Genomic DNA, 56,555 nt, shown 5'->3' with positions numbered 1-56,555 from the left:
CGCGGACCTGATCACCGGACTGAGTACGGCCACCGGCGTCCTCGCGGCGCTCGTCGGACGGCTGCGCACCGGCTCGCCGCAACACGTGGAGACGTCGATCATGGAGGCCGTCAGCGTTCTGGCGACGGACGGGATCACGCAGTCCTTCGAATTGGGATACGACCCGAGCAGGCAGAGTAGGCATCCGCAGGCGCAGAACTTCTGCGTCAAGACCGCCACCGGCGAGTATCTGGCGGTCCACCTGTCGTCCTCGCAGAAATTCTGGCGCTCGCTGTGCACGGCGATGAACCGGATGGATCTCACCGAGGATCCCCGCTTCGCCGAGTACCGCCCCCGGGAGTCCAACTACCACGAGCTGGCCAAGATCGTCGAAGCCGAGTTCGAGCAGCAGTCGCTGCAGCACTGGGAGGATGCCCTCTCCGCTGCGGACGTGCCGTTCGCCCCGGTGCTGTCGATGACCGGATTCGTCGAGCACGAGCAGGTGGAATGGCTCGAACTGGTCGAACGGCAGCAGGACGGGCTGGCGCTCATCCGCCCGCCGTGGCGGTTCGCCGGCGAGCGCCCCGATCGGGCGGGCACCGCGCCGCGGGTCGGCGCCGACAGCCGCGACGTCGCCTCGGAGGTGTACTCCGCCGAGCAGATCGACGACCTGGTGCAGGCGGACGTTCTGTTCGTCGAACCCTGAGCCTGATCGGTGCCCCGACCCCGGACGCACATATTCCGTATTCGAACAACGATGGGTGAGTAATCGATGACTGCCGATGTATCGACCGAAGGGATCGCGGTGGGTCCCGTCGACGATGAGTCCGCCGTGCTGGAGAACCTGCTGGCGACACGGTGGAGTTGCCGCGCGTTCGAGCCGCGCGAGGTTCCGCGCCCGCTCATCGAGCGAATGTTCACGCTGGCGCAGCGGTCCGCGTCGTGGTGCAACACACAGCCCTGGCAGGTCATCGTGACCAGCGGTGCGGGAACCGAGCGATTCCGCGACGGTCTCGCGGAGTACGCGAGTGGGCACGGTGCCGCCTTCGAATTCGATCCGCCTGCGGAGTACCGCGGGGTCTACCGCGACCGGCGCCGGGCGAGCGGGTGGCAGCTGTATCAGGCCGTGGGAGTCGAACGCGGTGACCGCGCCGCGTCCGCACGCCAGTCGTTCGAGAACTTCCGACTGTTCGGCGCCCCGCACGTCGCGATCATCACGACCGACGCCGAGCAGGGCGTGTACGGCGCGGTGGATTCCGGGCTCTACCTCGGCACCCTCCTGCTCGCGGCGCGGAGCCTGGGGATCGCCACGATCCCGCAGGCCGCTCTGGCGAGCCAGTCTCCCTTCATCCGTGAGCATTTCGGTATCTCGGACGACCGCAAGATTCTGGTGGGGATTTCCTTCGGCTACGCCGACCTCGACCACCCGGCGAACAGCTACCGGACCGCACGCGCGACGCTCGACGAGGTCGTGAACTGGCAGGACCGGTAGCGCCCTATTCGGTTGCCGTGGAAGGTGTATCGGTCGCAGTCATGATCGCGAGCAGTCGCAGAGCCTGCTCGGACGGTGACTGCGGTTCCGCGGTGTACCCGACGAGAGACAGTCCGTCCGCGCCGGTGATGTCGAAGACGTTGTAGGTCAGCGACAGGTCGCCGACGTCCGGATGCCGGAACTGTTTGACGCCGTGCCGATGCGCCTTCACGTTGTGGGCGGCCCACCGGGTGCGGAATTCTTCGCTCCCAGTGGCGAGTTCGCCGACGAGTCCGGTGACGACAGTCGAGCGGGGTGAGTGTGCGGCCTCCACCCGCAGCAGGGCCACGGCGTCGTCGGCCGCGGTGTTCCACTCCGGGAACACGTCGTCGGCGTGCGGGTCGAAGAAGATGAACCGGACGAGGTTGGGCACTCCCGTCGCCCGCGCGAAGACCGGCGCGTACAGCGTGTGGCCGAGCGGATTGGCGGCGACGATGTCGAGGTGCCCGTTCAGCACGACCGCCGGCGAGTCGACCATGCCGTCGATCAGTGCCTGCACGCCGTCGGGGATCTTCCGGTCGGCCCGCCGCGGGGCCCGCGCGGCGCCCGTCGTGGTGCCGGCGGCCCGCACGAGGTCGAACAGGTGCGCCGCTTCTTCCTCGGTGAGCCGCAGTGCCCGGGCGACGGCGTGCAGCACGTCGTCGGAGACTCCGGCGACGTTCCCGCGTTCGATCTGGGTGTAGTACTCGATGCTGACACCGGCCAACTGGGCGACCTCTTCACGCCGCAGGCCCGGCACCCGACGTCGCCGGCCGGGCGGCAGGCCTACCTGCTCGGGAGTGATCTTCGCCCGCCGGGTCATCAAGAACTCTTTGAGGTCCTTGCCGATGTCCATGGATCCACAGTAGGAACATGGCCCGGGCGCCGGGAAGGGTCAGTTGCCCGGCGTCAGCGGCAGGAGCAGGGAGGCGACGACGTCGTCCACCTTGTCCAGGTACAGCACGTCGTGAATCATCGTGTCGACCACCTGCTCGTCCAGCGGATGCACCGAGTACGGCACGCACTTGCGGAACTTGTCGACGAAGTCCTGCTCGGCGAACGGGTTGTTCGGGTGCCCCTTGACGTAGACGTGTTCGGTGGTGATCGTGCGGCCGTCACGCAGCGTGGTGGTCAGGCGTGCGCCCCAGTCCGACACGGACGGGTCCTCGGCGGCGGAAATCCTCGACATCAGGTCCCGGACGTCCCGACGTTGCCGTGCCTCGTCCGTGTAGGACTGCACGAAGACACTCTTGTCGATCGCGGCGGTCGCGACGGCGTACGGGAGGCTGAACTGACATTCGGGGACCGTCCGCGGGTGCCACTTCACGTCGGTCGGCTCGCACACGGCGCGCCAGCCGGAGGTGGAGACGTCGATGTGGACGGTGGCGATGTCGTCGGGGCCGAAGCCGTGCGTGCGCATCTGATCCAGGATGCCGTCGATGGAGGAGTGCGAGAAGTAGCAGGCGCTGTACCCCTTGGTGGTGATGTTCGTCGTCTCCCAGCGCTCGCCCAGATCCCGGGTGAGTGGCTCGGGGTCCGTTTCCCAGCGCGCCGTGCGCAGGTATCCGTTGGGTCCCGTCAGCACCTCCCGGCGGGGGCCGGTGATGCCCTTTTCCGCGAGGAGGCAGGCGGTGATCGCCGATTGGCAGACGAGGCCGTGGTGCACCCGGACCATCAGGGTGGCCGGTGCGTAGATCGCCATCGTGTGAGGCTGGGTCATCGTGCGGGCGATGCCCTGGGCATTCTCGAGTAGTTCCTGGGAGAAGCCGAGGAGTGTGCCGACGGCGGCGACGGCGCCGAAGATGTAGTGGCCGCCGCAATCGTGGGACTTCACGGCGGTACTGATGACCTTGTAGGCCGAGCCCACCCGGATGAGGGTCTCCTGGCCGACGACCAGCGCCGTCAGAAATTCCTTCCCGGTGACGTCCGGCCGCAGCCCGGTGGCCGCGAGCAGGCTGGCCACGATGTATTCGCTGATGTGCCCTGCTTCTTCGTGAAGATCGCCGCAGTCCATCGCCCGGGGCATCGGGCCGATCGCCAGCGCCGCCTCGGCCGCGGGAACGCGGCCACCGTAGAACGGCAGGACCGACTGCGGTGCGCCGCCCTTGTCCTTGACCAGATCCACGATCGCCGGAATCCCGTCCATCCCGGAGCCGCCGATCATCACGGCCATGCAGTCCAGCAGGGTGTGCTTGGCATGCCGGACGACCTCGGCGGGGAGATCGTCGTAGTCGGTCTGCACCGCCATCCGGCACAGGGTGCTCATCGGATCTTCCGAGTCCTGGATCGCGAACTTCGTCATGTCGTCCCTCTTCCGCGTCGAGATGTCGCTGCCGGCAACGCAAGTCGGCGTCCCGGTTCATGTCAGAAGGTCGCGCATGTCTCGGCTCGGGGATAGGGGGATTCTCGCCTACCGAGAAGGCGAGTCCGGTCAGGGCACCTCGGTCGCGTGCCGGATCTGCTGCTTCAGCAACGTCAACCGCGGACCGTCGGCGGTGCGCGTCGCGCGGGAGATGCCGAGAGCGGTGGCGTGCAGCGCCGGCAGCAGGGTAGACGGCGCGTCGGCGCCGAACGCGGTCGTGACCGACAGCGCGCCGATCGCGGTGCCGTCGTCGGCGAGAATCGGCACGGCGACCGCCGTCGAGTCGGGAGAGATCCAGCGGCGGGCGACGACGTATCCGGTGCGGCGGGTCTCGTTCACGATCCGCACCAGTTCGGCCCGGTCGACGACGGTGTGCTCGGTGAAGCGGGTGATCTTGCCGGTAGCGAGGATGTGCTCCCGCACCTCCGGCGGAGAGAACGCCACCAGCACGATCCCCGGGGACGACGCCAGCGCGGGAAGCCGCACACCCGGCTGAGTCACGTTGGTGACACCCGGTTGCCGCGTCGACAGCGTTTCCAGGTTGAGGACGTCGTTGCGGTCGAGTACCGACAGCAGGGTGGGGGCCTGCACCGCCGACCGCAGGTCCTCCATGTACGGCAGGGCGACCTCCCGGAGCGTGAGCGCACTCGACGACCGCGCCACCACCTCCCACAGGCGTGTGCCGATGCGCAGCCTGCGGTCGGGGTCGCGTTCGAGGAAACCCACGTCGACGAGTTCGGCCACGATCCGATGCGCCGACGGCATCGGGATCGCGGTCCTCCGCGCGATCTCCGACGCCGTCAGTGAACCGCCTGCCCCCTTGAACGACTCGAGCACCTGCACGACCCGCTCGATCATCGATTCATTCCGCGGGGGCATCGGTCCTCCTCCATGGCACCTGCCTCAGGCGCTAGTCGAGGTTGATGTAGACGGCCTTCGGGTACAGATAGCCTTCCACGTGTTCTTTCGCTCCCTTCCAGCCGTACCCGCTCATCTTGGTGCCGCCGAATCCGATGGCCGGGTCGAGGACGCCGTAGCAGTTGACCCAGATCGTTCCGGCCTTGATGTTCTGCGAGACCTTGTGTGCTGTGGACAGGCTGCGGGTCCACACCCCGCCCGCCAGGCCGAACGGGGTGTCGTTCGCGAGCTGCAGTGCGTCGTCCATGTCGTCGAACGGGATGACCGAGGCGACGGGCCCGAAGATCTCTTCCCGGGCGATCGTCATGTCGTTCGACGCGCCGGAGAACACGGTCGGTTCGACGAAGAAGCCCGATGCCAGTTCGCCGCCGAGGCGCTTGCCGCCGCTCGCCAGGTGCGCGCCTTCGCCGCCACCGACGTCGATGTAGTGCATGACCCGCTCGAGCTGCCGCTCCGAAATCAGCGGACCCAACTGGGTATTCGGGTCGAGACCGTCTCCCACCCGGATGGTCTTGGTGAACTCCCGCATCCGTTCGACGAACTCGTCGTGGATCGAACGCTGCACGAAGATCCGTGTGCCGGCGACGCAGACCTGGCCGCTGTTGGTGAACACGCCCATCGCGGCGCCGGGCACCGCCTTGTCGAGATCGGCGTCGGCGAAGACGATGTCGGGCGACTTGCCACCCAACTCCAGTTGCAGACGTTTGAGGTTGCCGGCGGATGCGCGGACGATGGTCTGGGCGGTGCCGATCGATCCGGTGAATGCGATCCGGTCGACGTCCCGGTGTTCGGCCAGGGCCTGGCCCGCGTCGGCGCCGTACCCGGTCACGACGTTGATGACGCCGTCGGGCACGCCGGCTTCCATCATCAGTTCCGCCACCCGCAGCACCGAGAGGGAGGCGTCCTCGGCGGGTTTGAGGACGGCAGTGCACCCGGTGGCGAGTGCCGGGCCGAAGATCCACCACAGGCCGATCAGGGGCCCGTTCCACGGGATGATGCCGCCGACCACTCCGACGGGGGCGAGGGACTTGAGGGTGAGGAAATCCCCGGGCAGCGAATTCGGGGGTGTCGCCACGGTCGCGGCGTCGCATTGGGACGCGAAGAACTGCAGCACCTGCGAGGTCCACTCGGCGAGTCCGGTGGTCCGCTTCAGCGGCGCCCCCATGTCCAGCGTTTCGATCATCGCCAACTCGTCGAAGTTGTCGAGGATGATGTCGTGGATCTTCAAGATCAGCTTGCGGCGCTGATGCGGAGTCCAGCGACTCCATTCGCCCTCGAAGGCGCGGCGGGCGGCCGAGACGGCGAGGTCGACGTCCGTGGCGTCGCCGCCGGCGATGCGGCAGAGTACCTGTCCCGTCGCCGGATTGACGGTGTCGATCTGCCGGCCGGATGTGGCGTCGACCCACTTGCCGCCGATCAGATTCTTCTTCGATCCCTGTATGAAAGCGGGGACGGTGAGCGATGTTTCGTCTTGGGTGAGCAACTCGTTCTCCTCCTCCCGTCTCGGCGCCGGGCCGAGACAGTCGTGGTCGGCCGATGCGGCCGCGGGCTTCGTCGATGCGGTGACCTGTGCGGGTGTCAGAATTCGAAGACTCCCTTGCCGTCCGATTGCTTGTCGAACCACTGGTACGCCTCGACGGCCTGATCCAGCGACCAGCTGTGGGTGTAGAGGTCGTCGATGGGCAGCCCGTGCTCGACGATGAATTCGGCGCAGCGCCGCTGCTGGATCGTGGACATCGTCCAGGACGTCATGATCGTCCACTGCTTCTTGTACTGCTCCTCCGTCCGGAAGTGCACCTCGCCGGGGAGTCCGATGAAGCACGCCCGTCCCCACTTGCCGAGAATGCTCAGCGCGTCGGCGCCCGCCACTCCCGACGTCTCCAGGATCATCTCCACGCCCTTGCGGCCCGCGAGTTCGGAGATCGTCGCGGACAGGTCGACGTCGGCAGAGTTCACGATCTCGCTCGCGCCGAACTTCCGCGCGCGTTCGAGTCGCGAATCGTTGACATCCACCGCGATGACCCGGGCGCCGAGCGCCGAGGCGAGCAAGGTCCCGGACAGCCCGACCGGGCCCTGCCCGAACACGACCAGCGTTTTCCCGCCGACGTCGCCGAGCCGCATGAGACCGCCCCACGCCGTCCCGGTGCCGCAGCCGATCGCGGCGCCCGCCTTGTAGCTGAGGCCGTCGGGGAGCGGCAGCAGAGTCCGGGCCGGCACGACCGCGTACGGTGCGTGACCGCCGTGGGTGGTGATGCTCATCGTCTGGGCGTTCCCGCGGTCGCACATCTGCGGCCATCCGGAGCGGCACTGCTCGCACACGTCGCAACCCCAGTAGTGGTGGATCATGACGCGGTCGCCGACGGACGCCGTGTCGGGCGACACCCCCTCTCCGACCGCGTGTACGTCACCGCAGGGTTCGTGCCCCTGGATGGTGTCGGCGCTCCCGCCGAAGGACACCGCGCCCCGGTAGAAATGGAGGTCGCTGCCGCACATTCCGGACGCCCGCATCCGCACCACGACCTCGCCCGGCCCCGGTTGCGGTGCCGGGAAGTCCTTGAGAACGACGCTGCCATCCCCCGGAAAAGTGATTCCCTGCATTATCGACCTTCTTCCTCGTTGCGGAGCGCCGCGGTGGCCTGCACGTCGATGCGCAGGCCTTCGGGATCGGACTGCGGATCGCCGATCACGACGACGCCGTAGTCGCGGGCGGCACCGGCGATGCTGACGTATTCGTTGCGCACGTCGGCGAGCACGCGTTCGGGGTCGCGGGCGAACGGGTCGCCCCAGCCGCCGCCGCCGTTGGTCAGGCACCGCAGGATCGACCCGGTCTTGGTCTGCCACACTTGCTGACTGGCGAAATAGTGGTACTCGCCGTCGACCGGGTCCAGTGCCTTCGTCTCGGGGTCGAGCACCCCGGCGACGGGGACGCTGTCCGCGTAGACGTCTTGTGTGGTGCCCAGCATGCCCGGACCGTCCGCGCCGTCACGCGGCGGGAAGATCCAGATGGCGCCGTTCGGACCGGGTTCGCCGCCGTTCGCGCCGACTCCACTCGGGACCTTGGTGCGGAACGGCGACAGGTAGTGGCTGCCCTCGCTCAGCCAGAGCGTGTCCTTGAGGTTCGCGGCACCACCGCGGAACGTGCCGGGACCGCCGGTGTCGATCGCGTGTTCCTTGCGCAGCATGACAACCGGGGAGTCGTGCTCGATCGTCTCGGTGGCGGGGTCGAGGTTGTTGAGGAAGAACAGGACGGTGTAGCTGTCGCCGTCGCCTTCCTTCGTGGCCCCCCACGGCCCGTGCTCGCCGCCGCACTGGGTGGCGCTCGTCCACGGGGTTCCGTCGGCGGTCACGCCGGACGCGTTGTGGGTGTTGGTGGAACCGTAGTCGCCCGCGACACCCTTCTCGCCGAGGGCCGGGTTGAGTGCGTCGAAGACGGCGGAGACGACGGCGCCCGACGCTTCCCAGAACATCATGATCCCGCCGTCGGGCGGCAGGGACGACACCAGCGTGCCCGGCGGGGTGGCGAGGTCGATGTTGCGCCAGGTGCCCGAGGTGAACGGCACCTCGGGGTCCAACAGCATCGTCAACGCCACGCCGACAGCGGTTTTGGCGTCGAGCACCCCGCAGTTGATGCACGTACGGGCCTGCGGCGAGGTGCCGGACAGGTCGACCTCGATGTCCTGGCCGTGCTTGCGCAGCGTCACCTGCACCGTGTAGTCGACGCTGTCGTCGAGGCCATCCGCGTCGATCAGCGAAGAACCGGTGTATTCGCCGTCCGGCACGAGTGCGATGGCGTCGCGCATGCGCTCGGCCGACGTGTCGCAGGCGTACGTCAACGTTCCCAGATAGGCGTCCAGACCGTAGCGTTCGATGTTCTCGAGCACGAGTCGCTCGCCGAGTGCGAGTTGCTGGTAGATGCTCTTGAAGTCGGGCAGCAGCATGCCGCCCCACCGGGTGTTGTCGAAGATCAGGCTGAACGTCGACCGCACCGGTTCGTCCTTGGACCACAACAGCATCGGCGGAATGACGAGACCGTTCTCGTACACGTTCGCCTTCGTGGCCGAGAATCCTCCGGGCACGGTGCCGCCCATGTCGAGTTGGTGGGCGCGCATGTTCACGAACGAGACGATTTTGTCGTCGACGAACACCGGGCGGATGAAGCACACGTCGTTGACATGGGTTCCGCCGCGATACGGGTCGTTGCAGATGAGCACGTCACCGGGGGACAGGTTCTCGGGCCCGTACTCTTCGACGACGTTCCGCACGGCGTCGCCGAGTGTGCCGAGGAAGACCACGAGGCTGTTGCTGACCACGGCCATCGGATAGTTGTGATCGGGCGGACCGCTGATGGTGCACGCGAAGTCGTACCAGTCGCGGATGATCGGCGAGAACGCCTCGCGCATGAAACCGGTGGACATGTGCTCCACGGTGTACCGCAGCCGGTTGAGGATCACGGCCGCGGTGAAGCGGTCGCAGCCGTAGGCGTCGGTGAACGAGGAGTCGGAGATGTCGCGCAGGCGAGTCGTTTCTGCGCCCGCAGAGGCGGGTGTCGCTTCGAGAGTGGTCATGGGATTCACTTCCTCCGGATGATCAGTTCGCCGTAGCGGCCGACGGTGGCGCGCTGCCCGGCTCCGATGTGCGTCGTCGAGAGTCCTTCGTCGACGATGGCCGGCCCTTCCAGAACATCGCCGGCGCACAGGGTGTCGCGATCGTAGACGTCGGCCCGCTGTGTGCCCTCGCCGTCGGCGTCGATGTCGCCGAGGTAGCGCAGTACCGTCGTCCGGACCGGCTGAAGGGGTTCGTCGCCGCGCTGCGGAGCTTCGGGGTAGTCGACCTTCGGGGTGTCGAGGACCGCCCGCACCCGGAATGTCACGCCCTCGACGGGCATCGCCTCGAACCGGTTGCCCGACCGGTTCTCGTACGTGTCGTGGAACGACTGGACGATGGTGGTGATCGCGTCGGCGTCGATGGTGCCGTCGGGAACCGGCACGAACGGTGTCTCCCAGCTCTGCCCGGCGAGGTGGGCGTCCATGCTGCGGTGGAACGTCACGCCGGTGCCCTCGTCGAGCCCCTCGCGCAGTTGCGATTCCATCTCGCCGAACAGCGCGTCGATGGTCGGCGCCGCGTCGGGGGTGAGGATCATGTACGCGCTGCGGTTGGCGGTGAACACCTGGTCGGCGGACAGCAGACCCAGTGCGGAGAACAGGCCGGGATACGGTGGCACGATCACCTGCTTGCAGTGCACCGTGTCGAGCACCGCGGGCAACAGCATCGGGCCGGCCGCGCCGAACGCGACGAGGCTGTAGTCGCGAGGGTCCACACCGTTCTTGATCGCGACGTTGAACACGCCCTCCGCCATGTTGTTGACGGCCATTTCGTAGGCGTAGCGGACCTTCTGCGCCAGCGTGAACTCCGAATCGAGGTCCTCGAAGGCCTGCCGGGACAGCGCCGGATCGAGGTCCACCGCGCCACCGGCGAACCGGGTGGGATCGATGATGCCGATCATCAGGCACGTGTCGGTGGTGGTCGGCTGGGTGCCGCCGCGCCCGTAACAGGCCGGCCCGGGGGAGGATCCGGCGCTGTCCGGGCCCACCTGGATCTCGCCCGCGGGGCCGATCGCGACGATGCTGCCGCCGCCGGCGCCGATGCTGGAGATGTCGTTCGCCAGGGCGTTCACGACGAGGTCGTGCTCGAGTTCGAAGCTGGTGTTGACGAACGGTTCACCCGCCGTGACGACACTGATGTCGATGGACGTGCCGCCGACGTCCGCGCAGAGCAGGTTGTTCTCGCCGATCAGCCCGCCGAAGTGAGCACATCCGACGGTGCCGGCAGCCGGCCCGGAGAAGACGATGCGGAACGGCAGTTCCATCGCGCGTCCGGACGGGACGAGGGTGGCGGCGCAGTCGGCGAAGTTGAGTTCCCCGCTGAAGCCGAGGTCCGCGAGGCCCTTCTCCAATTTGGCGGTGTAGTCGGTGTAGATGATCTTCATCAGCGTGTCGATCACGGTGGTCGAGGCCCGTGCGTACTCCTTGGCAAGCGGGGAGACGTCGCTGGAGATCGAGCAGGGCACGTCGCCGAGGACCTCGCGGACCAGTTCGCGCAGCCGGACCTCGTGCGCCGGGTTCACATACGCGTTGATCAGACAGATCGCGACACCGGTGACGCCGCAGCGCCGGAGCACGTCCAGTTCGGCGCGGGCCTGCGTTTCGTCCAGTTCGAAGAGCACGCCGCCGTCGGCCGTGATCCGCTCGTGGATGCCGCGCCGCAGGTAGCGTTGGACCAGCGGCCGGGAGGCGTCACCGAAGCTGCGACGCCAGCGCGAGTCCAGGATGGCGTGCGCCGGGCGCCACACCCGTCCCATGTCGAGGATGTCGCGATGACCCTCGGTGGTGAGGAAACCGATCTTGGGCAACCGCCGGGTGATCACCGCGTTCAGGCCGTGCGTGCTCGCGTGGTTGAACACGCTCGCGTCCTCGACGCCGAGTGCCGCGGCGCCCTCGAGGACCGGCCCGAACACCTCGGCGTAGTCGGTGGTGACCTTCGCGGTCTGGATCTTGCCGTCGCGCAGGGCGACTACGTCGGTGAATGTTCCGCCGACATCGACTGCAATCATCGTGGAATCCTTCGTCAGAGCAGGTCGGTGAGAAGTTGGATGGGCCCGAGCCGGGACCACGGGGAGCGGTCCAGGGACAGCAGGCACTGCTGGCATTTGACGACCTGGAACCAGCCGCCTTCGGATACCACGGGGTAGCGGCGGAGTTCCTCGGCACCGCATCGCGGGCAGTGGCCGTCGACAGGGGTTCGTTCGAGAACCGGGGTGGGTGGGCTGTCGTGTTCTTCGATCATGGTGGGCACAACTCCAGGTGCTCTCGGAGACGGGAGCGCAGGTGCGCTGGTCGTCACGACGCTATGGGGATGGGATCTGCGTCACAATCCTTCTGGCGAAGGCCGACATCCAGTTTCCGAACGCCGTGCGCGGTGCGCATCCGCGGCCACCTGCAGGTTCGTCCCGATATGATGTATTATTCTGACCGGCACTACGGCGGCGTGGGTGAAATCCGGCCACGCCGGGTCTCAGGAGGTGGGGCGCGTGAGCGACCGACAGCTGAACTTCCGCACGGCGGATCTCGAAGCCGCGCACGCCCAGGTCACGAAGACGTTCGCGGGTCACGACGTGCACGTGCCGGACGATCGGGAAGTGGACTTCCGACTGGATCTCGCGCCGGCTCCGCGCTTGACGATCGGCCGGATGTCGTACGGGGCGGCGGTGACCCTGCACGGGCCGCCGATGCGTCTCTGCTACCACGTGAATCTGCCCGTCACCGGTGCGAGCACGGTCGAGCAGGGCGGTGTGCGCCGAAGCTTCGTCGCGGGGGAGGCGGGTGTGGCGTTCGGGCCGCAGGCTCCCGTGCTGGTGCAGTGGAGTGCGGATTCGTGGCAGTACCACATCAAGTTGCCGAAAGACCCGCTCGAGGCGCACGCGGCGAAGCTGACGGGCCGCCCGATCGGGGAGGAGATCTGCTTCGATCTGACGTTCGATCTGAGGTCCAGCGCCGCGCAGGCGCTCGTCGCGACCGCCGGGTTCCTGTACGCGGAGCTCTCCCGGCCGGACGGCATCTCCACGATGCCCGCTGCCTGCCACGAACTCGAATCGGCCCTCATGACACAACTGCTCATGACGGTGCCGAGTCAGTTCACCCCGGAGTTGCGCGGACAACCCCCTCACACCCGGCGGTCCAAGATCCGCGAGATCGTGGACTACGTCGACCGGCATCCGGAGGACGACATCACCACGGCCGATCTCGCGTCGATGGCCGGAGTGAGCGAACGCGCCCTGCAGGCGGGCTTCCGTGAGGTGGTCGGGATGTCGCCGACCGCCTATCTCCGCGGCGTCCGACTCGATCGGGTGCACCTCGATCTCGCTTGTGGCTCTTCGGGTTCCGTCACGGACATCGCCGCGCGCTGGGGTTTCTACCATCCCGGCCGGTTCGCTCAGCAGTACCGGGCCCGGTTCGGGTTCCTTCCCTCGGAGACCGTGCTGCGCTCACGACGCTGAGCCGGATCCGCCACGTCGATTCGGGCGGCGGGTGTGCGGTGAGATCGATATATATAATGTTTCACACTGCGGCGAGAGGCGGCATGACCGTGGCGGAATCCGTCCGGCGGGAGGCCCTGGAACTCCGGGGCGCCCACGGCGACACACTGATCGGCGACCGATGGACGTCCCCGCGCCAGGATCGGGGGACCGTGCTGCTGTTGCACGGCGGCGGTCAGACGCGGCACTCCTGGGAGCGCACCGCGCGACGCCTCGCCGGTGCGGGATGGCAGGCGATCACGGTGGATGCCCGCGGGCACGGCGACAGTGAATGGTCACAGGCCGGCTACACGCTGGACTTCTTCGTCGCCGACCTCCATGCGACGATCGCGCAGATCGGCTCCGCTCCGGTCGTCGTCGGGGCATCCCTGGGTGGACGGACGGCGCTCGCGGCCGTGGGTGAGCGGCCCGGATCGGTGTCGGGTCTGGTGCTGGTGGACATCGCGCACCGGGTGGACCCGGACGGGCGGGAGCGAGTGAAGGACTTCATGGCCGGCGCGCCGAACGGGTTCGCCACTCTCGAGGACGTCGCCGCCGCGGTCGACGCCTACCGGCCCGCGCCGCGACGACGCCGGAACCTGGACGGGTTGAAGAAGAATCTCCGGCAGCGGGCCGACGGCCGCTGGTACTGGCACTGGGATCCGCGGTTTCTCGAGTTCACGACGGACGGTGCGAACGTCGACGCCGACCGGCTGTCACGGGCGGCCCGCAACGTCACCGTGCCCACCCTGCTCGTCCGCGGGAAGAAGTCGGACATGGTCACCGCCGAGGCGGCCGCCGAGATCCGCGACCTGGTGCCGACGGCGGAGGTGGTCGAGGTGGGTGCCGGTCACATGGTCGCCGGCGACGACAACGACGTCTTCACCGCTCACCTGCAGGACTTTCTCGTCGGCCGGGTGCGTCAGCAGGCCGTGGACAGTTGACCGAAGCGAGGCCGCGGGCGATCAGCCCGCGTTGGCCTCGGCGTCGGTATCCCACAGTCCGCGCTGCTCGAGTTCGTCGATCAGGTGATCCGCGCCGTCCAGGATGTGCGACTCCATGATCGTCTTCGCCCTCTTGCCCGCGTGCTTCTTCAGTGCATCGAGCAGGAGGGGATGTTCCTCCTGGGTCGTGGTGACATGACCCTCGATGGTGGCGTAGAAGCGGTTCGGAAGATTCGTGACGACGGACCCGAGGAGGCGGGCGAGACGCGGTGAGTCCGCGATCAGGTTGATCTTTCGGTGGAACGCGTGCCCGAGGGACGAAATGCGCTCGGTGTCGCCCTGTGCGATGGCGTCCTCGTGCTGCTTCAGGATTCCCTCGAGTTCGGCGATCTGCTGGGGCGTGATGTTCTTCGCGGCCCGTGCGGCCAGTTCGGCGGCCAGCTGAGCCTGGGCCCAGAACAGATCACGCACGTCCTGCTTCGTGAACGGGGCCACGACGAAGCCGCGCCGGGGGACCATCTCCACGAAGCCTTCGCTCCGAAGGGCGAGGAGCCCCTCGCGGACGGGTGTGGTGCTGACTCCGACAGCTTCGGCGATCCGCTCGATACGGAGGAAGTCGCCGGCACGCACCTCGCCGGAGATGATCATCTCGCGGACGTACGTGGCAACTTCCTCGGGCAGTTGCTGTCGTCTTGACCTGTCATTCAGGGGCATCGTCGGTCGCACCTTCCCGGATTCGAAAGACTCGACATAATGTACCATCCGCGCCCGCGTGGCCGACCGTGGCCTGAGCCGTGCCCGAAATACCCGATTCCCGCGAGCGGGCGAGTGCGCGCCCTCGTCGCAATTTTCTCGCAGTCGGGTCGGTCACAGTTCGGAGTCGACATAATCCACGACACATCATATATTGTTCCGAGTGTGATCTGTGTCGCACCGACTGTCGGTGCTACGAGCGAGAGGGACCTGATGAGCACAACGAACGATGGGGCGTCGCGCGTGGGGATGCGCCCGTATCAGATTGCATCCGTGGTCTTTTGCATGTTCCTGAACATGCTGGACGGATACGACGTCCTCGTGATGGGTTTCGCGATGCCGCATCTGCCGGAGGGCTTCGCGACCAATCCGGAGAAGGGCTACCTGATCAGTGCCGCCCTCGCCGGGATGGCGGTCGGCGCGATCGGCCTCGCCCGCTTCGCCGACGTCATCGGCAGGCGGCGCATTCTGCTGGTCGGCCTCGCCGCCAACACCCTGGGCCTGACCGCGTCGGCGCTGTCGAACGGTTTCGCGATGCTCCTGGTGACCCGCTTCGTCACCGGCATCGCGATCGGGACCATCAGCGTCGTCATCATCGTCCTGTGCCAGGAAGTCGTCCCGCCCAATCGGCGAAGTGTGGCGCTCGGCCTGGTCATGGTCGGCTATCCGCTCGGCACGACGCTCGCCGGCTTCGCGGGCGCCGGGCTCGTGGCACTGGCAGGCGGGGCGTGGCAGGGCATGTTCTGGATCGGCGCCGCGCTGGGGGTCCTGTCGTTCGTGGTGACCGTCGCCTTCCTCCGCGAATCGGACGCCTTCTTGGCCCGCAAGGGAACGAAGACGGAACCCGACCAGACGATCCCCGCGCCGCAGAGCGAGGTCCGTCTGCTCGGCCGGGAACTGCGATCGCGCACACTCCTCCTGACGTTCGGATACTCGATGCTCACCGCCGGGTACTACTTCGTCGGCACCTGGACGCCGCAACTGATCAAGGACGCCAGTGGTGACGCGGGGAGCGGTGCGCTGGCCGGCATCATGATCAGCTTCGGTGCGGTGGTCGGAGGATGCCTGTTCGGCGCGTTCGGCTTGCGGTTCCCCGGCGCGCGGATCGCGGTGATCACCTCGGCCGTGTCCGCCGCGGCGATCGCCGGGTTCGCACTCACGCTGCAGGGACCGTTCGCGCTGGCCATGGCCGGGCTTCTCGGCGCAGGCACCTTCGCGGCCATGTCCGGGTTCACCTCCACGTCGACGGCGGCGTACCCCGTGCTCGCGCGTGCCAAGGGCTATGGAGCAATGATGGGCGTCGCCCGCGCGGGGGCCATCCTGTCGCCGATCGTCGCGGGGTACGCGCTCAGTGTCATGACACCGCGCGCGATGTACCTCGCCGTCATCGTGCCTCTCGTGCTCGCGGCCGTCGCGGCGATCGCTCTCACCCGCATCACCCGAGACCAGGTCGGCAGCGAATCGAGCCGGACGGCCCGGGCGCTCGCCACTACCGAGTAGCCGCAGAACGAGGAAGGGCCGCTCGGGAGATCCCGAGCGGCCCTTCCTCGTGCGGGTGGGTCAGTCGAACAGGATGACGCCGCGGATGTTCTTGCCGTCCTTCAGGTCCCGGTATCCCTGATTGATGTCGTCGAGCCGGTAGGTGCGGGTGATCATGTCGTCGAGGTTGAGCTGTCCGGCCTTGTACATGTTCAGGAGCCGGCCCACGTCCCACGTGCCGTTCGACGAGCCGAAGACGCATCCCTGCAAGCGCTTCTGGGACAGCGTCAGGTCGGCGATCGGGATGGGCAGCCCCACGCGGGAATGCTCACCGACGGCGGTGACGACGACGGTGCCCGCCTTGCGGACCGAGGCGAGTGCCTGGGCGACGTGCTCGGGCTCGAGCACACCGACGGTGATGACGAGGGCGTCCGCGCCCTGACCGTTGGTGTACTGCTTGGCGAGTTCGGCTCCCTCCTCGATGGTCGCGACGGCGTGGGTGGCGCCGAACGTCTTGGCGCTGTCCCGTTTGAAGGCGACGGGGTCGACGGCGATGACGTGCGACGCGCCGGCGTGCCGAGCACCCTGCAGCGCGGCGGAGCCGAGTCCGCCGATGCCCATCACGATGACGGTGTGTCCGGGTTCGACGTTGCCGAGATTGACTGCCGATCCCCAGCCGGTGCTCACACCGCAGCCGACGAGGCAGGCCTTGTCGAGTGGAATGTCCTTGTCGATCTTGACGACCGAGTTGATGGAGACCGTCGTCGTCTCGAGGAACGTGGAGATGCCGCACATCTGCCCGACCGGGGTTCCGTCGGTCGTCCGCACCCGGAACGTCCCGTCCGTCCAGCGCGGGCCTGCGAGGATGCCGGCGGCGAGATTGCACAGGCTCTGCAGGTTGCTGGAACACCAGCGGCAGTGGCCGCAGGACGGGATCGCGGAGAAGACGACGTGGTCGCCGACCTCGATTCCCTTGTAGTTGGGGGACGCCTTCGTCACGATGCCTGCGCCCTCGTGCCCGAGGGCGAACGGGTACATGCCGACCGGGATGTCCCCGGTGACGTGATGGTCGTCGGAGTGGCACATGCCGCTCGCGACGAGTTTGACCTGGACCTCGTCGTCGCGGGGATCTTCCAGTTCGAGGTCGATCACCTCCAGTTCGCCGGGGACCTGCCGGATGACTGCGCCGCGAGTTCTCATGCTTCTCCTTGGGGTTGGTGAGTGGGATGTGACTGGTGTCAGTCGGCGAGCCGGGTGACCACGGACTTCGTCTCGAGGTATTCGGCGAGTGCCTCGGCGCCGTTCTCACGGCCCCAGCCGGACTGCTTGTATCCGCCGACCGGCATCTGCACACCGCCCGCGCGGTGGACGTTGATGCCGATTCGGCTCGCCCGCAGCCGATGCGCGATCGAGTGGGCTCGGGCGACGTCGCGGGTCCAGACGCTGCCCGCGAGTCCGTATTCGGTGTCGTTGGCGGCGGTCACGGCGTCGTCGAGGTCGGTGAATTTCACGACGCCGAGCACGGGACCGAAGATCTCTTCGCGGATCATTGCCATCGACGGGTCGGCGTCGACCACCACGGTCGGTTCGTAGAAGTAGCCGGTGTCGCCGATTCGATTGCCGCCGGCGATAATCCGCGCCCCGGCCGCGACGCCGCTCTCGACGTATCCGTGCACCCGGTCGAGGTGCCGCTGCGAGATAAGGGGCCCGAGGTCGACGTCCGGGTCGGTGCCGTAGCCGACCTTCAGGTTGCGGCCGAACTCGGCGACCCCGTCGGATACCTCGTCGGCGATGTCCCGATGGACGAACAGGCGGGAGCCGGACGTGCAGATCTGTCCGGAGTTCCAGAAGATTCCGGTGGCGACGCCCGGGATGACGGTGTCCAGATCCGCGTCCGGCAGCACGATCATCGCCGACTTGCCGCCGAGTTCGAGCGAGACCTTCTTGAGGTTGCCCGCGGCGGCGTGCACGATCTGCCTGCCGACGTGGGTCGACCCGGTGAAACTCACCTTGTCGACGCCGGGGTGCGCGGCGAGCGGAGCGCCGACCCGCGGCCCGAATCCGGTGACGACGTTGACGACGCCGGCCGGCAATCCGGCGTCGAGGAGCAGTCGGCCGACGGCGAGCGCGCTGAGGGACACCTCCTCGGAGGGCTTGAGCACACATGAGCATCCGGCGGCGAGCGCCGGTGCCAGTTTCTGCGCGGTCGCGACGACGGGGGCGTTCCACGGCACGATCAGTGCGGCCACGCCGACGGCTTCCTTGCGGGTGTATCCCTGGAATCGCGTTTCGGCAGGGCCGATCTCGACGCTCTTGCCCTCGACCTTGTCGGCCCAGCCGGCGAAGTACCGGAACTGATTGACCGCCTCGCCGACCATGAGTCGTGCCTGGGAGACGGGCATGCCTGCGTCCATGCTCTCCAGTGCGGCAAGATCGTCGGCCCGGCTCTCCAGCAGGTCGGCGATGCGCCACAGGATCAGCGACCGTTGCTGGCCCGACAGTCGCAGCCAGCGCCCGTCGTCGAAGGAGCGGCGCGCGGCGGCCACCGCGGCGTCGACGTCGGCCTCGGTGCCGTCGGCCACCCGGGCCACCTGTTCCCCGGTGCCGGGATCGATCGCGGGGAACGACGCGCCCTCGGCCGCGGGCACCCAGGAACCGTCGATCAGGAGTCGTTCCGGCTCGATGAGTTCTTTCAGTGCCTGTGCACCCGTGGTCGACGTCATCTGCTACCTCCGACTGGTTCCTACATTATGAGTACATGGTACAAAATATATATAAGAGGCCTGTGATGCACGGTGCTTTGTATATCATGCGTGACGCGGCTCACACGGTGCCGCGACTTCCCCCTTCCGGGCTCGAGGAGGCACGACGTGGCCAGTTCCGGCACCATCAAGCATTTGTGGGCGCTCGACGCACCCATGCTGAAGGTCGACAAAAGCATCATGATCCTGGGTGCGGGCGGTGAGCTGGTGTCGCTGCCGTCGCCGTCGTTCCTGATCGAGCACGCGGAGCACGGACTGCTCATATTCGACACCGGTCTCGCCGGCGCAGGCGATCCCGCATCCACCTACGGCCCGCTCGCGGAACTGTTCATGATCGATTTCCCCGCCGAGCGTGCCCTCGACCGCCAGCTGGAGTCGCTCGGATTCTCCACCGCCGGCGTCGAGCGGGTGGTGATCTCGCATCTGCACTTCGATCACACCGGCGGCCTCGAGCATTTCGCCGGGGCGCAGGGATACATCGGATCCGGAGAGCTGCGGTACGCCCGCACACCCGACAATCACGTCACGGGCTTCTTTCGGCAGGAAGATCTCGACGCGGCCGGTCGGATCGACTGGTGCGAAGTGCCTGCCGGATACGACCACGACGTGTTCGGCGACGGCAGCGTCGTCGTGCTGTCGCTGCCCGGGCAAACGCCGGGTTCGCTCGGGCTGAAACTCCGCCTGCCGGACGGCAGCACGCTGGTCCTGTCCGGCGACGTCGCGCACATCCAGGACAACATCAGCTGCTGCGTCGGCATGCCCGCGGACTCCGATACCGTCGGCGCGATCGAATCGCTGAAGAAGCTCAAACTGCTTCGCAGTCAGCCCAACACGACCGTGGTGGTCAACCACGACATCGACGACTGGAATCGCCTCCGCGCGAACGGGCGGCAGGTCGTCTAGGCCCCGGACCCCGTGGTCGCTAGACTCGGGTGGTGGACATCCGGGACGCCGAATACCTGGTCGCCGTGGCCGATCACGGCAGCGTCACCGAGGCTGCGCGGGCGCTGTTCATCGCGCAGCCGTCGCTGTCGCAGGCGATCCGCACTCTCGAACGCGATCTGGGTGTCGAACTGTTCGATCGCGGGGGACGGAAGCTGCGGATCACCCCGGCGGGCGCGTCGTTCGCGCATGCGGCGCGGCAGGTGCTCGCGGACGTCGCGCGGGCGCGGGCCGTCGTGCACGACGTCGCCGAACTGCGGTCCGGCACGCTCACGATCGCCGTTCTCAATTCGCTTGCCGCCGATCCGCTTCCGCGTCTGGTCGGCCGATTCCACCGACAGTTCCCGAGTGTGGTCCTGTCCACGGTGTCGGCGGACGGTCCCGACGGCGTCGGCCGCGCGGTCCGGTCGGGGGAGTGCGACCTCGGGCTCACCGAACTGCTCGTCGACCAGCAGGGCCTCGAGTTCCGGACGGTGGGGGGGCAGGAGATCGTGCTCGCACTGCACGCCGACCTGGCGATCGAACTCCCCGATCCGGTGCCCGTCGGTCTGCTCTCCGACATTCCGATGATCGTCGAGATCGGGTCGCGCCCACGACTGCCGGTGAACAACATCGCCGTCGAATGTGCGCATCGCCAGTCGATGTGGGAACTGGTGGTCCAGGGTGCGGGGGCGACCCTGCTCCCGCGGCGCGTCGCCGAGCAGGAACTACCGGGCGTCGTGGTCCGCTCGCTCGCGCCGCCCGAGGTGCGGACCGTCGGGATCGTGCACCGGCCGGATCCGCTTCCGCCCGCCGCGGCGGCGTTCATCACTGCGCTCGACGAGACTCACGACGCGAGCGTGCCAAGGAAGGCGCGGCCGGCGGGCGACAGCCTGGCCTCGTCGTAGATCACTCCGTACGGGGCGGTGATCGGTGGATCGAGTGGGCAGATTCGTGCTCCGCCGCCGGCGGCCCGTTCCGCAAGTGTGCGTTCCATGAACGACATTCCCACACCCTCGACGACGAACGCGCCGACGGCTTCCCGCTGTTCGACGACGGCCGACAGGGTGGTCCGCCGCCCCGCGGCCTGCAGCGCCTTCTCGATGACGGTGCGCGAAGACGACTCCTTGGGCAGCCCCACCACGGGAATGTCCGGAAGGTCGTCGAGCGGGAACGGATCCCGCCACACGATCTCGGCGTCGTGCGGGACCACCAGCCAGTATTCGTGGATTCCGAGGACGCGGGTCGTCAATCCCGGTGCGGAAAAAGGAAAATGACTGAAGGCGATCTCGCAGTGTCCGTCCCGGATCAGCGATCCGACGACGTCGACCGGACGCAGGTCGGCGAGCCGGACGACGACACCCGGATACTGCTTGCGGAAGGACCCGATCAGTTCCGTGACAGGGCCTTCCGCGACGTGCGCCGACGCGCAGATGTCGAGGCGGCCGCGCGGCAGACCCGACACGTCGACCAATGAGCTCTCGGCGGCTACCAGGTCTCGCACGATCTGCCGCGCGGGGCCGACGAACGCCTTGCCCGCCGCGCTGAGCACGAGACCGCGGCCCACGCGGTGGAACAGGTCGACACCGAGGTCACGCTCGAGATTGCGCAGCCCCTTCGACAACGACGGCTTCGTGACGCCCAGGGCCTCGGCCGCGAGCGCGAGGCCGTCGTTGTCGACGGTGGCGAGAAAGTACTCCACGTGACGCGACTCCACCAGTGAAGACTACTGCGTGACCTCGCGCCGGCTGTCAGATGTGACGTCCGCCGGTGACTTCGAGGACGGTGCCCGTCATGTAGCTGGACAGGTCGGACGCGAGGAACAGCGCAACGTTCGCGATCTCCTCGGGCTCGGCGCCCCGGCCCATCGGGACCTCCTTGAGCTTCGCTTCGATGATGTCGGCGCGCAGGGCCCGGATCATGTCGGTGTTCACCACGCCGGGCTGGATCGCGTTGACCCGCACGCCGAGGTGGGCGACCTCCTTCGCGGCGGCCTTGGTCAGGCCCACCATGCCGGCCTTCGCGGCGCTGTAGTTGGTCTGCCCGACCATGCCGACCTTGCCCGAGATCGACGAGATGTTGACGATCGAGCCCTTGCCCGCCTCCCGCATCGCGATCGACGCGATCTGGGTGCCCAGCCACGCGCCCTGCAGGTGGACGTCGATGACGGAGCGGAAATCGGCGAGCGACATCTTGCGCAGCGTCGCATCGCGGGTGATGCCGGCGTTGTTGACCCACACATCCATCGCACCGAAACTGTCGAGCGCCGTCTTGCCCAGGTTCTGCATCTGATCCGGGTCGGTCACGTCACAGGCCACGGCGACGGCCTGGAAGCCGTCGGCCTCGAGCTTGGCGGCCGCGCCCTTCACGTTGTCGGCGTGCATGTCGCCGAGGACGACCGATGCGCCCTCGCTCGCGAACTTCCTGGCCATCTCGAAACCGATGCCCTGGGCTGCGCCCGTGACGACGGCGACCCGTCCCTCGAGAAGTGTCATGTGTGTGTTCCTTCCTCAGTTGTACGAACGTCTTCGGCGTGCGGGGTCAGGCGGTCGCGCAGCGCGGACCGCAGGACCGCACCCCGCGGGGACAGGGGCAACTCGTCGACGAACACCACTTCCCGCACCTTCTTGTACGGCGGCACCGCGGCGGCCACGAACTCGATCAGTTCCTCGGCGGTCGGGTGCGCTGCGTCGGCCACCACGAACGCGACCGGCATCTCTCCGACCCCGGGGACGGAGCGGCCGACCACCACGGCGTCGAGAACGCCCCGCCGTGACAGCAGCAACTGTTCGAGTTCCTGCGGATCGACGGTGTAGCCCTTGTAGAGGAGTGCATCCTCGGGTCTGCCAACCATGTCGAATATCGAATTCCATCTCGCCGGGAGTTTATTTGTCCGCGAATATGCCCGAATTGAAATCCGGGCGGTCGACATCTATTCAAGTGCCTCGGACCGCCGCGGTCAAAGACGCGGAAGGAAACCGACAGTTGCCTTCTTCCTATGGGTCGTAAACAGCCTCTGCGCTGCGAGTTCTCGTTCGGAGACCGCGCTTGACAGCCGGGCCTGGTTGCTGGATATTCACCTCATGGCTGAACGCGAAGTGAGTGACGAAGACTTCAAGGACATTCTCGCGCAGACGAGGACCTTTATTCAGAAGGAAGTAATTCCCAGGGAAAATGAAATCGCGGAAAAGGATCTGATTCCGGACGACATTCGCCGTAAGGCGGCGGAGATGGGTCTGTTCGGGTACGCCATCCCGCAGCAGTGGGGCGGGCTCGGACTCGACCTCACGCAAGACGTGGAAATGGCGATGGAGTTCGGGTACACGAGCCTGGCGTTGCGGTCGATGTTCGGCACCAACAACGGGATCGCCGGCCAGGTGCTGGTGAACTTCGGTACGGACGAGCAGAAGTCGGAATGGCTCGAGCGCATCGCGTCGGGCGACGTGGTCGCCTCGTTCGCGCTGACCGAGCCGGAGGCCGGATCGAACCCGGCGGGCCTGACCACGCGCGCCGTCCTGAAGGACGGCAAGTGGACGATCAACGGCACCAAGAGGTTCATCACGAACGCGCCGCTGGCCGATCTGTTCGTCGTGTTCGCGCGCACCCGTCCCGCCGACGAGACCGGCACCGGCATCGCGGTGTTCCTCGTCCCCGCAGACACCGCCGGTGTGGTGGTCGGGCCGAAGGACAAGAAGATGGGCCAGGAAGGTGCCTGGACGTCCGAGGTGGCGTTCGACGACGTCGTCGTCGGCGAGTCCGCGCTGGTCGGCGGCAGTGAGGAAGCCGGCTACCGCGCCGCTATGACGTCTCTCGCCCGCGGCCGCGTCCACATCGCGGCGCTCTCGGTGGGCAGTGCCCAGCGTGCGCTCGACGAGTCCGTCGCCTTCGCGGCGGTCACGAAGCAGGGCGGCACCCCGATCGGCGACTTCCAGCTGGTGCAGGCCATGCTCGCCGACCAGCAGGTGGGCGTGTCCACGGGCCGCGCGCTGGTCCGGGACGCGGCGCAGAAGTACGTCAGCGGCGAGGACCGCCGGATCTCCCCGTCCGTCGCGAAGCTGTACTGCACGGAAATGGTAGGCAAGGTCGCCGATCTGGCGGTGCAGGTCCACGGTGGAAGCGGATACATGAGAGACGTTCCGGTGGAACGGATCTACCGTGAGGTCCGGTTGCTGCGCCTGTACGAGGGCACCAGCGAGATCCAGCGCCTGATCATCGGCGGCGGACTCGTCCGCGAAGCCAAGAAAGCGCTCTGACCCATGTACGACGCAGTGATCTGTGAACCTGTCCGCACCCCCGTCGGGGGATTCGGTGGCATCTACCGCGACGTTCCCGTCACCACCCTGGCGTCGACGGTGCTGAAGGGCCTGATCGAGCGGACGTCGCTGACGTGCGAGGACATCGACGACGTCATCTTCGGTCAGGGCTACGCCAACGGTGAGGCGGCGGCCATCGGCCGGATCGCTGCGCTCGACGCCGGTCTCGACGTCACGGTCCCCGGCGTCCAGCTCGACCGCCGGTGCGGCTCCGGGCTCCAGGCGGTGATCTACGCGGCCATGCAGGTGCAGACCGGGATGAGTGATCTGGTGATCGCGGGCGGCGCCGAGTCGATGAGCCAGACCGAGTTCTACAGCACCGGGATGCGCTGGGGCGTCAAGGGCGTGTCGGTGGAGTTCCACGACCGGCTGGCCAAGCCTCGCACCAACTCCGGCGGCGTGAACTTCCCCGTCGAGGGCGGCATGATCGAAACCGCGGAGAATCTCCGCCGCGAGTACTCGATCAGCCGCGAGGAGCAGGACGCGTACGCCGCCGAATCCCATGCGCGTGCGATCCGCGCGCAGGACGGCGGTCTGTTCGACGCCGAGACGATCCCGGTGACGGTGCCCGGCAGGCGCGGCAAGGATCCGGTCGTCCACACCGCCGACGAGCACCCGCGCCGCGACGTCACCGTCGAATCGCTGTCGGCGCTGCGGCCCATCCGGTCGCGCGTCGACCCGGAGGCGACCGTCACCGCGGGCAACGCGTGCGGCCAGAACGACGCCGCCGCGGCCGCGATCGTTACCACCCCCGAGAACGCCGAACGGCTGGGACTGCGCCCGTTCGCCCGGCTCGTCAGCTGGGGCGTGGCAGGAGTGGAGCCGAACCGGATGGGCATCGGCCCGGTTCCGGCCGTGGACAAGGCTCTCACGCGGGCGAAGCTCACCCTGAACGACATCGATCTCCTCGAGATCAACGAGGCGTTCGCGGCGCAGGTGCTGGCGTGCGCTCGGGAGTGGAAGTTCGACGAGTCCGACATGCGGGACAGGTTCAACGTCAACGGATCCGGCATCTCGCTCGGTCACCCCGTCGGTGCCACCGGTGGCCGCATCCTGGCCAACCTGGTCCGCGAACTGGACCGCCGTCAGGCCCGCTACGGCATCGAGACGATGTGCATCGGCGGCGGCCAGGGCATCGCAGCCGTATTCGAGAACGTCAACATCTGACCGTCCCCACCCTGCCCGGTACCGGGCCGACCCGAAGAGAGCTCATGCGCGTATTTCAGAACATCGACGACGTCGAAGCTGCAGTCGGCGAACATCTCGGCCACAGTGACTGGTTCGAGATCACGCAGGACCGCGTGAACGTGTTCGCCGACGCCACCGGCGACCACCAGTGGATCCACGTCGACCCCGAGCGGGCCGCCGAGGGCCCGTTCGGCGCCCCCATCGCCCACGGCTACCTCACGCTGTCGTTGCTGCCGAAGCTCGGGGCCGACCTGATGCGGGTCGAGGGCACGAAGCTGGTGATCAACTACGGACTCAACAAGGTTCGCTTCCCGAAGCCGGTGAAGGTGGGAGCGTCGATCCGGGTCGGCGGTGAGATCGCGGCGTTCGAGCACACGAAGCAGGGCGCGCAGGTCGTCGTCAAGTACACCATCGAGATCAAGGGCGAGGACAAGCCGGCGTGCGTCGCCGAGACCGTCCGCGTCCTGGTCGCCTGAAACGAGGAACAACATGCGAAGAGCAGCACTGGTAGCCCCCGTCCGCACCGCCGTCGGCCGCTTCGGCGGCGGACTGCGCGACGTACCCGCCGAGAGCCTTGCGGCGGCCGTCATCAAGGAGACCGTCGCACGGTCGGGCATCGACCCCGAACTCATCGAGGACGTAGCGATGGGGCAGTCGTACGCCAACTCCGAGGCCCCGTGCATCGGACGGTGGGCCGCACTCGAAGCGGGACTGCCGATTTCCGTCGCCGGACTGCAGACCGACCGCCGCTGCGGCACCGGACTGCAGGCCCTCGTGACCGCGTCGATGATGGTGCAGACCGGCGCCGCGGACGTCGTCCTCGCCGGCGGTGTCGAGTCGATGAGCAACATCGAGCACTACACGACCGGGGCCCGCTGGGGCACCCGCGCCGGATCGCTGAACCTCTACGACCGCCTCGACCGCGGCCGGGAGCGCTCCCAGCCGGAGTGGCGGTTCGGGAAGATCAGCGGAATGATCGAGACCGCCGAGAACGTCGCGACACGGTGCGGCATCGGCCGCGAGGAATCCGACGCGTTCGCCGCCGACAGTCACGCCAAGGCCCACGCCGCCTGGGAGGCAGGCAAGTTCGACGACGAGGTGATTGAAGTGAAGATCACCGACCGCAAGGGCAACGTCTCGGTGGTGGCGCGTGACGAGGGCATCCGCCCGGACACCACCGCCGAGTCGCTGGCACGGCTGCGCAGTGTCGTCAAGGACGGTGTCGTCACCGCGGGCAACGCGAGTCAGCAGAACGACGCGGCGTCGTCGATGCTCGTCGTCGCCGAGGACAAACTCGACGAACTGGGGCTCGAACCGATGGGTTTCCTCACCGGGTGGGCCGCCGCCGGGTGTGAACCGGGACTGATGGGACTCGGTCCGGTCGCGGCCGCGTCGAAGCTGTTCCGCCGCACCGGTGCGAGCTTCGACGACTTCACGCTGATCGAGCTGAACGAGGCGTTCGCCTGCCAGGTGCTCGGGGTCCTGAAGGAATGGGGTTTCGAGGACCGGGACCGCCTCAACGTCAACGGGTCCGGCATCTCGCTCGGGCACCCGATCGGCGCCACGGGCGCACGGATGACGACCACCGCGCTGCACGAGTTGAAGCGGCGTGGTGGCGGCAAGGCGCTCGTCACGATGTGCATCGGCGGTGGGCAGGGTATGGCCGCCGTCGTCGAGGGTGTCTAACCCCGGCTGACCCTGGCGTCCGCCGGCTCCGATGTCGGGGCCGGCGGACGCGACATCACGTTGTTGACGAGCAGCGCCGCGAAGACGACCGCGCAGCCGACGGCGCCGACGGCGAGAGCGGTCCTGATCCCACCCTCGGTGGGATGCAGGTCCGGTGCCAGGTTCGCGGCGAGCACCGCGCCCGCGACGGCGCTGCCGAACGAGCCGCCGACGGTGCGCAGCACCTGGTTGAAGCTCACGGCGCTGCCGAGTTCGGTGTCCGCGACACTGCGGGCGATCAGGGCGGGCATCGCCGCGTACGTCATACCCATTCCCATGCCGAATCCGAACATGCCGATCAGGATTTCCCACAGTTCGTCGTGCGCGAACCAGAGCAGCACGCTCGAGGCCGTCACGAGTCCCGCCCCGGAGAGCAGCAGCGTTCGCATGCGTACCCGCTGCGAGAGCGCGCGCACGAGTCGGTTCGCGCCGAAACTCGCCACCGACAGCGGAAGCATCACGAATCCGGCCCAGAACAGCGGCAGCGCGATGCCGTACCCGGTGGAGGCGGGCGCCTGCGCGATGAGGCTGCCGATCGAGAGTCCGATGTACATCGTGGCGCCGAGACCGATCGCGGTGCTGTTCGCGACCAGTACGTCGCCGTTGCGCAGTACCCGCAGGTTGATCAGCGGATTCGGGGTGCGCAGTTCCACGACGCACCACAGCGTCAGCAGTATCGCCGCGGCGGCGAAGAATCCGATGGTCCACGGGGAGGTCCATCCCCACCGCGATCCCTCGCTGACGCCGACGAGCAGTGACGCGAGACCCGTTCCGACCAGCAGAGCGCCGGGGACGTCGAGAGTGCACCGAGGTGCCCGCTCGTCCGGTCCCGCGGGAATCACCCGCCAGACGACGACGATGGTGGTGATCAGGAACAGAGCCGCGAACCAGAAGGCGAAGCGGAATCCGAGAAGGTCGGCGAGGATGCCGGTCAGGGGGTATCCGAGCCCGAGGCCGGTGGTCACCGTCACCGACAGGCTCGAGATGCCGACGCGGGCCTGGCTGTCGGGGAGGTAGCGGCGGGCGAGCGCGATCGTCACCGGAACGATCCCGTACGTGAGTCCCTGCAGAGCGCGTCCGATCAGGAAGACGGTGAAGTTGGGAGCGGACGCGGCGATGATCGAGCCGGCGAGGATCGTCGCCAGGGAGCACAGGAGCAGGCGCTTCTTGTGGGGTCCGTCGCTCAGCCGGCCCATGATCGGCGTGGCGATCGCCCCGACCAGGAGGTTGACGGTGAGCATCCACTGTCCCGTGCTCACCTCGACGTGCATGTCCTGGGAGATCGTGGGCACCAGCAGCATGCCGAGGGAACTGACGACCGCGGTGGTCAGGGCGGCATAGGCGAGGGCAGGCAGTAACCGGGGGTGTGTCGCGGCGTCAGTCGGTGGGTGCATCGTCCACCAACTTGCGCAGAATCGGGATCAGGGAGTCCAGAGTCGCTTTCTCTTCCGCCGTCAACCGCTCCGCGATGGCGTGTTCCAGCCACTCGAGGCCCTTCGACCGCTCTTGCGTCAGCCTCTCGCGACCGGCATCGGTGAGCTCGATCCAGATCCGGCGTCGGTCTTGCTCGTCGGGGGTGCGCGCCACCAGGCCGAGACCTTCGAGTTCACGCACGGCCGTCGCGATCGCCTGCGGCGTGATCTTCTCGGCCGACGCGAGTGTCGAGGCCGACGTTCGCCCGTGCTTCGACAGGTACGCGAGCACACCTATCTTTCCCACGGAGATCGTCCTGCCCGCGGTGAGCTGTCGCCAGATCGGGCGCAATGCTTCCCGCAGAACCTGTGCGGTGGCCTGTTCGGTGATCATGAGCAAAGCGTACAACCCAATTGATCAATTTAGTTGTCTAAATGGGGAGGCTCACACCGCCCACCGCAGGATCGCCCGCAGCGGACAGCGTCAGCGATATCCTTGAGAGCACGCCATCGAGAGGTGAGTCCACGGTTGTATCCGCGCTGGTCATGCCGTCGGAACCAGCGCGCGGCAGCACGAGCCGACGGAGTGAGTAGACCGGCCGATGGGTGAAGGTGACCCGCTCGACACGCAGCGGTACCCGCCGTCCCCGGCCGCGGAGTTGGCAGGCACCGGTTTCGACGACGCCCAGGAGATCGGGCGCGGTGGTTTCGGCGTCGTCTACCGCTGCACGCAGGCGGACCTGGATCGCACGGTGGCGGTGAAGGTGCTCACCGTCGATCTCGACGAGGAGAACCGGGCCCGGTTCTTCCGGGAGCAGCGGGCGATGGGCCGGATGACCGGGCATCCGAACATCGTGAACATTCTGCAGGTCGGCGCGACCGCGAGCGGTCTGCCCTACATCGTGATGCCGTATCACCCGCAGGATTCCCTCGACGCGCTCATCCGCCGCCGCGGGCCGTTGCCGTTGGCCGAGGTGTTGCGGTTGGGGGTGAAGATGGCGGGTGCGGTGGAGACGGCGCACCGGCTCGGGATTCTGCATCGGGACGTGAAACCCGCGAACATTCTGCTCTCCGATTACGGTGAGCCGGAGTTGACGGACTTCGGCATCGCGCACATCACCGGCGGTTTCGAGACCGCGACCGGCGTCGTCACCGGGTCGCCGGCGTACACCGCGCCGGAGGTCCTCGCGGGTGATCCGCCGAGTCCGGCCGCGGACGTGTACGGGCTCGGGGCGACGTTGTTCAGTGCGCTGACCGGTCATGCCGCGTTCGAGCGTCGCAGCGGGGAGCAGGTGGTCGCGCAGTTCCTGCGGATCACCACGCAGGAGGTGCCGGATCTGCGGGAGCACGGAATCCCGGACGACGTGTCCGAGGTGATCGCCCGGGCGATGTCCCGTGAGCCCGGTCAGCGACCGGCGACCGTTGCCGACTTCGGCGAGGAACTGCGGGCCCTGCAACGCAACCACGACCTCCCCGTCGACGACATGGCACTGCGCACCGAACCCGATGCGCAGGGCAACGGTGAGCAACCGAGCTCGCATCCCGGACGGTCGCATGGCCCGTCCACGCTGGGGGCGACGGGAAGCCTCCCGCTGGAACTGACCAGTTTCGTGGGGCGCCGGCACGAGCTCACCGAGGCGAAGAACCTGCTGGCCGGATCGCGGCTGGTGACGCTGACCGGGATCGGCGGGGTGGGCAAGACCCGGTTGGCGATGCGCGTCGCGGCTGCCGTCCAGCGCGACTACGACGACGGTGCGCGGCTGATAGAACTGGGCGAACTGCGTGACGGGTCGTCGCTGGTCGACGCGGTGGCCGCGGCGGTGGGGGTGCGGGATCATTCGACGCGGCCGTTGCGGGAGGTGCTGATCGAGTTCCTCACGTCGAGAGAACTGCTGTTGGTCCTCGACAACTGCGAGCAGATGGTGGACGCGGTCGCCGAACTCGCCGGCCTCCTGCTGCGGGCCTGTCCGCGGGTGCGGATCCTGGCCACCAGCCGCGAACCCCTGGTCATCGGGGGAGAGGCGGTGTTGCGGGTGCCGCCCCTGGGGGTCCCGGACCCGGAGCGGACTCCGTCGGTGCGGGGGTTGCCCAAATACGATGCGGTGACGTTGTTCGCCGACCGCGCCGCTGCGGCGGTTCCCGGGTTCGTGCTGACCGAGGCGAACGCGGCGGCGGTGGCGGGGATCTGCCACCGATTGGACGGATTGCCGTTGCCGATCGAGTTGGCCGCCGCGCGGTTGCGGGCGATGTCGCCCGAGCAGATCCTGCAGCGGCTGACCGACCGCTACGCCCTGCTGTCCCGAGGCAGCCGGGGTGCGCCGACGCGGCAACAGACCCTGCGGTTGTCGGTGGACTGGAGTTTCGAACTGTGCACCGCTCGTGAACAACTGGTGTGGGGACGGTTGGCGGTCTTCGCCGGCAGTTTCGAACTCGATGCCGCGGAGCAGGTCTGCGGCGACGGTTTGGGCCCGGACGACCTGCTCGACACACTGACGTCCCTGGCCGACAAGTCGATCCTGATCCGGGAGGAACACGGGCCGGTGGTGCGGTTCCGGATGCTCGAGACGCTCCGCGCGTACGGCTACGAGAAACTCGAGCAGACCGGCGAGACCGTGACTTTGCGCCGCCGGCACCGGGATTGGTACGAGGCCTTGGCATTGGATGCGGACGCGGAGTGGATCAGCGCCCGGCAGCTGGACTGGATCGCCCGTTTGAAGCGGGAACAACCGAACCTGCGGGAGGCCCTCGAATTCAGTGTCGACGACGATCCCGCCGCCGGCCTCCGCACCGCCACCGCACTGTTCCTGTTCTGGAGCTCCCAGGGAACATACAACGAGGGTCGGCGCTGGCTCGAACAACTGCTCGCCCGCCAGAGCGGGCCACCCACCCTCGAATGGGCCAAGGCGATCTACTGCGCCAGCGTGATGGCCAACGTGCAGGGCGATCTCGAGACGGGGGCCGCGCTCGTGGCGGAGGGACGCACGCTCGCCGCACAGACCACTGACCCCATGATGCGCGCGTTCGTCTCCTTCGCCGACGGAATGCTGGCCCTTCTCGGGGGTGATCCCGTCCGCGCCCGCGCGCATCTCGAACCCGCACTCGCGGAATTCAGCGAACGCGGAGAGCGGACACTCGAAGTGGCCGCCCTGTACCCGTTGGGGACAGCCTATGGAATGTCCGGTCTGACGGACGAGGCCGTCGAACGCCACGAGCGGGTTCTCGCGATCACGGAACAGTACGGCGAGAAGATGTACCGGTCTCATTCGCTGTGGGCCTTGGGGATTGCCGTCTGGCAGCGGGGTGATGCGGATCGCGCGGTCCGGCTTCTCGACGAGGCGCTGGAGTTGACCAAGCGGGTGCGCAGTCCGCGCGTCGTCGCAGCCTGTCTCGCAGCCCTCGCGTGGATCGGCCTCGAACAACACGACGCACTCCGGGCCGCCGTGCTGCTGGGGGCCGCCGACGAGCTGGCGCGGGCGATCGGAAGTTCCGCCGTCATCCATTCCAACCTGATCGTCCACCACGAGGAATGCGCCGAGAATGCCCGGAAAGAACTCGGCGACAAAGCATTCGCAGCAGCCAAGCACAAAGGTGAACAACTCGGCTTCGACGCGGCCATCGCCTACGCCCTCCACGAGCAACCACCCGGGGCCTCCACACCCGACACCGACGCGCCGGCGCGACTGACGAAGCGGGAACGCCAGGTCGCCGGCCTGATCGCCGAAGGCCTGACCAATCAGGCCATCGCCGACCGCCTCGTGATCTCACCCCGCACCGCACAAGGACACGTGGAGCACATCCTGGCGAAACTGGGCTTCACCTCCCGCACCCAGGTCGCGGCCTGGGTCGTGGAGCGGACGCACGGTTAGGGTTACATGTTGGCTTCGAGGGTTTGTCCGCCGACGGTGACCGGTGAGGTCCCGACCAGAACGAACACCGTACGTGCCCACTGGTCGGTGGAGTTTCGCCAGACGTGCATGGTCCCGCGCTGGACGATGCTGTCGCCGGTGGTCAACACCGCGACGTCTCCGCCATCCAGCACTGCTTCGAGTTGACCGCTGATCACGACGCCGTAGTCGAGGCTCTGGGTTCGATGGAACGGGAACTCACTGTTCGGAGCCCAGTCCACGATGTAGAAGGCGGTTCCGTCCGCGGTCGAGAACGTCTCGATCAACGCCGCTCCGTCCCGCGGATCCGTATTGTCGGACGGAAACGTGTCGGTGGCCCACAGCCGTGTCGCGAATGCGGCAGGGGACGCTTCGAACGCTTCGACGATCGAATCGGAAAGGACGACCGAGCGGCCGTCCGAATCGTGGCCGGTGACAACACGTCGTGCCTGGTGCTTCATCTTTCGCTCTTCTTCCTGGGTGTGAGTGTGACGTGACCGAACACAGACAAGGGGTCGGCTGTCAGCCCAACCGCTCGCGGGCCCAGGCGGCGGATTCGGTGATCGTCCGGTCGGCCTCGGGGTCATTGCCCACGGCGAACGTGTGAACATGCTGTCTGCTCGGAGCGACGTCGAGCGTCACCTCGACGCCCGCGGCATCGGCCGCCTCGACGAATTTCCGTATGCCGCCGAGCAGATTCTCGTGCCCGCCCGCCGACAGGTACACCGGGGGGAATCCAGCGAGATCGGCGTACGTCGGGTTGCAGAGCGGGTCCTTGGTGCTGCGATCACCGAAGGCGAGTGAGCCCATCGCCACGATGATGGCCTTGCTCGCGAGTATGTCGTTCTCTTCGTTGACCATCCACTCGCCGTCCCAGTCGAGTCCGGGAGAGAAGGTCACCACTGCTCCGGGGGTCGGTAGGCCCCGGGTTCGGAGACTCACGACGAGCGCGAGCGCGAGTGTCCCGCCTGCAGAGTCACCCGCACTGACAATCCGGTTCGGTGCGAAGCCCTGATCGATCAGCCACCGAAACGCCGAGACCCCATCGTCGACCTGAGCGGGATAGGCGTGCTCCGGTGCGCGTCGATAGTCGACGAGCAGGACGCGAGAACCGATTTCTCGTGCGAGGTGACCGGCCATCTTCCGATGCGAGTGGGCGGATCCGGTGATGAAACCCCCGCCGTGGAAGTAGAGGACGACCGTTGTCGGATCGGCGTCCGCCGGAATGCTCCACACGGCGGAGAGTCCGTCGATGTCGACCGACTCGTAGCTGACCCCCTTCGGTTCGGTTGCGACGGTGTGCCACCCCTCCTGCATGTCCCGCATGACCTGCACCGACATCTCCGGGTCGGCCTGCATGCGGGCGACCCAATCCAGGTAAAGCGTGCGGAGGGGATCAGCGAATTCAGTCGACATCATGGGTACCTGACCTTCGTTTCTCGGTGTGTCGAACAATGTGATGCCAGTAGTGGTTCATGGCGCTCAGTGGATTTTTGGTGAATGTCATGCCCGGCTGTCGACCAGGTCTTCGCCCTGGGCACTGTCGTTCACCTGTCGATTCCGCGTGCTCGCGGCGAGGACGAGAACCAGTCCGGCACCGACGAGAGAAGGGACCATGAATGCGAGGAGACCTGCGCGTGGCGTCGCGAACAGAGCGCCGATCTGAGGGCCGAGAATCGCACCGATTCGGCCGATGCCCAGGCAGAATCCGATTGCGGATCCCCGAATCGCTGTCGGATAGTGTGCAGCGATCACGCCGTACATGAGCGTGCTGGTGCCAACGGTTCCGACGCCCGCTGCGAAAGCGGCGACTAAGAGGCCGGCCGCACCGAGTTCGGTACCGAATGCGAGCGCCAGCAGAGCGACGGCTCCGAGGAGGAAGTACGGGACTACGGTCCGCGTCGCACCACCCCGGTCCACGAGCAAGGCGCCGACGATCGTGCCCACGACCGCACCGAACTGCAGCATCATCAGCGCTAGAATTCCTTGTGTTCCACCGAAACCCAATTCCCTGGTCATACTCGGCAGCCAGGTGTTCGGGCCGTAGACGAGAATCTGGCAGCAGAACATCACCGCCGTAAAGATTGCCGTGGCAAACAGGTATCGACGCGACAGGAGCAGTCGTATGCCGCCCTTCGCCTGATCTGTTGGACGGGCGTCTGTCGCAGTGAGTTCGATGCCGAACCGGTTGGCGACCGCGCGTGCTTCCTCGTCGCGGCCACGCGCAGCGAGGAGGCTCGGCGATTCGGGGAGCGCGAAATACAGGATCGGGACGAGGACGATCAGCGCACCGCCAAGCAAATACAGGAGCCGCCACTGCTCGGACGGTGGCGTGGATTTCGCGAGCGCATCCGCACCGGGAAGCACGATCAGCGCGGCGACCGTGGCGAGGACACCGCCGATCGGGTATCCGGTAAGGGTGATTCCATTGAACAGCTGCTTGCGCCGGGCGGTTGCGAACTCACTGGCCAGGGCTACCGCGGCGGGGACGACGGCACCGAGTCCGACGCCGGAGAGAACGCGGCCGATTCCGAAGACCGTGAAGCTGGGCGCGAACGCACACACCAGGCACAACAATGAGAACCAGGTGACACCAGCCAAGATCACGGCGCGCCGCCCGATGCGGTCGGCGAGAGTGCCGGCGACGAGGAAGCCGACCATCAGGCCGCACAGAGTCATGCTGTGAACGTCCGCCAGTGCAGATTTTTCCAGCCCCCACTGGTGCATGAGCGAGGGCAGAGTTGCACCGAAGACGATCAGGTCGTATCCGTCAGCGAGAATGGTGGCGAAACACAGGGCCAACACCAGACCGGGGCCACGAGAGGCTGACGCGCTGGGGGTGAGCGAAGTGGGCATGTGTTGCTTTCGTGTCGGGAGAATGACTGCAAGCCGGCATGTAACTCGGCTCACACTCATAAAACATCAGAGGCAGCATCGAATCGACTGAAAAATCTCGAAGTTCGAATTCGGTCCACGGCAATCAGAGGGTCCTTCGGAAAACCTGAATTCGAACTTCGTCAGAAGTCAATTGATCGGCGATTGGGGGAGTCATAAACTCGGACACAAGGTGCTCGCCGCCAAGTCGACAGCCGAATGGGTCGAGGTCCTCGGTCAGGCAGACATCCCGGCTATCGCGAGGAACACCCCGGAGATGCTGCTCGGCGACCCTCACATGAAGGACTACGGCGAGCGACCGCCGGTCCAGTGCGCGGTCGGGCCGTCGGCCGGGATGACGCCGAGCTCAACGAGCTTCTCGGCGGAGCCGGGCCGCGGCCCTCGAGACGACACATTCAGCAATGGAAGAGGACACAGTATGAAGAAGATTCGGATCGGATCTGGAAGTGGATTCTGGGGCGACAATCTGGACCCTGCGATCGAGATTGCCAAGCACGGTGACGTGCAGTACCTCGCATATGACTTCCTGGGCGAGCCGACCATCCCGTCCCTGCAGAAGATGCAGCGCAAGGATGCGTCGCGCGGCTATGTCCCGTCGATCCGGGCTGTGGTCCGTGGTGTGCTGCCGATCTGTCTGGAAAAGGGCATCAAGATCTTGACCAACGCGGGTGCTGCCAATCCGCAGGCCTGTGCTGACACGATCCTGACCACCGCGAAGGAACTCGGGATCACCAAGCTGAAGGTGGGTATCGTCACCACCAACGATGTTCAGGCCAAGGTCGAGGAACTTCTCGACAACGGAGTCCAGTTCACCAACCTCGACAACGGCGACGCGGATCTCGGCCGAGTGCGCGACAAGATCGTGGGATCGTATGTCTACTCCGGCGCCTACGGTTACGTGGAGGCGCTCGAAGCGGGCTGCGACATCATCATCTCCGATCGAGCCACCGACGACGCGGCTATTCTGGCTCCGCTCGTCCACGAATTCGGCTGGAAGTGGGACGAGTGGGACAACCTCGCGATCGGCATCCTCGCCGGACATCTGATCGAGTGCGGCGCGGCGTGCAGCGGCGGGATCTCGAGCCTGTGGCGCGAGGTTCCCGAGCCCTGGAATATCGGTTACCCGATCGCCGAGGTCAACGAGAACGGTGAACTGTTCATCACCAAAGTGGACGGCACCGGCGGCGTCATCAACCAGGTCACCTTGACCGAGCACCTCCTGTACGAAGTGCACGACCCGGGTAACTACCTGATGCCTGAGGTGATCACGGATTTCACCAACGTCGAGATGGACGAGGTCGCCAAGGACCGTGTCAAGGTATGGGGCGCCAAGGGCAAGCCACGTCCGGACACCCTCAAGGCGGGCATCGCCTACATGGACGGTTTCATCGGCGAGGCTGAGTCGTCAGTGACCTGGCCGGACGCCGTCGAAAAGGCCGAGCGGTCGATCGAGATCATCAAGAAGCGTCTGGAGATGGTAAACCTCGACGCCGAGGAAGTCCGGTTCGACATGATCGGCGTCAACTCGTGCCACTGGTCGGCGTCGCCCGCTCCGGACCCGGACATCAACGAGGTCCGTATTCGCGTCGCGGCCAAGTGCGCCGAGCGTGCAGAGGCCGCGAAGGTAGCTCGCGAATGCGTGATGCTGATGGGCACCGGCCCGATCGGATCGACCGGTCAGCTCAACACTCCGCCGCCGCGCGAGGTTTTCGCACTGTGGCCGACTTTGATTCCGCGCGAGGAGATCTCGCAGACCGTCGAGACTAGGGAACTGTGACGACATGAGCCGTATCCATTTGAACGACATCGCCTACGCCCGCTCCGGGGACAAGGGCGACATCTGCAATATCGCTGTCATAGCCAAGGAGAAGCGTTTTTATCCGCTGATCCTGGAGTACCTGACCGCAGACGTGGTCAAGGAGTTCTTCGGCGAGATGGTCAAGGGCGAGGTGAACCGCTACGAGGTGCGCACCCTGGAAGCGATGAATTTCGTTCTGCGCAATGCACTCGGCGGCGGAGCCACGCGTAGTCTGCGTGCCGACTTCACCGGCAAGACGATGTGCCAGGCCCTGCTGCGCATCGAGTTCGAGGTCGCCGAGCCCGATCTGCACTTGATGCACTGATCGGTTCGATTTAGTACTGCACAATCGACAAGAGTTCGGAGATCCCGAGATGAGTGACAAAGCGCAAGTTGTCGGCGTCAATATGGTGAAATTCGCCAAGCCCGGCGCAAACGACCCGTACGAGGTGATGGCTGCGGAGGCGATCCGCGGGGCCCTCGCCGACGCGGGAATCGACTACTCCCTGGTACAGCAGGCATTCGCCGGCTATGTGTACGGCGACAGCACGTGTGGTCAGCGCGCGGTGTATTCGGTCGGGATGTCCGGCATTCCCGTGTACAACTTGAACAACTACTGCGCGTCCGGTTCGTCCGCGCTCATGCTCGCCCGCCAGGCAGTCGAGACCGGGATCGTGGACTGCGCGCTGGCGTTCGGATTCGAGGAGATGACACCGGGCGCCCTCGGCAGCGCGTTCCCCGATCGGACGTCTCCGGTGGGCTGGATTCACGAACGTCGGGTGGAGCTGCATCCTGAGCTGCCAACCGATGCCCCACGTGCGATCCAGGCATTCGGCGCGGCCGGGTGGGAGTACATCGAGCGGTACGGTGCGAATCCGGACATCTTTGCGCGAGTTGCGGTCAAGTCGCGTACCCACGCGAGTAACAACCCGTATGCGCTGTTCACCAAGCCTCTGACCGTCGATCAGGTGATGGAAGCGCCGACCCTGTTCCCGTATCTGACCCGCTTCATGGCGTGCCCCCCCACTTGCGGAGCGGCAGCTGCGATCGTGGTCAGCAAGGCCTTCGCCCAGCGACACGGACTTGCGGGCGGTGTCGAGATGATCGGGCAGTCGATGACCACCGACACCGAGGCCAGTTCGGTCGACCTGATCAACCTGGTCGGTGCCGACATGACGCGCCGTGCGGCGGCCGAAGTGTACGAGTCGGCCGGCGTCGGCCCTGAGGACGTCGACGTCGTCGAGTTGCACGACTGCTTCACGCCGAACGAAGTCATCAGCTACGAAGGCCTGGGCCTGTGCGCCGAAGGTACTGCGGAGAAGCTCATTCTGAACGGGGACAACACTTACGGAGGTAAGTATGTGGTGAACCCATCCGGTGGGCTGATGTCCAAGGGCCATCCGCTCGGTGCGACCGGTCTTGCGCAGTGCGCCGAGCTCGTCTGGCACCTGCGCGGAACGGCAGGACAGCGGCAGGTCGAAGATGCACGGATCGGCCTACAGCACAATATCGGGCTGGGGGGCGCGTGCGTCGTCACCATGTATCGGAGGGTGTCATGACCGTCTCCGGTCCGCTCGACGGCGTCAGGGTCCTCGATCTCACGTCGAACGTGATGGGGCCATTCGCATCTTTGCACCTGGCGGACATGGGTGCCGACGTGTGGAAAATCGAATCCGGCTGTGGCGACACGATCCGCCGGGTCGGCCCGGCGCGGAATGCGGGGATGAGTTCGAACTTTCTGCACTTGAATCGTAACAAGCGGTCGATCGTGCTCGATTTGAAATCGGACGGTGGGGCGTCGGTGCTTCGCCGGATGATCGCGGGCGCCGACGTGTTCTTGTACAGCATGCGTCCGAAAGCAATGCGTTCGCTCGGGTTCTCCTACGACGATGTGCGCGAGATCAACCCACGGATCGTCTACGCCGGCGCGGTCGGGTTCGGTCAGAGTGGACCATATGCGGACCGCCCCGCGTATGACGACCTGATTCAGGCGGCGTCGGGCATGGCTGCATTGCAGAACCGGAAGGTTGGTAGCCCGGAGTTCGTCGCCACACCGATCGCGGACCGGGTGGTCGGCATATCTACCGCGATGGCTGTCTGTGCTGCGCTCTATCACCGCAACGTCACGGGTGTTGGGCAAGAAGTCCAGGTTCCGATGTTCGAGACTTTCGCGCAGTTGGTTCTCGGGGACCACCTGTGGGGGCACTCTTTCGATCCGCCGATTGGCGACTGGGGCTATGCGCGGACGATGAATCCGGACCGTCGTCCGTACCGGACGAAGGACGGGCGGTACGTCGCTGTCAGCATTTACATCGACAAGCACTGGCGGAGCTTCTTCCAGGTCGCGGGTCGTCCAGACTTGGCCGACCATCCGAAATTCGCCGACGTGCACGCCCGCGCCGAGAATATGCCGGAGTTGCTGCGTCTTCTGTCGGACATCTTTACAACACGTCCGGCGGACGAATGGCTGGCCGACCTGGCGGCTGCAGATGTTCCGGCGATCGAGACGAACACTCCCGCAGGGGCACTCGATGATCCTCACCTGCGGCAGACCGGCTTCTCGTTTGTCGAAGAACATCCGTCCGAAGGCAGGATCAATTCACTCGGCATCCCCCAGACATGGAGCTCCTGTGCCCCGGCGGTCCGCTATCCGGCGCCACGGCTCGGAGAGCACTCGGTCCAGCTCTTGCGTGAGGCCGGAGTGAGTGAAGGCGAAATCGGCACGCTCCTCGCATCCGGTGCGGTGACCGACGAGCTCGGACAGCGTGATGCGGTGAGTGCCCGATGAGTGAGCGGGTGGTGTCGGACCTCAAAGGGAAAGTCGCGATCGTCACCGGCGGGTCCGGCGGGATCGGGCGCGGTATTGCCGCCAGATTGGGCGCTCGCGGAGCGATTGTGGTTGTCAACGGGCGCAGCGAGGAGCGAGCTGCGCACGTGGTCGATGAGATACGCGCGGCAGGCGGCAATGCGCACTTCCAATCCGGGGACGTCGGGTCAACTAGCGATATGCGGACGTTGGCCGAATCCGTCGTCGAGAAGTTCGGTCGTATCGACATTGTCGTGCCCAATGCCGGGGGGTTTGACGAGCAGGCGCGTGATCCGAAGGTCCGAGGGCCGTTCGCTGGCATCGATCTGGAACGGGTCACGAATTTCGCAGGTCAAGCTTTGCTCGGAAAGCTGGCGGTGGTGCAGGCGTCGGTGCCGTACCTGCGGGAGAACGGCGGGTCGGTGGTGTTCGTTACCTCTGAGGGCGGACGTGCACCGACGCCGGGGCAGACGGGCATCGCAGCATTCTCGGCTGGGTTGATTCAGGTGAGCAAACTGTTGTCGAAGGAACTCTCCAGAGACAAGATCCGAGTCAACTGCGTGTGCGTGACCGTCGTCCGGGACACACCGTCGTGGCAGGCTGCGTTCGATCACGATGACGCCGTCTCCGTGGCGCACCGTCGACAGTACGAGAAGATAGTCGCGAGGGCACCATTCGGTATCGCCTCACCTCCGGATATCGGTGACGTGGTGAGTTTTCTCGCGTCCGACGAATCGATGTATCTGACGGGCGCGGTACTCAGCCCTACCGGAGGCCTCACCCTTCACTGATCGGCATCCGTATGCCGCGGTCTGGACTGCCGGATTTCGCAACGGTCTCGAATCGTGTGCGGACGTCACGCGCCAAGAGTCCTCGCCGGGGTGCACCGATTATGTTGGCGAACAGTGTATTTCACGGATGCCGACGGGCCGCTTTCTGATGCTGGTGGGTCGAACCGCGTCGACTCGAGTGCGACGCTCGGTGGGTGTGGTGCTGTCACGCGGTTGGTGACAAGCGCGACGGTTACCGCCGCGCAGGCCGGCGCGTCGAGGGTGAGGGCGGTGCTGATTCCGGTCGCGGTGGGATGCGGGTCCCGAGCGAGATGCGCGCCGAGCACGGCACCGGAGACGGCGCTGCCAACGGACCCGCCGACGGTGCGGAGCACTTGGTTGAAGCTGACAGCACTGCCGAGTTCGGTGGCTGCGACGGTGCGTGCGATCAGGGCGGGCATGGCGGCGTACGTCATGCCCAGAACAGGGGGAGGGCGATGCCGTAACCGGTGGTGTCGGGAGATTGAGCGATGAGACTGGCGACGGAGCAGATGTACATGGCGGCGCCGAGGCCGGCAGCGGTGCCGTTGGCGACCAGCACATCCCTGTCGCGTAGTACGCGCAGGTTGATCAATGAATGGTCGGTCCGTAGTTCGAGGAGTGCCCACGCGGCGGCGGCATCACTGCTCGCCGTAACGCCCACACTCACCTCGAGGCCGTTACCGACGTCCTCGACAGCATCGAAGGCAACTGACCGAGAAGTGTGACCGTATGTCGGGATGGTTCCCGGGCGACGATGCGATGAACGATGAGTGCCACGGAGCAGGAGCCGGGGCCAGCCGGTGGTCAGTGCCTTGGGCGAAGCGCCATGAGTCGGTCGTGCGATATCGTCCCGGCCTCTGCACTCCAGGTGATGAGTTGTTGGTCGGGGTCGCCCACACATGCCAGGGTGTCCCAGTCGAGGGTGATCTCACCGACCTCCGGGTGGTTGAACCGTTTGGCACCGCGGTTGCGAATCGCGACCTGATGGTCGCTCCACCAGCGCCTGAAGTCGACGTCCTGGATGGACAGCTCCCCGACAAGTTCCGTGAGCCGCGGGTCGTGCGGATCACGCGCGACTTCCATGTGGAGCTGCGCGACGCAGAGTCGACCAGATTGTTCCCAGTCGGGATAGAGACGTCGTACCGCGGGATCGGTGAATACCATTCTCACGTAATTACGTTGGCGCGCGGGCAACTGATCGAAATCGGTGACCATCAACGCGGCCGCCATCGCGTTCCATCCGAGCACGTCCATTCTCCGGCCGAGCAGCAGCGCCGGAATCGTTGCGAGATCGTCGAGCAGTCGCAGCAGGTGCGGTGATGCGCGCTGGGCTTTTCGCTGACGCGGCTGTGAAGGAGGGCGCATCGACAGTTCGAGAAGATAGTCACGGCCTGCCTGGTCCAGACGTAACGCGCTGGCGATGGTTTCCAGGGTCGGCCACGGCGCCCCGCGGCGCCCCTGCTCGATGCGGGCGTAGTAGTCGGTGCTGATCGCCGCCAGCGCCGCGACTTCTTCCCGGCGGAGGCCCTGTGCCCGACGGCGTCGGCCGGTGTCCCGGGACAACCCGACGTCCTCCGGTTGTATGGCCAGACGCCTAGTTTTGAGGAAATCACCGATCTCGGTACGGCGCTCGACCTGCTCGTTGTGCGCATTCACATTACGAATAATGGCAAACAAACCTGAACCATGTATAGGGGGACAATTTGTCCCTGGACAAAATTGGCCGCTGTGCAGTCCCATGGAGTGAGGCAATATCGGTGGCACAGCGATCCGCCCGAAGCGCCCGGCGCAGTTCACGCCGGAATTGCTCGCCCCCTCGCCCGCACCGGAAACACCTCGCCGAGGTGACGGCGGTTCGTTCGGTGGGGCGGGAGAACACTCGACCAGGAGGAACATCGTAATGACGAAGGTGCTGATCATCGGCGCCAACGGACGGATAGCACGGTGGGCGGTCGAAATGCTCGCCGGGAAGGAAATAGACCTGACGCTGTTCGTGCGCGACGCGAGTCGACTCGCTGGAGCACCCGACGCCGCACAGGTCATCGAGGGCGATGCACGGGACGAGAAGGCAGTGGCCGAGGCCGTGCGCGGTCAGGACATCGTCTATGCAAATCTCGCAGGTGAAATCGACACCCAAGCCGAGCGCATCGTCGCGGCGATGCAGAGCCAGAGGGTGCAACGCCTGATCTTCGTGACCGCTCTCGGTATCTATGGCGAAGTACCCGGCCCGTTCGGGCAATGGAATCGACGCCAGATCGGCAGCGTCCTGGACACCTATCGCGCGGCCGCCGACACGATCGAGGCGTCCACACTCGACTACACGATCCTGCGGCCTGCCTGGCTCACCGACAACGACGAGATCTCCTACGAGGTCACGCAACGGAATGAACCGTTCAAGGGCACAGAGGTCTCCCGCAAGAGCGTCGCCGCACTGATAGCCGACATCATCAGCTCCCCGGACACCTGGAGCCGGACGAACCTCGGTGTCGACAAACCTGGGACCGACGGGGACCGGCCCGCATTCATGTGAATGTCCGCGCCAAACCCGTTCCCCCGGTGAGCAGTTACGTCACCGAACAAAACACACGCACACAAGAAAGGCACCCCACAATGACCGACAACATCGAGACCGTGAGCATCAAGGCGCTGTACTGGGATATCGCAGCGGACATCTACTTCCCTCCAGGGTTCGACGAGTCCAACAAGTACCCGGTCGTCATCAGCGCCCATCCCATCGGGAGCTGCAAGGAGCAGACCTCCGGCAACGTCTACGGCAGCGCCCTTGCCGCGGAGGGGTTCGTGGTCCTCGCGTTCGACGCGAGCTTCCAGGGCGCCAGCGGCGGCGAGCCGCGCTTCCTCGAGGACCCCACATTCCGGGTCCAGGACTTCAGCTACGTCATCGACTACCTGGTCACGCTGCCCTACGTGGACGACGATCGAATCGGCGTCCTCGGAATCTGTGGCGCGGGCGGCTACGCAGTCAACGCCACGATGACCGAGCGCCGGATCAAGGCCCTGGGCACGGTCACGGGCGCGAACTACGGTCGGCTGATGCACGAGTCGTTCACCGGCTACAACCCCATCGGCGCCCTCGAGGCCATGGCCGCGCAGCGCACCGCCGAAGCGCGTGGCGCGGAGTTGCGGGTGGACGACTTGCTGCCGCCTTCCCCGGAGGTCGCCAAAGAAAAGGGTCTGACCGAGATCGACGTGTACGAGGCGACCGAGTACTACCGCACCGACCGCGGACAGAAACCGCACGGTCTCAATCGATCGCTGTTCTCCCACCAGGCCACCGCCGTCGGCTGGGATGCTTTCAACCGCGCCGAAGTGCTCCTGACCCAGCCGATGTGCATTGTGGTCGGTGACAAGCCCGGCGCGTTCGGAGCGTACCGCGACGGCCTGGAAATCGTTCGGCGCGCAGCATCGAAGGACAAGGAACTCGTTGTGGCCGAGGGATTCTCGCACTACGACCTCTACGACAAGCCCGAACCCGTCAAGATCGCCCTCGACAAGCTGATTCCCTTCTACAAGAAGCACCTCTGATATTGACGCGGGGTGGGTTATCGATGCCCGAGACGGTAACCCACCCAGTCTCGAATCCAGCCAATATCACCTGACCGATCACCTGACCGCGACGGGCGCTTTCCCTCGACCGGGTGATGCACAAGGGGTGCCTGGAGTGGCCTCGTTCCCCGCGCGTGGAGTACTGCACGCGCGGGGAACGAGGCAAGCTCTGCACTGCACTTCTTCGCGGTACGCCTCTGTTCCACTACTGCCGCCACCACCGCAAGGAGATCTCCATGACAACCCCTTCGCCAGAGACGATCGCCGCGAACCTGGCGCAGGGTCTCGCCTATACCAGGCGCACCCCGATCATGAGACGGCCCGACCAATACGGCCTCACCTACGAGGACGTTTTCTTTCCCGCACAGGACGGCACCCCGCTCGAGGGCTGGTTCATCCCAGCCGACTCCGACAAGCTCGTCATCGCCAACCACCCTATGCCCGGGAACCGCTACGGCTACCCCGGTCATCTGAAGGAGTTCAGCACCCCGTTTGCCGACTTCGAGGTCAACTTCCTGCCCGACTACAAGAATCTCCACGACGCCGGCTACAACGTGCTCGCGTACGACCTGCGCAACCACGGCCACAGCGGCGCCGCGAACGGCGGGATCGTCGGGATCGGCCTCCTCGAATACCGTGACGTCATCGGCTCCCTGCACTACGGGCGCACTCGCCTGGGCATCGACAACTCGCACATCGGGCTGCTCAGCCGCTGCCTGGGCGCGGACTCCACGATTGTGGCCATGTCGAAGCACCCCGAGGAGTTCGAGGGTCTACGGGCCATGGTGGCGGTCCAGCCGGTGTCGTTGCGGCCCATGATCGAAGTGGCGACCAGCGGCATCCCCGGTGGGGTCGAGATGGTCGCACAGGAGATCAAGAAGCTGACCAGCTTCGACCTCGACGAGATGTCTCCGCTCGGCTACGCCAAGGACGTCACCGTGCCGACGCTCGTGGCGCAAGTCCGCCACGACTCCGCTACCCGCCCCGACGACGTGCAGGGCATCTACGACAACCTCGGTACTGCCGACAAGCGGCTGCACTGGATCGAGGGAACCACCCGCCGCTTCGACGGGTACAACTACTTCCCCGAGAACCCCGAGCAGATGCTCGACTGGTTCAATGCCCACTTCGCTTGACGGGGTTGGGGTTCGATACCCTCCCCGACCTGAAATCAACTGCCCTAGTTCGAGATTAGTCACCCACCGGGCGACGGCGAGTTCCCGGTCTGCGTCGCGAAGAGGTCGCCACGCTGGCGGGGGTCAGCCCGGACTACTACGTGCAGATCGAGCGTGGCCGCGTGGGCGATGTGTCGGACTCGGTCTTGTATGGGATCGCGGGGCCCTGATGCTGTCTGCTTCATCGCCGAACCGAGCGACTCCGCCACGAAGGATTCCCTGCTCGTTCTCGCCGGCTGGGCGCAGGCACCGCCCGCCGAGGGCTGCCTCACACGCTGCGGCAGCTGAGCTGTTTCGCCAGGGTCGCGCCCAGCACGGATATCGATTCGGTGGCCTTGTCGATGGCGATCTGCAGGTCCGGGTCGGGCACCGGGTGGTCCTGCTGCCGGTTCGGCACCGGACGAGCCGGATCTGAGGGCGGCACGGTTTCGTGTAACTCGATAGGGGCCGCCAGGTCCCTGAGCTTGTACGCCAGCAATGCCGTCTCTTGCCGCAGCTGAGGGCCGCTGTCCCGGTCCGAGCCGGGCGCGAGAGCGCCCAGGACCGAGACCTGCCGTCCGATCTCGACGACAGCCTGGACGGCCCGCGCAATGTCGTCGTTCGTCCAGCGTCCTGCCTTGTCGTCGGGTTCGAGCTGGGCGTGGTCCGCGGCCTCGACGATCTCGAGTCGAGCCAACCTACTGCCCACGGTCGCCCTGGCGACCTCGAGCCGGTGGTTCTCCTGCGGCTGGTCCGATAGCCGATCGAGCGCGTCGAGGCGATCCGCTTCGGCTCGCGCCCATACCGCGAGCAACTCGCTGAGCCGCTTGCGCTGGTAGGTGGGCGCGAGCATGTACGCGGCGAATGCCAGAACGCAGCCGATGACTGTTTCGGCGCCGCGGGTCACCGCCCCGAGTGGGCCGACCGTCAATGCCGAAATCCAGGCCACGACCCACAGCATGGTCCAGGGCTGGCCGCAGCTGCGGAATGCGAGATAGCCGAGGAACAGCGTGATGAGCGTGACGGTGTGCAGTATCGGATCCGGGGGGAGGAACGACAACGCGAGACCGACGGCGGCGCCGGCGAGCGTACCGACGGTACGGCCGATGCCGCGCGCAAAAGTCTCTCCGTAGTCGGGAAACAGGATCAGCACCACAGCGACGACAACCCAGAAGCCGTGTCCGTGGAGCAACACCTGCGTGCCGACCCAGGCGCCGATCGCGACGCCGATCACTTGACCGATGACACCGGTGACCGCGAGCCGCAACGCGTGATGGACGATCGGTGACGCCGGATGCAATTCGGCACGGACGAGTTCCAGCGAGGTCGGCGGTCGACGCTCGTCCGACGGGACGGGGGCGGGGGCGCCGGCGGTGGTCCGCGCCGCGGTCGTGATTGCGTCGATCAGCCTGCGCTGCAGTCGGTCCTGCCCGGCTGTCACTGCCAGATCCGACGGGAGAAGTTCGGGGCGGCGGCGCCGGATGGCGCCTCCGATCGCGTGCAGATGCTCGGACACAGCTGCTCGCCAGGGGGCGGCCACATCGTCGCCCCGATTGTTCACGGCCGCGAGCAACTGGGCTATCTCCTCCCCACGCTCGACGAGTTCGGTGAGGTGGTCGATCTCGCGGTGGCGGCGCCCGCGAAGCAGGGCAAGGCTTCGGTCGGCAGCCAGTAGCGCCGGACCGTAGGGCCCCCCGGAGGCCAACGCGTCGTAGAGCGATGCGACGGCGCGGCGTTGCACCGCATGGCGTGGCTCGTACGGCGGGAGCAGTTGTGCCATGAGCATGACGGCGACGCCGACCGCGAACAGTGCGAGTTCACGGGCACCGACCGGCAGGGACGGGGTGATCTCGGCGAATGCGACGAAGATGATCGTGACGACGAGAAACCGCATGCTGATGCTCAGCGCCACTACACGCAGGATCCCGGCCGTGAACAAGCCGATGAAGAGAACGGGGAGAATGAGCCACCACAGCCCGTGTAAGAGGATCCCGGCGGCCGCGGCGAAGATCTCGGCTGTTCCGGTGAGGACGGCTGCTCCCAGACGTGAGCGGTTGTGTGGCATCAAGGATGCGATGCCCCCGAGGAACGCACCGACACAGATCAGGACCTGCTCTTCGAAGTCGTGCAGGAAGTAGCCACCGATCGCCGCGACGATCATGCCGGCTGCCACACGAAGCAGACGGGCAGGATCCTGAAGGGGCGGTCCGGGCTTCAGCCCTCGCAGGGCAGCGCGGCCGAGTGCCTCGCGGTGCATCACATGCCGCCTGTCGGTGGCGTCTTTCGGTCGCTTCGAGCCTGTCATGACGTGTTTTCGCACTGTTCGTCCTTCGCGGGGGTGCCCCCTTCTCCGGGATCCGGCTGTCAGGCGCTGCGGAAGATCGTTTTGAGCTCCAGGTACGGTTCGAGGCTGCTGGGCCCGAGTTCTCTGCCCATGCCGCTGTTCTTGACGCCGCCGAATGGTGCCTCCGTGGGGAACGACGCGCTGTTGACACCGATCGTGCCGGTCACGATGCGTCGGGCGACCGCGGTGGCGTGCTCGCGGTCCGGAGAGAAGACGCCGCCGCCGAGGCCGTACTCGGAGTCGTTGGCGATGGCGATGGCCTCGTCCTCGTTCTCGTAGGCGATGACGACGAGGACTGGGCCGAAGATCTCTTCACGGGCGATGCGCATGTCGTTGGTGACGTCACGGAAGACGGTCGGCTCGATGTAGAAACCCCGGTCGTTCGCCGTGGATCGGCCCCCGCCGACGACGACCTTCGCTCCTTCACGTTGTCCCAGCTCCAGGTACGACTCGACGCGATCTCGCTGCCGTTCGGACACCAGGGGGCCGAACAGGTTGACGGGATCGGTGGGATCGCCGATCGGGATCTCGCTCATCGCGGCACTGACAGCGTCGACTACTTCGTCGTACCGCGATCGGGGTGCGAGCACCCGGGTCAGGGACCGGCAAATCTGGCCGGTGTTCGGTGAGCACGCGGTTGCTACGAACGGCTTGAAGGCGTCGAGATCGACGTCCTCGAGCAGGATGGCGGCCGACTTGCCGCCCAGTTCGAGCGTTACCCGCTTGAGGTCCCTGCCGCAGGTCTCGGCGATGGCCTTGCCGGCGACGGTGGAGCCGGTGAAGGCGATCTTGCGCACCAGCGGATGCTCGACGAGGGCGCTGCCGGTCTCGCGGCCTCCCGTGACGACGTTGACGACGCCGGCGGGGATACCCGCTTCGGTGGCGATTTCCGCGAAGAGAAAAGCATCGAGCGAAGTTTCTGGTGCCGGCTTGATCACGGCGGTGCATCCTGCCGCGAGTGCCGGTCCGATCTTCCACGCGAGCAGGGGCTGGGGGCCGTTCCAGGGGGTGATCGCCCCCACCACGCCGACCGGCCGACGCTGCAGGAGCGCGTCACCGATGGACGTTTCCAGTGGTTCCTCTTCGACGAGGGTGTCTGCGAGCGATGCGAAATACCGGTAGTACAACGGAACTTGCTGCTGCATCGCCCGGGACACGCTGATCGGGGTGCCGTTCTGCCGCGTCACCAGCGCAGCGATCTCGTCGATACGGCCTTCGTAGGTGTCGGCCAGGCGGCGCAGGGAAGCGGCTCGCTCGGACGGAGGGGTGGCGGCCCACGTGACCCCGGCGGCGTCGGCGGCCTGCACGGCCGCGTCGATATCGGAGGAATCACCGTCGACGATGGAGGCAAAGACTTCCTCCGTCGACGGATTGATGACGGAGATTGTCTCGGCGGAGTGGGCGGCCCGGTACTCGCCGCCGATGTAATGGGATTCGTGGTTCGTGACCATTCTTGTGTCCTCCTGGTCCCACCGCATTGTGATGGCGGCAAGAAATGATGGATGCCCCGACCGGAACGTCGGGACGGGTAATGCGACGTCTGCCGATGTCGGATGAGGGCCGAGTGATCCGACGAATTCGATTCGGCGAGCCGATCGAGTGTGCCCTCTGGTCTGATCTTACGTATCTCGAAGCCGGCGTGGGAGGGGCCACCAGCACCCCCATGACCGCGACAATTGATCGGCTATCTTTGCCATCGACTCCACTTGCGCGCGGCGCGAAGCTCGTTCGGGTTCAGGCCGCCCCAGATTCCGTGTTGCTCTCCGAAATGAATCGCGCTTGTGCGGCATTCGCTGATCACCGGGCATTGGCGGCAGATCGCCTTCGCTTGCTGCTCCTGACGGCGTGACCAGGTGCGATTGTCTTCGCGATCGGTATAGAAGACGGCGATGTCCATGCCACGGCAACGCGCCTGTGGTCGCCAATCGTCACGATCGACGTGTGATGCGAGATTCATGGTTCACAGTGCTTTCCTGGCTTCGCGGCGTGCGTTCGGCCTTTGGGAACAGAAACGCAAGGGGGAGTTGAAGTTACGATCCATAGGGTGAGGCTTACCTCGGGTTAGCTTCCGCATCTTTGACTTTCGGAACAATTCTGCAGAAAATTCTCAGTGCGGGCGCCGATCGGTGCTCGGGCGCAAATGAACTGAGCGGTGGGTTTGCTCGAGACGGGAACGGACGATTCAGATGCATATCGCGTATATCGACCATTTCGTGCTGACTGTTGCCGACATCGACACCACCGTCGAGTTCTACTCGACGGTGCTTGGGATGTCCGAACACCGGTACGGCGACGATCGCCGAGCATTGCTGTTCGGTCGCAGCAAGATCAATCTGCACCAGCAACCGAGCGAGGTGACGCCCAACGCTCGGCACGCGCAACCCGGTAGCGCCGACGTCTGCCTGATCGTCGAAGAATCCATCGACGCGGTTGTCCGCGAGCTGTCCGACAGGGGCGTTCCGGTGGAAGTAGGTCCTGTCCAGCGCCACGGCGCTCGAGGGGTGATGACCAGTGTGTACATCCGCGATCCGGACGGAAATCTCATCGAGCTGTCGGAATACCAGGCGGGCACCTCCGTCAGGGTCTGATCTTCAGCACTTCGGGAAGTTGGTCGTTGTCCGCCCCGATGTCGCGGGCCGCGTGCAGGGGCGGCGGGCGCCGACCGTCGAACGACAGGGGCAGACCGACCAGTCCGATCTCGTCGTCCGACGGCGTGCCGATGATGCCGAGCGCACGGGTGTGCTCGTGGGCGACGACTTCGGCGGTGGTCTGGATCGGTGCCGCCGGGATGCCGGCACCCTGCAGCAGTTCCTGCCAGTGGGCACGTGTTTCCTTCGCCAGTTGCTCACCGATCAGCCGGTCGATCTCGGCCCGGTTCTGCAACCGCCCAGCGTTGGTGGCGAACCGATCGTCGGTCGACCATTCCGGATGTCCGAGTGCGGCGCAGAGGCGAGCAAACAGCGGGTCGTTGGCGCAACTCACGATCAGATCGCCGTCGCTGGTCGAGTACGCGCGGTGCGGGACGATGAAAGCGACACCCGACCCGTGGCGACCGCCGGGTTCGCCGTCGGCGTTGTAGTTCGCCACTCCGATCGACATCCACGCCATGGCGGTCTCGAGGAGCGACGCGTTGACCGTCGCACCGGCGTGTTTCACCTGACGGCGGTGCAGCGCCGACAGGATGCCGATCACCGCCCACATCGCGGACCCGAAGTCGATGATGGACACCCCTGCCCGCACCGGGGGCTGTCCCTCCTCGCCCGTGATGCTCATGATTCCGGAGAATGCCTGCATCAGCGGGTCGTATCCGGGGAGTGTGTTCAGCGGACCCACATGTCCGAACGCGCCGATCTCGCAATAGACCAACTCCGGCTTGGTCACCCGGAGGCTGTCGGCGTCCAGCCCGTACTTCGCGCTGGAACCCGGCCGGAGGTTGTGGATGAAGACGTCCGCGCGTTCGGCGATCAGCGTGTGCAGCGTCTTCAGCTGATCTCGATCCTTGATGTCGATGCTGATGCAACGCTTACCGCGATTGAGCGCATGGAACGCGGCGCCGCTGCCCTTCCATGTGCTCGGCCCCCAGCCGCGGGCGGAGTCGCCCGTCGGACGCTCCACCTTCCACACCTCGGCGCCGAGTTCCGCGAGGATCTTCCCGCTGAACGGTGCCGAGGCACTGTCGCCCAGCTCGACCACGACAACTCCCGATAACGGCAGATCACGCTGCATCGTCTTCCTCCTTGGTGGTCAGCCGGCCGAATGTGCGGCGCGCACTTCGGGTGTGTACGTGGCGCCGGAATTCAGCAGCTCGTCTATTTCACCGCGATCGAAACCGGCTTCGGTGAGCAACTGCACCGAATGTTCGCCGAGGCGTGGCGCCGGGTACCGCAGGTCCGGCTGACTCTCGCTCCACTGTTGCGGAATCGCCATCGTCTTCAGCGGGCCTTCCGAGGGGTGGTCCTGGTCGACGAAGAAGCCGACCTCCCTCATGTGTGGATCGTCCAGCAACGATTCCGGGGTGTTCATCTCGATGACCGGAATATCCGCTTCGGTCAGGAGCTTCATCCATTCCGCCGTCGTCTTCGTTTCGAACACCTGCCCCAGGAACTCGTACAGGATTCCGATGTTCTGGGTCCGTCCGTTGATGTCGGCGAAACGCGGGTCCTCGACCATCTCCGGGTGTCCGGAGATTTCGAAGAATCGCTGCCAATGCTTGTCGACGTAGACGTTCACCCCGAGGTAGCCGCCGTCGAGCGTCCGATACGGGCGGCGGTCCGGGTTCATCATCCGGCCGTACCCCCAATCGCCGATCGGCGGATCGAACGTGTGCCCGTACAGGTGGTCGCCCATGACGAAATGCGCGAACGTCTCGAACATCGGTACCTGGACTTCCTGACCGACACCCGTCTTCTCGCGCCGGAACAGTGCCATCGACACGGCCGTGCTCGCGGCCATGCCGACGACGCGGTCTGCGATGGCGGTGGCCACATAGGTCGGCGGACCTGCCTTGCGGCTCTGGAGTACCGGCATACCGACCGCTGCCTGGATCAGGTCGTCGTATGCCGGCCGGTCGGCGTAGGGGCCGTTCTGGCCGAACCCGTAACAGCCGCAGTAGATGATCCGCGGATTGATCGCGCGGGCGTCCTCGTAGCTCAACCCCAGCCTGGCCATCGCTCGAGGCCGCAAGCTGTACAGCAGCACGTCGGCGGAACCGATCATCCGCTCGAGTGCGGCGCTGCCGCCGGCGGACTTGAGATCGAGGACGAGGCTGCGCTTGTTGCGGTTGAGGTGCAGGAAGATCGCGCTCATCCCGGGGTTGCGGGACGGGCCGACACCGCGAGTCGTATCGCCGGCCCGTGACTCGATCTTCCAGACGTCTGCCCCCATGTCGGCGAGCAGGAGCGACGCGTACGGGCCCATGAAGTTCGATGTCAGGTCAAGGATGCGCACACCCTCCAATGGTCCGGTCATGTCACTGCTCCTACTGGTGGTCCGTCATGGTGAATACGGGGAGTTTCTGCTCCCCACGTTGTACGAAACGCGTCGTGACCGGTTTTCCGATCGCGATGGCGTCGGGTTCGCCGTCGATCTGTGCGAACAAGGTGTAGCCGTCGTCCATCTTCACGAAGTCGACCGCGTACGGCACGACCGTGGTCCAGACGGGCGTCGGTCCACGCATGATCCTGCTGTACGAGTAGATCGTCCCGCTCCCGGCCGATTGTGTCCACGACAATGCCGACTCCGTCGCATCGCTGTGCAGGCAGAGCACGTACTCCACTGTGCCTGCGGCGATCGTCTGCGACGCGGCGGTGATAGTCGACGTCAGCCCGGCGCCCTGCATCGCGATGCGGACGCATCGCCCATGCCGACGATCGCTGCGCCGGGCTTCGACGACATAGTTAGTTCTTGGCGCGCTCGGTGGGCAGCGACCCGCCGACCAGGGCCTCGAGATCCTCGCGCTTGCGCAGCATCAACAGGCTCCATTCGCTCTTCTGGCACACGTCGCCGTTCTGGTTGAGCGCCTTCATCAGCAGCGTGATGACGCCGTATTTGTCGTCCTTGTCCTTCTTGGCGAGGACCTCGGCGGTGACGTAGATGGTGTCGTTGATGTGCACCGGCGTGAGATACCGGAGGTTGTTGATCCCGTAGTTCGCCTGGATCGGCGGACCGAAGGTGATGAGGCCGGTCATGATGGAGTAGGTCAGCGACCCCTGTACCAGGCGCTCACCGAAACGGGTCTGGGCCGCGTAGTGGACGTTCGAGTGGATCTCGATCCAGTTGCCGGTCAGCGCGCAGTAGTTGACCACGTCGGTCTCGGTGATGGTGCGACCACCGCTGCGAAACACCGTGCCGACCTCGATCTCGTCGAGCGGCATGTCGATGCGGTTGTTGATGGTTACGGGATTCGTCGTTGTCATCGCTGCTTCCTTGGGACGTGAAGGGTGATCGGGGGAGACTCAGGCGTTGGTCAGCTTCATCGACTTGGCGATGATCGTGCGCTGGATCTGCGACGTGCCGCCGCCGATCGTGCACTGGATCGACTCGCGCAGGTAGCGCTCCATGTCGCCCTCGGGCAGGTTGGCGTAGCCGCCCAGAATCTGCATGCCGTCGAGCGCACACTGCTTCAGGGTCTCCGACGCGTACAGCTTGGCCATCGAGGTCTCGCGGGCGGCGGGGGTGCCCTCGGCTTTGATCGCGGCGGCCCGGTAGCAGAGCAGACGAGCAGCGTCGACGCGGGTCTGGTTCTCCGCCAGCATGTGCTTGAGGACCTGGAACTCACGGATCGGCTTGCCGAACTGAGTGCGCTGGTGCGCGTACCGGTTGGCGTTGTCGACTGCCTCCTGCGCGTTGCCGGTGTAAGCGGCTGCGACGGCGCAACGCTCCAGTTCGAGGTGGTCGGTGATGACCTTCCAGCCCTGGCCCTCTTCGCCCAGCAGCGCGTCGCCGGGAACCCGGACCTCGTCGAGGAAGATCTCGGTGGTGCCGGTCGCGTGCCGCGACAGGGTCGGCAGCTTGTTGATGACGAGTCCCGGGGTGTCGTTCGGGATCAGCAGCACCGACAGGCCCTTGTGCTTGTCGGAGGTGTCGGTGCGAACCAGCATCGCGATGACGGTGTTGTCGGCCGCTGCACCTGAGCACCAGAGCTTGGAGCCTGTAATCACCCAGTCGCCGTTCTCGTCACGGCGAGCGCGGGTCTTGGTGTTCGCGGCGTCCGAACCGGCGTCGGGCTCGGAGATCGAGACCGAGAAGCGAATGTCACCGTCGATGAACGGCTTGACGTAGCGGTCCTGCTGCTCCTTGGTGCCGAACTTCAGGATGTTCATGGCGGTGAAGGTCGGAACAAGCACCGAGCACGCGAAGTCGAATCCGAACTTGCCGAGACCCTCTGCCATCAGCGAGTAGTCGAAGATATCGCCGCCGGAGCCGCCCATCTCCTCGGGGAACAGGATGCCAAGCCAGCCCTGCTTGGCGATCTTCTCGTACGCCTCGTACGGGTAGAGCCGGTTCTCGTCGCAGTGCCGGACATACTCGACGGTGATTTCGTTGTCCATGAAATCGTTCACGACGTCGAGCCAGGCTGCCTGGGATTCGTCGAGGAAGTTCGAATTCATATTCTTCTCTCCAGATCGGAAGGAATGGTGCCCGTATTTCGGTTGCACCGCTTGAATAAAGCGTAGAACTGCGCGGTTGCCGAACCTAGTGATTCTTTTCGAATCAACGATTCGGCGAGTGCGAATCCTGTTGTGAGGCACAGCCGAGGGGTCAGGTGATTGCGCCCGCCGTGCGGAGCGCAGCGAGTTGTTCGGCGGTGAAACCCCAGTCGCCGAGAACGTCGTCGGTGTGCTGTCCGGGCGCGTCGGGCGGGCCCTGGATCGCGCCCGGAGTGCGGCTGAACCGCGGCGCAGGAGCCGGCTGCACCACGCCGTCGACCTCTGTGAACGTGCCGCGCGCAACGAGATGCTTGTGCTGCGGTGCCTCGGTCAACGACAACACCGGCGCCCAGCACGCGTCCTCCCCATCGGCGAGGGCGCACCATTCGTCGCGGGTGCGGGTTCGGAACACCGCGGCGAACCGTTCCTGTATCTCCGGCCAGCGGGTCCGGTCGTGCTGATCGGGCATGTCGGATTCACTCAGTCCGAGAAGGCGAAGAGTGTTGCGCCAGAAGCGGGTTTCGTTACAGGCGACGCTGAGCCAGCGTCCGTCCGAGGTCTCGTACACGTGGTACCAGGGCGCGCCCGAATCGAGCCGATTGGCTCCGCGTTCGTCGCGCCAGTATCCGGCTGCGTGAAGGCCGTAGAACAGGGTCATCAACGACGCCGACCCGTCCACCATCGCCGCATCGACCACCTGCCCGCGGCCGGACAGCCGGCTCTCGAGAAGAGCCGCAACCACTCCCAGCGCCAGATACAGTGAGCCGCCGCCGAAGTCGCCGGCAAGGTTGAGCGGCAGCGTCGGTGGTCCATCCTTGGGCCCGATGGCGTGAAGTACGCCGGTCAGTGAGATGTAACTGGCGTCGTGCCCCGCGGACTGAGCCAGCGGTCCGTCTTGCCCCCAGCCGGTCATCCGCCCGTACACCAGCGCGGGATTCGCGGCGAGACAGTCGTCCGGGCCGATCCCCAGCTTCTCCGCCACGCCGGGCCGGAATCCCTCCACCAGCACATCGGCTCGACGCACCAGGTCGAGAATCGCAGGGGCGGCCGCCTCGTTCTTCAGATCCATTGCTGCACTGCGGCGTCCGCGATTGAGGAGATTGAAGCGCGGATCCACCGGCGCGCCACCGTCGTAGCCCGGCGGTCGGTCGATCCGGATGATATCCGCCCCCAAGTCGGACAGGAGCATGCAGCAGAACGGAACGGGCCCGACGCCGCCCAGTTCCACGATCTTGACGCCCGCGAGCGGGCCACGGGATTTCTTCATATTTCGGCTCCAATCGACCACCTCGAGTCTATTGCTCACCGGAGTCGGTTCCAATTGAAGAAACGTGAAGTGTCGATTCGGGCAAACCGAATTCCATCGATCTATTCAGCCAATTCTATGCCACCATTGACGAATTCGCCTTCACAGTGACACCATTCACGGAGGCAGTATTTCTTCCCGTGCTGCGGATGAATCCGCGCACGGAGACAGCGGCGCAGTGTTCGGCAACGGCCGACACCGTGCGCAGTCTGCCGGTCGGGGTCATCGAACGTACGCCGGTGTTCACCGGCGCTCACCAGCGGGATCGTCACCAAGAGGAGTGGATGCACCATGAGAACACCGAATGATCGCGTCGATGCGGGCAGGGCGGTATCCGATTCCAGCGCGCGGGCGGCTCGCTCATGCTGACCAGGGGCGCTGTGCTGCGGCAGTCGCCGGGCTCGTACGAGGTGGTCGAGCTCGAGGTCGATGATCCCCGGCCTGGGGAAATCCGGGTCAAGATGGCCGCCACCGGCCTCTGCCACTCCGACGACCACTTCGCGACCG

At 66.1% G+C, this 56,555-nt stretch carries 51 protein-coding genes and 2 pseudogenes (2 of these 53 cut by a window edge); 23 read left to right on the top strand and 30 right to left on the bottom strand.

The window, feature by feature from the left end; all coding sequences use genetic code 11:
• Nucleotides 1-685, top strand: partial view of a CaiB/BaiF CoA-transferase family protein gene (locus tag P3H15_RS20715; RefSeq protein WP_276138984.1) — the 3' portion only. The gene continues 494 nt to the left of window position 1, outside the view; 685 of the gene's 1,179 nt are visible here — the last part of the coding sequence; its start codon lies beyond the left edge, outside the window; it ends in the stop codon at nucleotides 683-685.
• A 66-nt stretch (nucleotides 686-751) separates the two neighbouring features.
• Nucleotides 752-1,471 carry a nitroreductase gene (locus P3H15_RS20710; RefSeq protein WP_276138983.1) on the top strand — a complete coding sequence of 240 codons (720 nt, stop codon included), beginning with the start codon at nucleotides 752-754 and terminating at the stop codon, nucleotides 1,469-1,471.
• 4 nt (nucleotides 1,472-1,475) lie between these two features.
• Here the strand turns inward: P3H15_RS20710 and P3H15_RS20705 are convergent, their stop codons facing one another.
• The 8 genes from P3H15_RS20705 to P3H15_RS20670 all read right to left on the bottom strand — a co-directional run bounded on the left by P3H15_RS20705 (nucleotide 1,476) and on the right by P3H15_RS20670 (nucleotide 11,612).
• On the bottom strand, nucleotides 1,476-2,345 hold the full coding sequence (locus P3H15_RS20705; RefSeq protein ID WP_276138982.1) for a helix-turn-helix transcriptional regulator: 870 nt from the start codon (nucleotides 2,343-2,345) through the stop codon (nucleotides 1,476-1,478).
• 39 nt (nucleotides 2,346-2,384) lie between these two features.
• Nucleotides 2,385-3,791, bottom strand: coding sequence for an MmgE/PrpD family protein (locus P3H15_RS20700; RefSeq protein ID WP_276138981.1), 1,407 nt, complete (start codon nucleotides 3,789-3,791; stop codon nucleotides 2,385-2,387).
• 129 nt (nucleotides 3,792-3,920) lie between these two features.
• A complete protein-coding gene (locus P3H15_RS20695; protein WP_276138980.1) occupies nucleotides 3,921-4,730 on the bottom strand; it encodes an IclR family transcriptional regulator in 810 nt (269 codons plus the stop codon).
• 31 nt (nucleotides 4,731-4,761) lie between these two features.
• Nucleotides 4,762-6,252, bottom strand: a complete 1,491-nt coding sequence (locus tag P3H15_RS20690; protein WP_276138979.1) for an aldehyde dehydrogenase — start codon at nucleotides 6,250-6,252, stop codon at nucleotides 4,762-4,764.
• 95 nt (nucleotides 6,253-6,347) lie between these two features.
• A complete protein-coding gene (locus P3H15_RS20685) occupies nucleotides 6,348-7,367 on the bottom strand; it encodes a zinc-binding dehydrogenase (protein ID WP_276138978.1) in 1,020 nt (339 codons plus the stop codon).
• Nucleotides 7,367-9,334, bottom strand: coding sequence for a hydantoinase B/oxoprolinase family protein (locus P3H15_RS20680; RefSeq protein WP_276138977.1), 1,968 nt, complete (start codon nucleotides 9,332-9,334; stop codon nucleotides 7,367-7,369). The genes P3H15_RS20685 and P3H15_RS20680 overlap by 1 nt, the downstream gene beginning before the upstream one ends.
• A 5-nt stretch (nucleotides 9,335-9,339) precedes the next feature.
• Entirely contained in the window at nucleotides 9,340-11,379 is a 2,040-nt protein-coding gene (locus P3H15_RS20675; RefSeq protein WP_276138976.1) for a hydantoinase/oxoprolinase family protein, read from the bottom strand.
• A gap of 14 nt (nucleotides 11,380-11,393) precedes the next feature.
• Nucleotides 11,394-11,612, bottom strand: a complete 219-nt coding sequence (locus tag P3H15_RS20670; protein WP_276138975.1) for a hypothetical protein — start codon at nucleotides 11,610-11,612, stop codon at nucleotides 11,394-11,396.
• Between the two features lie 244 nt (nucleotides 11,613-11,856).
• Here P3H15_RS20670 and P3H15_RS20665 point away from each other — a divergent pair, with 244 nt between their 5' ends.
• Both P3H15_RS20665 and P3H15_RS20660 read left to right on the top strand, forming a co-directional pair.
• Nucleotides 11,857-12,822 carry an AraC family transcriptional regulator gene (locus P3H15_RS20665; protein WP_276138974.1) on the top strand — a complete coding sequence of 322 codons (966 nt, stop codon included), beginning with the start codon at nucleotides 11,857-11,859 and terminating at the stop codon, nucleotides 12,820-12,822.
• A gap of 83 nt (nucleotides 12,823-12,905) precedes the next feature.
• Nucleotides 12,906-13,784 (top strand): alpha/beta fold hydrolase, encoded by an 879-nt coding sequence (locus tag P3H15_RS20660; RefSeq protein ID WP_276138973.1) that lies wholly within the window; start codon nucleotides 12,906-12,908, stop codon nucleotides 13,782-13,784.
• Nucleotides 13,785-13,805: 21 nt separating this feature from the next.
• On the opposite strand, the gene P3H15_RS20655 is transcribed toward P3H15_RS20660, so the two are convergent.
• Nucleotides 13,806-14,498 (bottom strand): GntR family transcriptional regulator, encoded by a 693-nt coding sequence (locus P3H15_RS20655; RefSeq protein WP_276138972.1) that lies wholly within the window; start codon nucleotides 14,496-14,498, stop codon nucleotides 13,806-13,808.
• Between the two features lie 252 nt (nucleotides 14,499-14,750).
• Here P3H15_RS20655 and P3H15_RS20650 point away from each other — a divergent pair, with 252 nt between their 5' ends.
• Nucleotides 14,751-16,037, top strand: a complete 1,287-nt coding sequence (locus P3H15_RS20650) for an MFS transporter (RefSeq protein ID WP_276138971.1) — start codon at nucleotides 14,751-14,753, stop codon at nucleotides 16,035-16,037.
• A gap of 60 nt (nucleotides 16,038-16,097) precedes the next feature.
• Here the strand turns inward: P3H15_RS20650 and P3H15_RS20645 are convergent, their stop codons facing one another.
• Together P3H15_RS20645 and P3H15_RS20640 are read right to left on the bottom strand one after the other, a co-directional pair.
• Nucleotides 16,098-17,216 carry an NDMA-dependent alcohol dehydrogenase gene (locus P3H15_RS20645; protein WP_276138970.1) on the bottom strand — a complete coding sequence of 373 codons (1,119 nt, stop codon included), beginning with the start codon at nucleotides 17,214-17,216 and terminating at the stop codon, nucleotides 16,098-16,100.
• Between the two features lie 38 nt (nucleotides 17,217-17,254).
• Nucleotides 17,255-18,739, bottom strand: a complete 1,485-nt coding sequence (locus tag P3H15_RS20640) for an aldehyde dehydrogenase (RefSeq protein ID WP_276138969.1) — start codon at nucleotides 18,737-18,739, stop codon at nucleotides 17,255-17,257.
• A 147-nt stretch (nucleotides 18,740-18,886) separates the two neighbouring features.
• Here P3H15_RS20640 and P3H15_RS20635 point away from each other — a divergent pair, with 147 nt between their 5' ends.
• On the top strand, nucleotides 18,887-19,681 hold the full coding sequence (locus P3H15_RS20635) for an N-acyl homoserine lactonase family protein (RefSeq protein ID WP_276138968.1): 795 nt from the start codon (nucleotides 18,887-18,889) through the stop codon (nucleotides 19,679-19,681).
• Nucleotides 19,682-19,713: 32 nt separating this feature from the next.
• On the top strand, nucleotides 19,714-20,607 hold the full coding sequence (locus P3H15_RS20630; protein WP_276138967.1) for a LysR family transcriptional regulator: 894 nt from the start codon (nucleotides 19,714-19,716) through the stop codon (nucleotides 20,605-20,607).
• Here the strand turns inward: P3H15_RS20630 and P3H15_RS20625 are convergent.
• From P3H15_RS20625 to P3H15_RS20615, 3 genes are read right to left on the bottom strand one after another with little or no spacing between them, the layout of a single operon-like run.
• Complete coding sequence (locus P3H15_RS20625) at nucleotides 20,547-21,416, bottom strand: LysR family transcriptional regulator (protein ID WP_276138966.1); 870 nt, start codon at nucleotides 21,414-21,416, stop codon at nucleotides 20,547-20,549. The two genes, P3H15_RS20630 and P3H15_RS20625, sit on opposite strands and share 61 nt — an antisense overlap.
• A 34-nt stretch (nucleotides 21,417-21,450) precedes the next feature.
• Nucleotides 21,451-22,194 carry a 3-oxoacyl-ACP reductase FabG gene (gene fabG, locus P3H15_RS20620; protein ID WP_072944568.1) on the bottom strand — a complete coding sequence of 248 codons (744 nt, stop codon included), beginning with the start codon at nucleotides 22,192-22,194 and terminating at the stop codon, nucleotides 21,451-21,453.
• On the bottom strand, nucleotides 22,191-22,553 hold the full coding sequence (locus P3H15_RS20615) for a 4-coumarate--CoA ligase (RefSeq protein WP_276138965.1): 363 nt from the start codon (nucleotides 22,551-22,553) through the stop codon (nucleotides 22,191-22,193). Before P3H15_RS20615 ends, fabG begins: the two co-directional genes overlap by 4 nt.
• A gap of 229 nt (nucleotides 22,554-22,782) precedes the next feature.
• Here P3H15_RS20615 and P3H15_RS20610 point away from each other — a divergent pair, with 229 nt between their 5' ends.
• The 4 genes from P3H15_RS20610 to P3H15_RS20595 are packed head-to-tail and all read left to right on the top strand — an operon-like array spanning nucleotide 22,783 to nucleotide 26,886.
• On the top strand, nucleotides 22,783-23,952 hold the full coding sequence (locus P3H15_RS20610) for an acyl-CoA dehydrogenase family protein (RefSeq protein ID WP_218271203.1): 1,170 nt from the start codon (nucleotides 22,783-22,785) through the stop codon (nucleotides 23,950-23,952).
• A gap of 3 nt (nucleotides 23,953-23,955) precedes the next feature.
• The gene (locus P3H15_RS20605; RefSeq protein WP_276138964.1) at nucleotides 23,956-25,179 is read left to right on the top strand and encodes an acetyl-CoA C-acetyltransferase; all 1,224 of its coding nucleotides are present in this window, start codon (nucleotides 23,956-23,958) and stop codon (nucleotides 25,177-25,179) included.
• Between the two features lie 44 nt (nucleotides 25,180-25,223).
• On the top strand, nucleotides 25,224-25,676 hold the full coding sequence (locus P3H15_RS20600; protein ID WP_219460086.1) for a MaoC family dehydratase: 453 nt from the start codon (nucleotides 25,224-25,226) through the stop codon (nucleotides 25,674-25,676).
• A gap of 13 nt (nucleotides 25,677-25,689) precedes the next feature.
• Entirely contained in the window at nucleotides 25,690-26,886 is a 1,197-nt protein-coding gene (locus tag P3H15_RS20595; protein WP_276138963.1) for an acetyl-CoA C-acetyltransferase, read from the top strand.
• Here P3H15_RS20595 and P3H15_RS20590 read toward each other — a convergent pair.
• Both P3H15_RS20590 and P3H15_RS20585 read right to left on the bottom strand, forming a co-directional pair.
• Nucleotides 26,883-28,319, bottom strand: coding sequence for an MFS transporter (locus P3H15_RS20590; RefSeq protein WP_276138962.1), 1,437 nt, complete (start codon nucleotides 28,317-28,319; stop codon nucleotides 26,883-26,885). The genes P3H15_RS20595 and P3H15_RS20590 overlap by 4 nt on opposite strands.
• The gene (locus tag P3H15_RS20585) at nucleotides 28,303-28,731 is read right to left on the bottom strand and encodes a MarR family winged helix-turn-helix transcriptional regulator (RefSeq protein ID WP_276138961.1); all 429 of its coding nucleotides are present in this window, start codon (nucleotides 28,729-28,731) and stop codon (nucleotides 28,303-28,305) included. Before P3H15_RS20585 ends, P3H15_RS20590 begins: the two co-directional genes overlap by 17 nt.
• Nucleotides 28,732-28,939: 208 nt before the next feature.
• On the opposite strand from P3H15_RS20585, the gene P3H15_RS20580 reads away from it, so the two are divergent.
• Nucleotides 28,940-32,203, top strand: a complete 3,264-nt coding sequence (locus tag P3H15_RS20580; RefSeq protein WP_276138960.1) for a protein kinase — start codon at nucleotides 28,940-28,942, stop codon at nucleotides 32,201-32,203.
• A gap of 2 nt (nucleotides 32,204-32,205) precedes the next feature.
• Here the strand turns inward: P3H15_RS20580 and P3H15_RS20575 are convergent, their stop codons facing one another.
• The 3 genes from P3H15_RS20575 to P3H15_RS20565 form a co-directional block, all read right to left on the bottom strand.
• On the bottom strand, nucleotides 32,206-32,682 hold the full coding sequence (locus tag P3H15_RS20575) for a cupin domain-containing protein (protein WP_276138959.1): 477 nt from the start codon (nucleotides 32,680-32,682) through the stop codon (nucleotides 32,206-32,208).
• Nucleotides 32,683-32,743: 61 nt separating this feature from the next.
• The gene (locus tag P3H15_RS20570; protein ID WP_276138958.1) at nucleotides 32,744-33,640 is read right to left on the bottom strand and encodes an alpha/beta hydrolase; all 897 of its coding nucleotides are present in this window, start codon (nucleotides 33,638-33,640) and stop codon (nucleotides 32,744-32,746) included.
• Between the two features lie 84 nt (nucleotides 33,641-33,724).
• Nucleotides 33,725-35,077: an MFS transporter gene (locus P3H15_RS20565; protein WP_276138957.1), complete on the bottom strand. Its 1,353-nt coding sequence runs from the start codon at nucleotides 35,075-35,077 to the stop codon at nucleotides 33,725-33,727.
• 457 nt (nucleotides 35,078-35,534) lie between these two features.
• Between P3H15_RS20565 and P3H15_RS20560 the strand changes: the two genes are divergently transcribed.
• From P3H15_RS20560 to P3H15_RS20540, 5 genes are read left to right on the top strand one after another with little or no spacing between them, the layout of a single operon-like run.
• The gene (locus P3H15_RS20560; RefSeq protein WP_276138956.1) at nucleotides 35,535-36,893 is read left to right on the top strand and encodes an acyclic terpene utilization AtuA family protein; all 1,359 of its coding nucleotides are present in this window, start codon (nucleotides 35,535-35,537) and stop codon (nucleotides 36,891-36,893) included.
• A 4-nt stretch (nucleotides 36,894-36,897) separates the two neighbouring features.
• The gene (locus P3H15_RS20555) at nucleotides 36,898-37,239 is read left to right on the top strand and encodes a hypothetical protein (RefSeq protein WP_276138955.1); all 342 of its coding nucleotides are present in this window, start codon (nucleotides 36,898-36,900) and stop codon (nucleotides 37,237-37,239) included.
• A gap of 49 nt (nucleotides 37,240-37,288) precedes the next feature.
• The gene (locus P3H15_RS20550) at nucleotides 37,289-38,473 is read left to right on the top strand and encodes a lipid-transfer protein (protein ID WP_276138954.1); all 1,185 of its coding nucleotides are present in this window, start codon (nucleotides 37,289-37,291) and stop codon (nucleotides 38,471-38,473) included.
• Nucleotides 38,470-39,702 (top strand): CaiB/BaiF CoA-transferase family protein, encoded by a 1,233-nt coding sequence (locus tag P3H15_RS20545; protein ID WP_276138953.1) that lies wholly within the window; start codon nucleotides 38,470-38,472, stop codon nucleotides 39,700-39,702. Before P3H15_RS20550 ends, P3H15_RS20545 begins: the two co-directional genes overlap by 4 nt.
• Complete coding sequence (locus P3H15_RS20540; RefSeq protein ID WP_276138952.1) at nucleotides 39,699-40,511, top strand: SDR family NAD(P)-dependent oxidoreductase; 813 nt, start codon at nucleotides 39,699-39,701, stop codon at nucleotides 40,509-40,511. The genes P3H15_RS20545 and P3H15_RS20540 overlap by 4 nt, the downstream gene beginning before the upstream one ends.
• 185 nt (nucleotides 40,512-40,696) lie before the next feature.
• Here the strand turns inward: P3H15_RS20540 and P3H15_RS20535 are convergent.
• Nucleotides 40,697-41,160: pseudogene (locus P3H15_RS20535) on the bottom strand (MFS transporter); the annotation flags it as partial.
• Nucleotides 41,161-41,336: 176 nt separating this feature from the next.
• Nucleotides 41,337-42,272 carry a helix-turn-helix domain-containing protein gene (locus P3H15_RS20530; RefSeq protein WP_276138951.1) on the bottom strand — a complete coding sequence of 312 codons (936 nt, stop codon included), beginning with the start codon at nucleotides 42,270-42,272 and terminating at the stop codon, nucleotides 41,337-41,339.
• Nucleotides 42,273-42,432: 160 nt separating this feature from the next.
• Between P3H15_RS20530 and P3H15_RS20525 the strand changes: the two genes are divergently transcribed.
• From P3H15_RS20525 to P3H15_RS20510, 4 genes and pseudogenes are all read left to right on the top strand, one after another.
• Entirely contained in the window at nucleotides 42,433-43,062 is a 630-nt protein-coding gene (locus P3H15_RS20525) for an SDR family oxidoreductase (RefSeq protein ID WP_276138950.1), read from the top strand.
• Nucleotides 43,063-43,142: 80 nt separating this feature from the next.
• The gene (locus tag P3H15_RS20520; protein WP_276138949.1) at nucleotides 43,143-44,075 is read left to right on the top strand and encodes an alpha/beta hydrolase; all 933 of its coding nucleotides are present in this window, start codon (nucleotides 43,143-43,145) and stop codon (nucleotides 44,073-44,075) included.
• 257 nt (nucleotides 44,076-44,332) lie between these two features.
• Nucleotides 44,333-45,232, top strand: a complete 900-nt coding sequence (locus P3H15_RS20515) for an alpha/beta hydrolase (RefSeq protein ID WP_276138948.1) — start codon at nucleotides 44,333-44,335, stop codon at nucleotides 45,230-45,232.
• Between the two features lie 71 nt (nucleotides 45,233-45,303).
• Nucleotides 45,304-45,432 (top strand): annotated as a pseudogene (locus P3H15_RS20510) (helix-turn-helix domain-containing protein); the annotation flags it as partial.
• 107 nt (nucleotides 45,433-45,539) lie between these two features.
• On the opposite strand, the gene P3H15_RS20505 reads toward P3H15_RS20510, so the two are convergent.
• From P3H15_RS20505 to P3H15_RS20495, 3 genes are all read right to left on the bottom strand, one after another.
• Entirely contained in the window at nucleotides 45,540-47,555 is a 2,016-nt protein-coding gene (locus P3H15_RS20505) for an FUSC family protein (protein ID WP_276138947.1), read from the bottom strand.
• 59 nt (nucleotides 47,556-47,614) lie between these two features.
• Complete coding sequence (locus tag P3H15_RS20500) at nucleotides 47,615-49,045, bottom strand: aldehyde dehydrogenase (protein ID WP_276138946.1); 1,431 nt, start codon at nucleotides 49,043-49,045, stop codon at nucleotides 47,615-47,617.
• 233 nt (nucleotides 49,046-49,278) lie between these two features.
• Nucleotides 49,279-49,551 (bottom strand): WhiB family transcriptional regulator, encoded by a 273-nt coding sequence (locus P3H15_RS20495; protein WP_276138945.1) that lies wholly within the window; start codon nucleotides 49,549-49,551, stop codon nucleotides 49,279-49,281.
• A 229-nt stretch (nucleotides 49,552-49,780) separates the two neighbouring features.
• On the opposite strand from P3H15_RS20495, the gene P3H15_RS20490 reads away from it, so the two are divergent.
• Nucleotides 49,781-50,182, top strand: coding sequence for a VOC family protein (locus P3H15_RS20490; protein ID WP_276138944.1), 402 nt, complete (start codon nucleotides 49,781-49,783; stop codon nucleotides 50,180-50,182).
• Here the strand turns inward: P3H15_RS20490 and P3H15_RS20485 are convergent.
• From P3H15_RS20485 to P3H15_RS20460, 6 genes are all read right to left on the bottom strand, one after another.
• Nucleotides 50,172-51,320, bottom strand: coding sequence for a CaiB/BaiF CoA-transferase family protein (locus P3H15_RS20485; protein WP_276138943.1), 1,149 nt, complete (start codon nucleotides 51,318-51,320; stop codon nucleotides 50,172-50,174). The genes P3H15_RS20490 and P3H15_RS20485 overlap by 11 nt on opposite strands.
• A gap of 18 nt (nucleotides 51,321-51,338) precedes the next feature.
• On the bottom strand, nucleotides 51,339-52,562 hold the full coding sequence (locus tag P3H15_RS20480) for a CaiB/BaiF CoA-transferase family protein (RefSeq protein ID WP_276138942.1): 1,224 nt from the start codon (nucleotides 52,560-52,562) through the stop codon (nucleotides 51,339-51,341).
• A gap of 10 nt (nucleotides 52,563-52,572) precedes the next feature.
• A complete protein-coding gene (locus P3H15_RS20475) occupies nucleotides 52,573-52,932 on the bottom strand; it encodes a Zn-ribbon domain-containing OB-fold protein (RefSeq protein ID WP_276138941.1) in 360 nt (119 codons plus the stop codon).
• A 58-nt stretch (nucleotides 52,933-52,990) separates the two neighbouring features.
• Nucleotides 52,991-53,509 (bottom strand): MaoC/PaaZ C-terminal domain-containing protein, encoded by a 519-nt coding sequence (locus P3H15_RS20470; RefSeq protein WP_276138940.1) that lies wholly within the window; start codon nucleotides 53,507-53,509, stop codon nucleotides 52,991-52,993.
• A gap of 39 nt (nucleotides 53,510-53,548) precedes the next feature.
• Nucleotides 53,549-54,703, bottom strand: a complete 1,155-nt coding sequence (locus P3H15_RS20465) for an acyl-CoA dehydrogenase family protein (protein WP_276138939.1) — start codon at nucleotides 54,701-54,703, stop codon at nucleotides 53,549-53,551.
• A gap of 151 nt (nucleotides 54,704-54,854) precedes the next feature.
• Nucleotides 54,855-56,009: a CaiB/BaiF CoA-transferase family protein gene (locus tag P3H15_RS20460; RefSeq protein WP_276138938.1), complete on the bottom strand. Its 1,155-nt coding sequence runs from the start codon at nucleotides 56,007-56,009 to the stop codon at nucleotides 54,855-54,857.
• Between the two features lie 401 nt (nucleotides 56,010-56,410).
• On the opposite strand from P3H15_RS20460, the gene P3H15_RS20455 reads away from it, so the two are divergent.
• Nucleotides 56,411-56,555: the start of an NDMA-dependent alcohol dehydrogenase gene (locus P3H15_RS20455; protein ID WP_276138937.1), read on the top strand. Its footprint extends 977 nt past the window's final position; only the first 145 of its 1,122 coding nucleotides appear in the window; it begins with the start codon at nucleotides 56,411-56,413; its stop codon lies off the right edge, out of view.

This window comes from Rhodococcus sp. T2V (assembly GCF_029269925.1).
In the GTDB taxonomy this organism is placed as follows: Bacteria; Actinomycetota; Actinomycetes; order Mycobacteriales; family Mycobacteriaceae; genus Rhodococcus_F; species Rhodococcus_F koreensis.
Note: the sequence above shows the minus strand (reverse complement) of the source record. Positions and strands in the feature narration are given on the sequence as shown.

Coding starts and splice junctions, on each gene's coding strand:
- P3H15_RS20490 (WP_276138944.1), top strand. CDS start 49,781: ATGCATATCGCGTATATCGACCATTTCGTGCTGACTGTTGCCGACATC.
- P3H15_RS20545 (WP_276138953.1), top strand. CDS start 38,470: ATGACCGTCTCCGGTCCGCTCGACGGCGTCAGGGTCCTCGATCTCACG.
- P3H15_RS20680 (WP_276138977.1), bottom strand. CDS start 9,334: ATGACCACTCTCGAAGCGACACCCGCCTCTGCGGGCGCAGAAACGACT.
- P3H15_RS20470 (WP_276138940.1), bottom strand. CDS start 53,509: ATGACAACGACGAATCCCGTAACCATCAACAACCGCATCGACATGCCG.
- P3H15_RS20610 (WP_218271203.1), top strand. CDS start 22,783: ATGGCTGAACGCGAAGTGAGTGACGAAGACTTCAAGGACATTCTCGCG.
- P3H15_RS20525 (WP_276138950.1), top strand. CDS start 42,433: ATGACGAAGGTGCTGATCATCGGCGCCAACGGACGGATAGCACGGTGG.
- P3H15_RS20640 (WP_276138969.1), bottom strand. CDS start 18,739: ATGACGTCGACCACGGGTGCACAGGCACTGAAAGAACTCATCGAGCCG.
- P3H15_RS20500 (WP_276138946.1), bottom strand. CDS start 49,045: ATGGTCACGAACCACGAATCCCATTACATCGGCGGCGAGTACCGGGCC.
- P3H15_RS20460 (WP_276138938.1), bottom strand. CDS start 56,009: ATGAAGAAATCCCGTGGCCCGCTCGCGGGCGTCAAGATCGTGGAACTG.
- P3H15_RS20710 (WP_276138983.1), top strand. CDS start 752: ATGACTGCCGATGTATCGACCGAAGGGATCGCGGTGGGTCCCGTCGAC.
- P3H15_RS20575 (WP_276138959.1), bottom strand. CDS start 32,682: ATGAAGCACCAGGCACGACGTGTTGTCACCGGCCACGATTCGGACGGC.
- P3H15_RS20565 (WP_276138957.1), bottom strand. CDS start 35,077: ATGCCCACTTCGCTCACCCCCAGCGCGTCAGCCTCTCGTGGCCCCGGT.
- P3H15_RS20590 (WP_276138962.1), bottom strand. CDS start 28,319: ATGCACCCACCGACTGACGCCGCGACACACCCCCGGTTACTGCCTGCC.
- P3H15_RS20670 (WP_276138975.1), bottom strand. CDS start 11,612: ATGATCGAAGAACACGACAGCCCACCCACCCCGGTTCTCGAACGAACC.
- fabG (WP_072944568.1), bottom strand. CDS start 22,194: ATGACACTTCTCGAGGGACGGGTCGCCGTCGTCACGGGCGCAGCCCAG.
- P3H15_RS20650 (WP_276138971.1), top strand. CDS start 14,751: ATGAGCACAACGAACGATGGGGCGTCGCGCGTGGGGATGCGCCCGTAT.
- P3H15_RS20530 (WP_276138951.1), bottom strand. CDS start 42,272: ATGGGACTGCACAGCGGCCAATTTTGTCCAGGGACAAATTGTCCCCCT.
- P3H15_RS20585 (WP_276138961.1), bottom strand. CDS start 28,731: ATGATCACCGAACAGGCCACCGCACAGGTTCTGCGGGAAGCATTGCGC.
- P3H15_RS20675 (WP_276138976.1), bottom strand. CDS start 11,379: ATGATTGCAGTCGATGTCGGCGGAACATTCACCGACGTAGTCGCCCTG.
- P3H15_RS20700 (WP_276138981.1), bottom strand. CDS start 3,791: ATGACGAAGTTCGCGATCCAGGACTCGGAAGATCCGATGAGCACCCTG.
- P3H15_RS20550 (WP_276138954.1), top strand. CDS start 37,289: ATGAGTGACAAAGCGCAAGTTGTCGGCGTCAATATGGTGAAATTCGCC.
- P3H15_RS20485 (WP_276138943.1), bottom strand. CDS start 51,320: ATGCAGCGTGATCTGCCGTTATCGGGAGTTGTCGTGGTCGAGCTGGGC.
- P3H15_RS20570 (WP_276138958.1), bottom strand. CDS start 33,640: ATGATGTCGACTGAATTCGCTGATCCCCTCCGCACGCTTTACCTGGAT.
- P3H15_RS20685 (WP_276138978.1), bottom strand. CDS start 7,367: ATGCAGGGAATCACTTTTCCGGGGGATGGCAGCGTCGTTCTCAAGGAC.
- P3H15_RS20615 (WP_276138965.1), bottom strand. CDS start 22,553: ATGGTTGGCAGACCCGAGGATGCACTCCTCTACAAGGGCTACACCGTC.
- P3H15_RS20645 (WP_276138970.1), bottom strand. CDS start 17,216: ATGAGAACTCGCGGCGCAGTCATCCGGCAGGTCCCCGGCGAACTGGAG.
- P3H15_RS20515 (WP_276138948.1), top strand. CDS start 44,333: ATGACAACCCCTTCGCCAGAGACGATCGCCGCGAACCTGGCGCAGGGT.
- P3H15_RS20705 (WP_276138982.1), bottom strand. CDS start 2,345: ATGGACATCGGCAAGGACCTCAAAGAGTTCTTGATGACCCGGCGGGCG.
- P3H15_RS20465 (WP_276138939.1), bottom strand. CDS start 54,703: ATGAATTCGAACTTCCTCGACGAATCCCAGGCAGCCTGGCTCGACGTC.
- P3H15_RS20540 (WP_276138952.1), top strand. CDS start 39,699: ATGAGTGAGCGGGTGGTGTCGGACCTCAAAGGGAAAGTCGCGATCGTC.
- P3H15_RS20480 (WP_276138942.1), bottom strand. CDS start 52,562: ATGACCGGACCATTGGAGGGTGTGCGCATCCTTGACCTGACATCGAAC.
- P3H15_RS20505 (WP_276138947.1), bottom strand. CDS start 47,555: ATGACAGGCTCGAAGCGACCGAAAGACGCCACCGACAGGCGGCATGTG.
- P3H15_RS20560 (WP_276138956.1), top strand. CDS start 35,535: ATGAAGAAGATTCGGATCGGATCTGGAAGTGGATTCTGGGGCGACAAT.
- P3H15_RS20495 (WP_276138945.1), bottom strand. CDS start 49,551: ATGAATCTCGCATCACACGTCGATCGTGACGATTGGCGACCACAGGCG.
- P3H15_RS20555 (WP_276138955.1), top strand. CDS start 36,898: ATGAGCCGTATCCATTTGAACGACATCGCCTACGCCCGCTCCGGGGAC.
- P3H15_RS20475 (WP_276138941.1), bottom strand. CDS start 52,932: ATGCAGGGCGCCGGGCTGACGTCGACTATCACCGCCGCGTCGCAGACG.
- P3H15_RS20605 (WP_276138964.1), top strand. CDS start 23,956: ATGTACGACGCAGTGATCTGTGAACCTGTCCGCACCCCCGTCGGGGGA.
- P3H15_RS20660 (WP_276138973.1), top strand. CDS start 12,906: ATGACCGTGGCGGAATCCGTCCGGCGGGAGGCCCTGGAACTCCGGGGC.
- P3H15_RS20580 (WP_276138960.1), top strand. CDS start 28,940: ATGGGTGAAGGTGACCCGCTCGACACGCAGCGGTACCCGCCGTCCCCG.
- P3H15_RS20600 (WP_219460086.1), top strand. CDS start 25,224: ATGCGCGTATTTCAGAACATCGACGACGTCGAAGCTGCAGTCGGCGAA.
- P3H15_RS20595 (WP_276138963.1), top strand. CDS start 25,690: ATGCGAAGAGCAGCACTGGTAGCCCCCGTCCGCACCGCCGTCGGCCGC.
- P3H15_RS20520 (WP_276138949.1), top strand. CDS start 43,143: ATGACCGACAACATCGAGACCGTGAGCATCAAGGCGCTGTACTGGGAT.
- P3H15_RS20655 (WP_276138972.1), bottom strand. CDS start 14,498: ATGCCCCTGAATGACAGGTCAAGACGACAGCAACTGCCCGAGGAAGTT.
- P3H15_RS20695 (WP_276138980.1), bottom strand. CDS start 4,730: ATGCCCCCGCGGAATGAATCGATGATCGAGCGGGTCGTGCAGGTGCTC.